General features: G+C 61.0%; 49 protein-coding genes, 1 tRNA gene and 1 riboswitch (2 of these 51 running past the window's edge). Of the genes, 38 read left to right on the forward strand and 12 right to left on the reverse strand.

Translation table 11 applies throughout. The annotated features are described in order from the left end of the window. Positions 1-594 carry the 3' portion of a LysR family transcriptional regulator gene (locus tag EJD88_RS22785; protein ID WP_158879101.1) on the forward strand. It extends 297 nt beyond the left edge of the window, so the window shows 594 of its 891 coding nt (coding positions 298-891); the start codon falls outside the window, past its left edge; it ends in the stop codon at positions 592-594. A 23-nt stretch (positions 595-617) separates the two neighbouring features. Beyond that, positions 618-1,895 (forward strand): lipid IV(A) 3-deoxy-D-manno-octulosonic acid transferase, encoded by a 1,278-nt coding sequence (waaA, locus tag EJD88_RS22790; protein ID WP_158879102.1) that lies wholly within the window; start codon positions 618-620, stop codon positions 1,893-1,895. Between the two features lie 22 nt (positions 1,896-1,917). Here the strand turns inward: waaA and EJD88_RS22795 are convergent, their stop codons facing one another. Then, a complete protein-coding gene (locus EJD88_RS22795) occupies positions 1,918-3,357 on the reverse strand; it encodes a TolC family outer membrane protein (protein WP_158879103.1) in 1,440 nt (479 codons plus the stop codon). 196 nt (positions 3,358-3,553) lie between these two features. Then, positions 3,554-3,659: riboswitch (TPP riboswitch) on the forward strand. Between the two features lie 148 nt (positions 3,660-3,807). Here EJD88_RS22795 and thiC point away from each other — a divergent pair. Together thiC and cytX are read left to right on the forward strand one after the other, a co-directional pair. Continuing rightward, positions 3,808-5,697, forward strand: coding sequence for a phosphomethylpyrimidine synthase ThiC (gene thiC, locus EJD88_RS22800; RefSeq protein ID WP_099583699.1), 1,890 nt, complete (start codon positions 3,808-3,810; stop codon positions 5,695-5,697). Between the two features lie 145 nt (positions 5,698-5,842). Continuing rightward, complete coding sequence (gene cytX, locus EJD88_RS22805; protein WP_158879104.1) at positions 5,843-7,132, forward strand: putative hydroxymethylpyrimidine transporter CytX; 1,290 nt, start codon at positions 5,843-5,845, stop codon at positions 7,130-7,132. Here the strand turns inward: cytX and EJD88_RS22810 are convergent. Next, entirely contained in the window at positions 7,101-7,838 is a 738-nt protein-coding gene (locus EJD88_RS22810) for an RsiV family protein (RefSeq protein ID WP_158879105.1), read from the reverse strand. The two genes, cytX and EJD88_RS22810, sit on opposite strands and share 32 nt — an antisense overlap. Positions 7,839-8,030: 192 nt before the next feature. On the opposite strand from EJD88_RS22810, the gene EJD88_RS22815 reads away from it, so the two are divergent. The 8 genes from EJD88_RS22815 (at position 8,031) to EJD88_RS22850 (ending at position 16,839) form a co-directional block, all read left to right on the forward strand. Further along, complete coding sequence (locus EJD88_RS22815; RefSeq protein ID WP_158879106.1) at positions 8,031-8,648, forward strand: NUDIX domain-containing protein; 618 nt, start codon at positions 8,031-8,033, stop codon at positions 8,646-8,648. Continuing rightward, positions 8,639-9,088, forward strand: coding sequence for a DUF1249 domain-containing protein (locus tag EJD88_RS22820; protein WP_003171323.1), 450 nt, complete (start codon positions 8,639-8,641; stop codon positions 9,086-9,088). Before EJD88_RS22815 ends, EJD88_RS22820 begins: the two co-directional genes overlap by 10 nt. A 98-nt stretch (positions 9,089-9,186) precedes the next feature. Continuing rightward, the gene (cpdA, locus tag EJD88_RS22825) at positions 9,187-10,002 is read left to right on the forward strand and encodes a 3',5'-cyclic-AMP phosphodiesterase (protein WP_158879107.1); all 816 of its coding nucleotides are present in this window, start codon (positions 9,187-9,189) and stop codon (positions 10,000-10,002) included. A 49-nt stretch (positions 10,003-10,051) separates the two neighbouring features. After that, a complete protein-coding gene (locus tag EJD88_RS22830) occupies positions 10,052-10,660 on the forward strand; it encodes a YqiA/YcfP family alpha/beta fold hydrolase (RefSeq protein ID WP_158879108.1) in 609 nt (202 codons plus the stop codon). Positions 10,661-10,714: 54 nt separating this feature from the next. Next, positions 10,715-12,619, forward strand: coding sequence for a DNA topoisomerase IV subunit B (gene parE, locus EJD88_RS22835; RefSeq protein WP_158879109.1), 1,905 nt, complete (start codon positions 10,715-10,717; stop codon positions 12,617-12,619). After that, positions 12,619-13,614, forward strand: coding sequence for an esterase-like activity of phytase family protein (locus EJD88_RS22840; protein ID WP_099583692.1), 996 nt, complete (start codon positions 12,619-12,621; stop codon positions 13,612-13,614). The genes parE and EJD88_RS22840 overlap by 1 nt, the downstream gene beginning before the upstream one ends. 73 nt (positions 13,615-13,687) lie before the next feature. Further along, positions 13,688-15,952, forward strand: a complete 2,265-nt coding sequence (gene parC / locus EJD88_RS22845; RefSeq protein WP_112193112.1) for a DNA topoisomerase IV subunit A — start codon at positions 13,688-13,690, stop codon at positions 15,950-15,952. Positions 15,953-16,128: 176 nt separating this feature from the next. After that, positions 16,129-16,839: a membrane integrity-associated transporter subunit PqiC gene (locus EJD88_RS22850; RefSeq protein WP_177411506.1), complete on the forward strand. Its 711-nt coding sequence runs from the start codon at positions 16,129-16,131 to the stop codon at positions 16,837-16,839. A 170-nt stretch (positions 16,840-17,009) separates the two neighbouring features. Here EJD88_RS22850 and EJD88_RS22855 read toward each other — a convergent pair whose 3' ends face one another. Then, entirely contained in the window at positions 17,010-18,536 is a 1,527-nt protein-coding gene (locus EJD88_RS22855) for an AhpA/YtjB family protein (protein ID WP_158879110.1), read from the reverse strand. A 133-nt stretch (positions 18,537-18,669) separates the two neighbouring features. Between EJD88_RS22855 and serB the strand changes: the two genes are divergently transcribed. Further along, positions 18,670-19,884 (forward strand): phosphoserine phosphatase SerB, encoded by a 1,215-nt coding sequence (gene serB / locus EJD88_RS22860; RefSeq protein WP_122305487.1) that lies wholly within the window; start codon positions 18,670-18,672, stop codon positions 19,882-19,884. A gap of 55 nt (positions 19,885-19,939) precedes the next feature. Here serB and asd read toward each other — a convergent pair whose 3' ends face one another. The 3 genes from asd to EJD88_RS22875 are packed head-to-tail and all read right to left on the reverse strand — an operon-like array spanning position 19,940 to position 23,224. Then, a complete protein-coding gene (asd, locus tag EJD88_RS22865) occupies positions 19,940-20,800 on the reverse strand; it encodes an archaetidylserine decarboxylase (RefSeq protein WP_099583687.1) in 861 nt (286 codons plus the stop codon). Positions 20,801-20,815: 15 nt separating this feature from the next. Continuing rightward, entirely contained in the window at positions 20,816-21,631 is an 816-nt protein-coding gene (locus tag EJD88_RS22870; protein WP_099583686.1) for a rhodanese-like domain-containing protein, read from the reverse strand. Between the two features lie 57 nt (positions 21,632-21,688). After that, positions 21,689-23,224 (reverse strand): HDOD domain-containing protein, encoded by a 1,536-nt coding sequence (locus tag EJD88_RS22875; RefSeq protein ID WP_099583888.1) that lies wholly within the window; start codon positions 23,222-23,224, stop codon positions 21,689-21,691. Between the two features lie 167 nt (positions 23,225-23,391). Here EJD88_RS22875 and motA point away from each other — a divergent pair, with 167 nt between their 5' ends. Both motA and motB read left to right on the forward strand, forming a co-directional pair. Next, the gene (gene motA / locus EJD88_RS22880; protein WP_099583685.1) at positions 23,392-24,243 is read left to right on the forward strand and encodes a flagellar motor stator protein MotA; all 852 of its coding nucleotides are present in this window, start codon (positions 23,392-23,394) and stop codon (positions 24,241-24,243) included. 3 nt (positions 24,244-24,246) lie between these two features. Next, complete coding sequence (gene motB, locus EJD88_RS22885; protein ID WP_099583684.1) at positions 24,247-25,263, forward strand: flagellar motor protein MotB; 1,017 nt, start codon at positions 24,247-24,249, stop codon at positions 25,261-25,263. A gap of 62 nt (positions 25,264-25,325) precedes the next feature. Here motB and EJD88_RS22890 read toward each other — a convergent pair whose 3' ends face one another. Then, complete coding sequence (locus EJD88_RS22890) at positions 25,326-25,721, reverse strand: type II toxin-antitoxin system PemK/MazF family toxin (protein WP_099583683.1); 396 nt, start codon at positions 25,719-25,721, stop codon at positions 25,326-25,328. A gap of 284 nt (positions 25,722-26,005) precedes the next feature. Further along, positions 26,006-27,037, reverse strand: coding sequence for a small ribosomal subunit biogenesis GTPase RsgA (gene rsgA, locus EJD88_RS22895; RefSeq protein ID WP_003171340.1), 1,032 nt, complete (start codon positions 27,035-27,037; stop codon positions 26,006-26,008). A gap of 108 nt (positions 27,038-27,145) precedes the next feature. Here rsgA and orn point away from each other — a divergent pair, with 108 nt between their 5' ends. Next, entirely contained in the window at positions 27,146-27,688 is a 543-nt protein-coding gene (gene orn, locus EJD88_RS22900) for an oligoribonuclease (protein ID WP_158879111.1), read from the forward strand. 180 nt (positions 27,689-27,868) lie between these two features. Then, entirely contained in the window at positions 27,869-28,486 is a 618-nt protein-coding gene (locus EJD88_RS22905; protein ID WP_170827587.1) for a trimeric intracellular cation channel family protein, read from the forward strand. Here the strand turns inward: EJD88_RS22905 and queG are convergent. Next, positions 28,483-29,547, reverse strand: a complete 1,065-nt coding sequence (gene queG / locus EJD88_RS22910; protein ID WP_112193117.1) for a tRNA epoxyqueuosine(34) reductase QueG — start codon at positions 29,545-29,547, stop codon at positions 28,483-28,485. The genes EJD88_RS22905 and queG overlap by 4 nt on opposite strands. Before the next feature lie 63 nt (positions 29,548-29,610). Between queG and EJD88_RS22915 the strand changes: the two genes are divergently transcribed. From EJD88_RS22915 to EJD88_RS22970, 12 genes are all read left to right on the forward strand, one after another. Beyond that, the gene (locus tag EJD88_RS22915) at positions 29,611-30,471 is read left to right on the forward strand and encodes an NAD(P)H-hydrate dehydratase (RefSeq protein ID WP_158879112.1); all 861 of its coding nucleotides are present in this window, start codon (positions 29,611-29,613) and stop codon (positions 30,469-30,471) included. Then, positions 30,459-30,929 carry a tRNA (adenosine(37)-N6)-threonylcarbamoyltransferase complex ATPase subunit type 1 TsaE gene (gene tsaE, locus EJD88_RS22920; protein ID WP_158879113.1) on the forward strand — a complete coding sequence of 157 codons (471 nt, stop codon included), beginning with the start codon at positions 30,459-30,461 and terminating at the stop codon, positions 30,927-30,929. Before EJD88_RS22915 ends, tsaE begins: the two co-directional genes overlap by 13 nt. 15 nt (positions 30,930-30,944) lie before the next feature. Then, positions 30,945-32,366, forward strand: coding sequence for an N-acetylmuramoyl-L-alanine amidase (locus EJD88_RS22925; RefSeq protein ID WP_099583678.1), 1,422 nt, complete (start codon positions 30,945-30,947; stop codon positions 32,364-32,366). Further along, positions 32,366-34,279, forward strand: a complete 1,914-nt coding sequence (gene mutL / locus EJD88_RS22930) for a DNA mismatch repair endonuclease MutL (RefSeq protein WP_112193121.1) — start codon at positions 32,366-32,368, stop codon at positions 34,277-34,279. The genes EJD88_RS22925 and mutL overlap by 1 nt, the downstream gene beginning before the upstream one ends. Next, positions 34,279-35,250 (forward strand): tRNA (adenosine(37)-N6)-dimethylallyltransferase MiaA, encoded by a 972-nt coding sequence (gene miaA / locus EJD88_RS22935; protein ID WP_099583676.1) that lies wholly within the window; start codon positions 34,279-34,281, stop codon positions 35,248-35,250. Before mutL ends, miaA begins: the two co-directional genes overlap by 1 nt. Positions 35,251-35,344: 94 nt before the next feature. Beyond that, positions 35,345-35,605, forward strand: a complete 261-nt coding sequence (hfq, locus tag EJD88_RS22940) for an RNA chaperone Hfq (protein ID WP_071482778.1) — start codon at positions 35,345-35,347, stop codon at positions 35,603-35,605. Between the two features lie 12 nt (positions 35,606-35,617). After that, positions 35,618-36,919 carry a ribosome rescue GTPase HflX gene (hflX, locus tag EJD88_RS22945; RefSeq protein ID WP_099583675.1) on the forward strand — a complete coding sequence of 434 codons (1,302 nt, stop codon included), beginning with the start codon at positions 35,618-35,620 and terminating at the stop codon, positions 36,917-36,919. A 96-nt stretch (positions 36,920-37,015) separates the two neighbouring features. Beyond that, positions 37,016-38,191 carry an FtsH protease activity modulator HflK gene (hflK, locus tag EJD88_RS22950; protein ID WP_099583674.1) on the forward strand — a complete coding sequence of 392 codons (1,176 nt, stop codon included), beginning with the start codon at positions 37,016-37,018 and terminating at the stop codon, positions 38,189-38,191. After that, positions 38,191-39,057 carry a protease modulator HflC gene (gene hflC, locus EJD88_RS22955; RefSeq protein ID WP_010213607.1) on the forward strand — a complete coding sequence of 289 codons (867 nt, stop codon included), beginning with the start codon at positions 38,191-38,193 and terminating at the stop codon, positions 39,055-39,057. The genes hflK and hflC overlap by 1 nt, the downstream gene beginning before the upstream one ends. Before the next feature lie 293 nt (positions 39,058-39,350). Beyond that, the gene (locus EJD88_RS22960; protein ID WP_158879114.1) at positions 39,351-40,538 is read left to right on the forward strand and encodes an ATP phosphoribosyltransferase regulatory subunit; all 1,188 of its coding nucleotides are present in this window, start codon (positions 39,351-39,353) and stop codon (positions 40,536-40,538) included. Positions 40,539-40,592: 54 nt separating this feature from the next. Then, complete coding sequence (locus EJD88_RS22965) at positions 40,593-41,882, forward strand: adenylosuccinate synthase (RefSeq protein WP_032890489.1); 1,290 nt, start codon at positions 40,593-40,595, stop codon at positions 41,880-41,882. 139 nt (positions 41,883-42,021) lie between these two features. Next, on the forward strand, positions 42,022-43,956 hold the full coding sequence (locus EJD88_RS22970) for a methyl-accepting chemotaxis protein (RefSeq protein WP_112193125.1): 1,935 nt from the start codon (positions 42,022-42,024) through the stop codon (positions 43,954-43,956). 85 nt (positions 43,957-44,041) lie between these two features. On the opposite strand, the gene EJD88_RS22975 is transcribed toward EJD88_RS22970, so the two are convergent. The 3 genes from EJD88_RS22975 to EJD88_RS22985 form a co-directional block, all read right to left on the reverse strand. Next, positions 44,042-45,595, reverse strand: a complete 1,554-nt coding sequence (locus tag EJD88_RS22975) for an iron ABC transporter permease (protein WP_158879115.1) — start codon at positions 45,593-45,595, stop codon at positions 44,042-44,044. After that, a complete protein-coding gene (locus EJD88_RS22980; protein ID WP_158879116.1) occupies positions 45,595-46,620 on the reverse strand; it encodes an iron ABC transporter substrate-binding protein in 1,026 nt (341 codons plus the stop codon). Before EJD88_RS22980 ends, EJD88_RS22975 begins: the two co-directional genes overlap by 1 nt. A gap of 144 nt (positions 46,621-46,764) precedes the next feature. Beyond that, positions 46,765-46,851: transfer RNA gene (locus EJD88_RS22985), tRNA-Leu, on the reverse strand. 224 nt (positions 46,852-47,075) lie between these two features. Here EJD88_RS22985 and rnr point away from each other — a divergent pair. The 9 genes from rnr to EJD88_RS23030 form a co-directional block, all read left to right on the forward strand. Next, complete coding sequence (rnr, locus tag EJD88_RS22990; RefSeq protein WP_112193131.1) at positions 47,076-49,709, forward strand: ribonuclease R; 2,634 nt, start codon at positions 47,076-47,078, stop codon at positions 49,707-49,709. Next, complete coding sequence (gene rlmB, locus EJD88_RS22995) at positions 49,706-50,461, forward strand: 23S rRNA (guanosine(2251)-2'-O)-methyltransferase RlmB (protein ID WP_099583668.1); 756 nt, start codon at positions 49,706-49,708, stop codon at positions 50,459-50,461. The genes rnr and rlmB overlap by 4 nt, the downstream gene beginning before the upstream one ends. A gap of 310 nt (positions 50,462-50,771) precedes the next feature. After that, positions 50,772-51,194, forward strand: a complete 423-nt coding sequence (rpsF, locus tag EJD88_RS23000) for a 30S ribosomal protein S6 (RefSeq protein WP_003171371.1) — start codon at positions 50,772-50,774, stop codon at positions 51,192-51,194. 29 nt (positions 51,195-51,223) lie between these two features. Then, positions 51,224-51,454 carry a 30S ribosomal protein S18 gene (gene rpsR, locus EJD88_RS23005; protein WP_003171373.1) on the forward strand — a complete coding sequence of 77 codons (231 nt, stop codon included), beginning with the start codon at positions 51,224-51,226 and terminating at the stop codon, positions 51,452-51,454. Between the two features lie 36 nt (positions 51,455-51,490). Beyond that, positions 51,491-52,384 carry a hypothetical protein gene (locus EJD88_RS23010; RefSeq protein ID WP_158879117.1) on the forward strand — a complete coding sequence of 298 codons (894 nt, stop codon included), beginning with the start codon at positions 51,491-51,493 and terminating at the stop codon, positions 52,382-52,384. Positions 52,385-52,402: 18 nt separating this feature from the next. After that, a complete protein-coding gene (gene rplI, locus EJD88_RS23015; RefSeq protein WP_003171376.1) occupies positions 52,403-52,849 on the forward strand; it encodes a 50S ribosomal protein L9 in 447 nt (148 codons plus the stop codon). A 110-nt stretch (positions 52,850-52,959) separates the two neighbouring features. Then, positions 52,960-54,354 carry a replicative DNA helicase gene (gene dnaB / locus EJD88_RS23020; protein ID WP_064450415.1) on the forward strand — a complete coding sequence of 465 codons (1,395 nt, stop codon included), beginning with the start codon at positions 52,960-52,962 and terminating at the stop codon, positions 54,352-54,354. Between the two features lie 98 nt (positions 54,355-54,452). Continuing rightward, a complete protein-coding gene (locus EJD88_RS23025; RefSeq protein ID WP_099583666.1) occupies positions 54,453-56,756 on the forward strand; it encodes a YgiQ family radical SAM protein in 2,304 nt (767 codons plus the stop codon). 209 nt (positions 56,757-56,965) lie between these two features. Continuing rightward, positions 56,966-57,671 carry the 5' portion of an NAD synthetase gene (locus EJD88_RS23030; protein WP_112193135.1) on the forward strand. 215 nt of this gene lie beyond the right edge of the window, so the window shows 706 of its 921 coding nt (coding positions 1-706); the start codon lies at positions 56,966-56,968; its stop codon lies off the right edge, out of view.

Genomic DNA, 57,671 nt, shown 5'->3' on the forward strand with positions numbered 1-57,671 from the left:
CTGGCTCAGGACGAGGCGATGCTGTTCCAGCCGGTGCTCGACAGCCTTGAGGCGCTGGCGGTGCAATACCCTTTGCTGGAAGTGCAGCTGTCCAGTGCCGCCCAAGGCGACGTGGCGCGCAAATTGGTGGAGCGCAAGGCGGACCTGGGCCTGTTGTTCTATCACGACCAGATTCCCGAGGCCCTTGAGCGGCGCGTGGTGGGCAGTGTGGAAATGGTCACGGTCTGCGGTGTGAACCACCCGCTGGCCAAGGACGGGTACGTGACGTGCCAGCGCCTGGCCCAGTACCGGCAGCTGCTGATGTCGACGCAGACCAGTGTCTATCCCGGCAGCGAAGCCGCCAGCCCGCTGGTGTGGCGCGCCGACAGTTTCTACGTATTGGCCGAATGGCTGATGAGTGGCCTGGGCTGGGCCTGGCTGCCGCGGCACATCGTGCAATATCCGACTTATCAGCAACAAATGGTTGAGTTGGGCAGCGAGTGGACGCCGCCGGCCCTGGTGGTAGAGCTGGTATGGCGCCGCGATGAGCACCTCGGGCCCGCGGCACGTTTCCTTGCCGAACGTTTTGCCGAGTGCCTGCGGGCGATTGATTGAAAAAGTGGATAAACTCCGCCGCCATGAATAGAACTCTCTACAGCTGTCTGTTTTACCTGGCGCTGCCGTTGGTGGCTTTACGTCTGTGGCTGCGCGCCCGCAAGGCGCCGGCCTACGCCGAGCGCGTGGGCGAGCGCTTCTCTTATGGCTTGCCGGTGATGAAGCCGGGCGGGATCTGGGTGCATGCCGTGTCAGTGGGCGAAAGCATTGCCGCCGCGCCGATGATCCGCGGGCTACTGCAGCGTTATCCAGAGCTGCCGATCACCGTCACCTGCATGACGCCCACCGGCTCCGAGCGGATCCAGGCGTTGTTCGCCAACGAGCCGCGCATCCAGCACTGCTATTTGCCCTACGACTTGCCGTGCGCGGCCAAGCGTTTTCTCGACCGCGTGCAGCCCAGGCTCGCGGTGATCATGGAAACCGAGCTGTGGCCCAACCATATCCACGCCTGCGCTCGGCGCGGCATTCCGGTGGCGTTGGCCAATGCGCGGCTGTCGGCCCGTTCGGCCAAGGGTTATGGACGTTTCGCCAAGCTGACGGCGCCGATGCTGGCGCAAATGAGTTTGTTCGCTGTGCAGACGCACACCGAGGCCCAGCGCTTCTTGAGCCTTGGCGCGCGGCCGGAGACTGTAGAGGTGACCGGTTCAATCAAGTTCGACCTGACCATCGACCCGCAACTGCTGGAGCGAGCGGCCGCATTGCGCGAGCAATGGGGCGCCAGCGAGCGTCCGGTGTGGATCGCCGCCAGTACTCACGAAGGTGAAGATGAAGTGGTGTTGGCCGCGCATCGTCAGTTGCTCGCCAGCTATCCCAATGCATTACTGATTCTGGTGCCGCGTCATCAAGAGCGTTTTGGTCCGATGTTCGAGCTGTGCAAGCAGCAAGGGTTTGCCACGGTGCGCCGTTCCACCGGCGAGCCCGTCAGTGCACACACCTCAGTGTTGCTCGGCGACACCATGGGCGAGTTGCTGTTTCTCTACGCCCTGGCCGACAGCGCCTTCGTCGGCGGCAGCCTGGTGGCGACCGGCGGGCACAATCCGCTGGAGCCGGCGGCGCTGGCGAAGCCGGTGATCATGGGGCCGCATGTATTCAACTTCCTCGAAATCACCGCGATGATGCGCGAAGCGGGTGCGTTGCGTGAGGTGGATGACGCGCAAGGGTTGGCCGAAGCCGTGCGGCAGCTGTTCGAACTGCCGCAGGATGCGCACCGGATGGCGCAGGCGGGGCTCAAGGTGATGCAGGCCAACCAGGGCGCGCTGAAGCGCTTGCTGGATGGGTTGGCCAGACTGATCACTCACTGACTCAACAATGATCCAAGTGTGTTTAATAACCCGGTCGGGCCTTGAGTTGCTCGGCGGCTGCCTTGGCCAGGTCCGGCGGCAGGAAGTCTTTATCCGGGTTGTAGTCCGCCTTCAGGTAACGCGCCAGGTCCTGCAAATCCCCTGGGTTCAAGGTCCCCGCCGCCTGCTTCAGGCGCAGGTTGTCGAGGATGTAGTCGTAGCGGCTGTTGTTGTAGTTGCGCACCGACGAGTAGAGCTGGCGCTGTGAATCGAGCACGTCGACGATATTGCGCGTACCCACCTGGTAACCGATTTCCGTGGCTTCCACCGCGCTCTGGTTGGAGATGATCGACTGGCGGCGCGCCTGTACCTGTTCCACATCGGTGTTCACGGCGCGGTGCAGGTTGCGCGTATTTTCCACTACCTGTCGGCGCAAGCCTTCGCGTTGCTGCTCGGTCTGGCCCAGGCGCGAGTACGACTCACGCACTTGCGAGCTGGTCAGGCCGCCGCTGTACAGCGGGATGCTCAGGCGCAGGCCGATGGTGCGCTGCTCGACATCACCGCGATACGGCGTACCGAAGGCATTTGGGTTGCTGAAGCCGAGGGCGTCGTTATCGCCTTTTTCGTACTGCGCCACCGCATCCAGGGTCGGCGCGTGGCCAGCCTTGCGCTGCTTGAGGGTTTCTTCGGCAGCGGTGACGGCGTAGTTGCTGGCCAGCAGGTTCAGGTTCTGGCGGCCGGCGGTTTCGACCCACGCCTTGGCGTCGTTCGGCAGCGGCGGCAACACCGGCAACGTGTGCACGATGCCCTGGATCGAGTTGTACTGGCGGTTGGTCAAGGTGATCAGCGCTTCAAAGGCGTCATCCACCTGGCGCTGGGCCAGGATGCGGTTGGCGCGAGCGGTATCGTAGCTGGCTTGGGATTGCAGCACGTCGGTCTTGTCCGACAGGCCCACATCGAAGCGCTCGTTGGACTGGTCCAGTTGGCGCTTGAAGGCGTTCTCTTCGGCCTTGGTGGAGGCCAGGTTGTCCTGGGCGCGCAGCACGGCGAAATAGCTCTCTGCGCTTTGCAGGATCAGGTTCTGTTCCGTGGCTGACAGTTGCAATGCGGCCTGCTCGTTGACGGCCTCGGCGGCTTGCAGCTGGAACCAGCGGTCGGCGCGGAACAGCGGCTGGCTCAGGGTTGCGCGCCAGGAATGGGCGTCGCGGTTGGCGGTGGCCGCTGGCGTGTCGATCTGGGTGCGCACGTTGTTGATATCGGCACCGGCCGACAAGTTCGGCAGCAACCCGGCGCGTGCCTGGGGCACCACTTCTTTTTGCGCGCCGTATTGGGCGCGGGCGGCAGCCAGGTCGGCGTTGTTATCCACCGCTTCCTGATAGACGCTGACCAGATCGGTTCTGGCAGACAAGGGCGCTTCTGCTGCCCAGACCATTGCGTTGGTCGCACAAGACACGGCAACAGCCAGTGAAAGTTTGCGCAGCATGAGGCGATCCCTAGTGTGAATATTACGGTGATAATTTAGCGCCCAAGGCTACGGCTGGCCATTCCTGGCGTCAAGCCTTGAGGCAGCACCCGAGTGTAGTGGTGCGACCCCGGCACAACAATCCTGCAATTGCGCCATTCATCACGCTGAATGCTCCACTGTTGGCAATTTGCCCACGGCATGGTCTAGACTGGCCGCGTTCTTGTCGGGGTGCCTTGTTGGAAGGCTGAGATCGGTAAATACCGGATCCCGTTGAACCTGATCAGGTTAGCGCCTGCGTAGGGAACAAGATTTCTCGTCACCCGGCGAGTCCTCTTGTGCTTCGTCCGGGATGCTGTTCGACAATCGAACAGTCCTCGTGCGCCAAGCACAGCACTGGTTTCAGTGCGTCCATCCGTCACAGGTTCGCTCCGACAAAAATCCACCGCCTGGATAGTTGGAGAGCCCGTGATGACGACAAAACTAAAAAACACTGTGCATTTAAGTGAATCGGCCAAGGTCGACTCCGGCTCTGTGCAGCCGTTTACCCGCTCGCAAAAAATCTACGTGCAGGGCACTCGCCCGGACATTCGTGTGCCGATGCGTGAGATCAGCCTGGACGTGACCCCCACCGATTTCGGCGGTGAAATCAACGCCCCCGTGGTGGTCTATGACACCTCCGGGCCGTACACCGACCCCAATGTGATCATCGACGTGCGCAAAGGCCTGGGCGATGTGCGCTCGCCGTGGATTGAAGTGCGCGGCGACACCGAGCGCCTGTCCGGCCTGAGCTCGCACTTCGGCCAGCAACGGCTCAGCGACGCCGAACTGACCGCATTGCGCTTTGCCCACGTGAAGAACCCGCGCCGCGCCAAGGCCGGTGCCAACGTCACCCAGATGCACTACGCACGCAAAGGCATCATCACCGCCGAGATGGAATACGTCGCCATCCGCGAAAACATGAAGCTTGAAGAGGCCCGCGCCAGTGGCCTGCTGGACCAGCAACACGCTGGCCACAGCTTCGGCGCCAGCGTGCCGAAAATCATTACCCCCGAGTTTGTGCGCGAAGAAATCGCCCGTGGCCGCGCAATCATCCCGGCCAACATCAATCACACCGAGTTGGAGCCGATGATCATCGGTCGCAACTTCCTGGTGAAGATCAACGGCAACATCGGCAACAGCGCCCTGGGTTCGTCCATCGAAGAAGAAGTGGCGAAACTCACCTGGGGCATTCGCTGGGGGTCGGACACCGTGATGGACCTGTCCACCGGCAAGCACATCCACGAAACCCGCGAGTGGATCATCCGCAACTCGCCCGTGCCCATCGGCACCGTGCCGATCTACCAGGCCCTGGAAAAAGTCGGTGGCGCCGCCGAAGACCTGACCTGGGAGCTGTTCCGCGACACCCTGATCGAACAGGCCGAGCAGGGCGTCGACTACTTCACCATCCACGCCGGCGTTTTGCTGCGCTACGTGCCGCTGACTGCCAAGCGCGTCACCGGCATCGTGTCCCGTGGCGGTTCGATCATGGCCAAGTGGTGCCTGGCGCACCATAAAGAGAACTTCACCTACACGCATTTCGACGAAATCTGCGAAATCATGAAGGCCTATGACGTCAGCTTCTCCCTCGGCGACGGCCTGCGCCCTGGCTCGATTGCCGACGCCAATGACGCCGCGCAGTTCGGCGAACTGGAAACCCTCGGTGAACTGACCAAGACCGCCTGGAAGCACGACGTGCAAACCATGATCGAAGGCCCCGGCCACGTGCCGATGCAGTTGATCAAGGAGAACATGGACAAGCAGCTTGAATGCTGCGACGAGGCGCCGTTCTACACCCTCGGCCCGTTGACCACCGACATCGCGCCGGGTTACGACCACATCACCTCCGGTATCGGTGCGGCGATGATCGGCTGGTTCGGCTGCGCCATGCTGTGCTACGTCACGCCCAAGGAGCACCTGGGCCTGCCGAACAAGGATGACGTGAAGACCGGGATCATCACCTACAAGATCGCGGCCCACGCGGCAGACTTGGCAAAAGGTCATCCGGGCGCGCAGATCCGCGACAACGCCTTGAGCAAGGCGCGCTTCGAGTTCCGCTGGGAAGACCAGTTCAACCTCGGCCTGGACCCGGACACCGCACGTTCCTATCACGACGAAACCCTGCCGAAGGACTCGGCCAAGGTCGCGCATTTCTGCTCGATGTGCGGGCCGAAATTCTGCTCGATGAAAATCACCCAGGAAGTGCGTGAATACGCGGCCAACCAGCGCATTGACGCGGTGGATGTGGATGTGGCCAAGGGGCTGGCGGAGCAGGCGGAGCGGTTCAAGCAGGAGGGGAGTCAGCTGTACAAGAAGGTCTGAACCGGGGTTGGCGGTAACTGTGCCGGCCTCATCGGGGGCAAGCCCCCTCCCACATTTGAAGTGTGAACACTTTCAAAACTGTGGGAGGGGGCTTGCCCCCGATTGCTATCTCCCAAACAACAAATGTTCTTCAGAGATAAAACCCTTGAGCATTCAACCCAGCACCTATTCCCCCGACATCGCGGTGCCTGCTGACAAAAGAGTCTTCGGCGCCCGCGACCTGTTCTCCCTGTGGTTCTCCCTTGGCATCGGCCTGATGGTCCTGCAAACCGGCGCGTTGCTCGCTCCGGGCCTGGGCCTTAGCGGTTCATTGTTGGCCATCTTTCTCGGCACCCTGGTCGGCGTGCTCTTGCTGGCCGCCGTCGGCGTGATCGGCAGCGATACCGGCCTGTCCGCCATGGCCGCGCTCAAGCTCAGCCTCGGCGCCAAGGGCGCAAGCCTGCCGGCGTTGCTGAACCTGCTGCAACTGATCGGCTGGGGCTCGTTCGAAATCATCGTGATGCGCGATGCCGCCAGCCTGCTGGGCACGCGGGCATTCAGCGAGGGCAGCCTGTTAGCCAGTCCTGTGTTGTGGACGCTGTTTTTTGGCGGCCTGGCGACCTTGCTGGCAGTCAGCGGTCCATTGACCTTTGTGCGCCAGATCCTGCGCAAATGGGGCATCTGGCTGCTGCTCGCCGCCTGCGTGTGGCTGACCTGGAACCTGTTTGCCAAGGCCGACCTGGCCGCGTTATGGGCTCAGGCCGGTGACGGTTCGCTGCCATTTGCGGTGGGCTTTGATATTGCCATCGCCATGCCGCTGTCGTGGCTGCCGCTGATTGCCGATTACTCCCGTTTCGGCAAGCGCGCCAAAAGTGTCTTCGGCGGCACCGCGCTGGGATTCTTTATCGGTAATTTCTGGCTGATGAGCCTGGGCGTGGCCTATACCCTGGCGTTCGCGCCAAGCGGCGAAGTGAACGCGCTGCTCCTGGCGTTGGCGGGTGCGGGCCTGGGGATTCCGCTGTTGCTGATCCTGTTGGATGAGTCGGAAAACGCCTTTGCCGATATTCACTCGGCGGCGGTGTCCAGCGGGATTTTGTTGCGCTTGAAAGTCGAGCACCTGGCATTGGCTATCGGGGTGATCTGCACCTTGATCGCCTGTTTTGCGCCGTTGGCCCAGTACCAGAACTTCTTGCTGTTGATCGGCTCGGTGTTCGCGCCGTTGTTCGGCGTGGTGTTGGTGGATCATTTCCTCCTGCGCCGTCGTGGCCAGGGTGTGGTCACCAGCCTGCGTTGGTCGGCGTTGCTGGCCTGGCTGGGTGGCATCGCCACTTACCACCTGTTGGCGAATCTGTACCCGGATGTCGGCGCAACCCTGCCGGCGCTGGTGCTGGCAGGGTTGCTGCAGTTCATCCTGGGTCGCGCCTTCAGCGGCGCGCAGGCACCAGCTCAGGCTTGAGGATGCCTTCCAGGCGCGAGTAGGGAATCTGCAACTCGACATGGCCCAAGGCATACGGCGCGATGGTGGTGGTGGGGTACTTGAGGACCACGCCACCATAGGTCAGCGCCACGTTCGGGGTTTTCTGGAAGGGGTAGGTTTTCACGAACTCCGGTTCCAGGCTCAGGCGGGTGCTGATCAGCCAACTGTTGTGCGCCACCTGGGCGGCTTTCCAGAAGCCGTCTTCCTTGCCCGGCAGTAGCATATCGGTGAGCGACAGCGCTTTTTGCTGCTGGCGCGAATAGTTGATGAACGCACGGCCCGGCTCGCCATGGGTGGCGCCCTGATCCAGGTAGCTGGACAGTTCGATAATCACCAAGCCGTCATGCTGCTCCCGTACCTTGGCCTGCAAATACATGCTGTTGCTGGGCGCCGCGGTTTTCAGGAATTGCTCGCGATAGCTCTCAAGGCTGGTCGGCAGCGGGTTGGCGCCGGTCATTTCCAGCAGGCGCTGTTCAATCAAGGCGTCGAGCTTGGGGTCTTTGGCAAAGTGCACGGTGTCGATATTCACCAACGCGCAATCGGCGCTGGCACAGCCCGGCCGGGTTTGTTCGGTGGTGTCGCGGGTGGCTTCCAGCGGGGTGCGCCAGTTGGGTTGGAACAGGCTTTGGCAGGCGCCGAGGGTCAAGGCGATGCAGGCCACGGAGGCGATTTTTAAAAGCGACATGGATGTCCTTCGTCTATCGATAGGAGCGAAATTGTGCAGCTTCGACTACCTGCAAGGCAGTCAGTTCGCCACTAAGCTGATTAGAGTGAGTTTGACCGCCGCCGTCTATCCCGGCAACCGGAAAGGGGCTGCATCCTAGGGCGCGAGCGCGTTAGGATGGCGCGAATTGCTCAGGCATAACGAGGAAAGGATATGACGGACACAGCAAAATCGACGCCGAGCACCATCGAAATTGTTCAGCGCGACATTGCCTACAAGGGCTTCTATCAGCTTGATCGTGTGCAACTGCGCCACGAAAAGTTCGATGGCGGCATGAGTCGTGTAATCAACCGCGAAGTTTTCGTCCGTCACGACGCGGTGTGTGTCCTGCCGTACGACCCGCAGCGCGATGAAGTGGTATTGATCGAGCAGTTCCGAGTAGGCGCCATGGGCCGCAGCAACAACCCTTGGCTGGTGGAAATGGTCGCGGGGCTGATCGACAAGGATGAAGAGCCAGAGGAGGTTGCACACCGCGAAGCCGAGGAGGAAGCTGGGCTGACGTTCTCCGCGCTGTGGCCGATCACCAAGTATTTCCCGTCGCCCGGTGGCAGTACCGAGTTTGTGCATTTGTACCTGGGCCGTTGCGAGAGCGTCGGTGCCGGTGGTGTCCATGGACTGGAAGAAGAGGCAGAAGATATCCGCGTCACCGTCTGGGCCTTCGAAGATGCCCTGCAAGCGGTACGCGACGGTAAGATTTCCAACGCAGCCAGCATTATCGCCCTGCAATGGCTTGCGCTTAATCGCGCGGAAGTGAGGGGGTTATGGCAGTAAAGGCGCGGGAACGTTATCGAGTCGACCTGATCGGGCTGCAAGCCGCCTGCGAAGCCAACTATGCGCGGCTGATGCGCCTGTTGCCCGACATGCGCCACGCCCCCGAGGCGCGGCGTATCGGCGTTACCCATGGCGACCAGATGCTCGGCGTGCTGGCCCTGGAAGTCATCGTCAACTGCCCATACACCACCACCCTGCGCGTGCGCCAGGAGCACAGCCTGCCTTGGCTGCCGGTGCCGCAACTGGAAGTGCAGGTCTACCACGACGCCCGTATGGCGGAAGTGATCAGCGCCGAACATGCACGACGCTTTCGCAGCATCTATCCTTACCCCAACGTGTTCATGCACCAGCCCGATGAGAAAGCGCAGCTCAATGTGTTCCTCGGTGAGTGGTTGAGCCATTGCCTGGCCCTGGGCCATGAGTTTGAGGTTGTGCGGTAGATGTGAACTGCGTCTGCTTCCCCGGGTTTCCTCTTTGCGTTCTGCCCCAGCATAATCGCCCCAATTGTCCATTCCTGTGATTGCCTTGGGAGAGCGCCTTGCCGAGCGTATCCACCGTGAACCCCGATGCACCGGTATTGCTGGTGCAACTGTCCGACAGTCATTTGTTTGCCGAGGCCGACGCTGTGCTGTTGGGCATGAATACCCGTGACAGCCTGCAAGGCGTCATCGAATTGGTGCGCGCGCAGCAGCCGCACATCGATTTGGTGTTGGCCACGGGGGACCTGTCACAGGACGGCACGCTGGAGTCGTACCAGCAGTTTCGTGACATGACCCGGCAGATCGATGCCCCGGCGCGCTGGATTCCCGGTAATCATGACGAACCGCAAATCATGGCCCACGCCGCCGTGCACAGCGATTTATTGGAGCCGGTGGTGGATGTGGGCAACTGGCGGGTCATCCTGCTGGACTCCGCCGTACCCGGTTCCGTGCCGGGTTACCTGCAAGACCAACAACTGCAACTACTGGCTCAGGCTCTGAGCGAAGCGCCAAACCGTCACCATCTGGTGTGCTTTCACCATCACCCGGTGTCCATCGGCTGTGCCTGGATGGAGCCCATCGGCCTGCGCAACCCCGAGGCGCTGTTTGCCGTGCTGGACCGCTTCCCCCAGGTCAAGGCCGTGCTCTGGGGTCATGTGCATCAGGAAATCGACCGTGAGCGCAACGGCGTGCGCCTGCTGGCGTCGCCATCCACTTGCATCCAGTTCGCACCGGGCAGCGAGGACTTCAAAGTCAGTGAGCAGGCGCCGGGCTATCGTTGGCTGCGCTTGCATGCCGACGGACGGTTGGAAACTGGTGTAGAGCGGCTGGCCGGCTTCGCGTTTATGGTGGATTACGGTAGCAACGGCTACTGAGATTTACCTGTAAACTGCGCCCTTTTGGCGCAAGCGCGGAGAGCCCGGTATGTCTGCTTCGATCCTGTATATCCACGGTTTCAACAGTGCGCCGGCGTCCAACAAGGCCAGCCAGCTCATCACCGTGATGGACAGCCTCGGCCTGGCCGACCAACTGCGTGTGCCGGCCCTGCATCACCACCCGCGTCAGGCCATTCCTCAGTTGGAGGAGGCCATTGTCCAACTGGGGCGGCCACTGCTGGTCGGCAGCTCACTCGGCGGCTACTATGCAACCCATCTTGCCGAGCGCCATGGCCTCAAGGCGCTGCTGGTCAACCCGGCGGTGAGCCCCCATCGGATGTTCGACGGTTACCTGGGCACCCAGAAGAACCTCTACACCGATGAAACCTGGGAATTGACCCACGACCACGTCACGGCGCTGGCCGAGCTGGAAGTGCCGGCGCCCCAGAACGCGGCGCGTTACCAGGTGTGGTTGCAGACCGGGGATGAAACCCTGGATTATCGCCTCGCCCAGCAGTATTACCGGGCCTGTGCCTTGCGCATCCAGGCCGGTGGCGACCATGGTTACCAAGGGTTCGCCCAGCAATTGCCGGCGCTGCTCAGCTTTGCCGGCATTGGCGCAGATCAGTATCAATCCTTCGATTTTTCGGCACTGTAATTGCCTTGGAAACCGCAGGTTACTTTTTAATCGAACGACTCACGACGAGACCCCATGGCCACTCCCAGCGCTAGCTCTTATAACGCCGACGCCATCGAAGTCCTCTCGGGCCTCGACCCGGTGCGCAAACGCCCCGGCATGTACACCGACACCAGTCGGCCGAACCACCTTGCCCAGGAAGTCATCGACAACAGCGTCGACGAAGCCTTGGCCGGGCACGCCAAGTCGGTGCACGTCATTCTCCACGCTGACCATTCCCTGGAAGTGTCCGACGATGGTCGCGGCATGCCGGTGGACATTCACCCGGAAGAGGGCGTGTCGGGCGTCGAGCTGATCCTCACCAAGCTGCACGCAGGCGGCAAGTTCTCCAACAAGAACTACCAGTTCTCCGGTGGCTTGCACGGTGTGGGTATTTCCGTGGTCAACGCCCTGTCGACGCTGGTGCGGGTCAAGGTCAAGCGCGATGGCAACGAGTACCAGATGACCTTCGCCGATGGCTACAAAGCCACCGACCTGGAAGTGATCGGCACCGTGGGCAAACGCAACACCGGCACCAGCGTGTACTTTGCGCCGGACCCGAAATACTTCGATTCGCCGAAGTTCTCCATCAGCCGCCTCAAGCATGTGCTCAAGGCCAAGGCCGTGTTGTGCCCGGGCCTGCTGGTGATCTTTGAAGACAAAGGCACCGGCGAGAAGGTCGAATGGCACTTTGAGGACGGCCTGCGCTCCTACCTGGAAGATTCCGTCAGCGACTTCGAACGCCTGCCAAACGAGCCGTTCTGCGGCAGCCTGGCCGGTAATAAAGAAGCGGTCGACTGGGCGCTGCTGTGGTTGCCCGAGGGCGGCGACAGTGTGCAGGAAAGCTACGTCAACCTGATCCCCACCGCCCAGGGCGGCACCCACGTCAATGGTTTGCGCCAGGGGCTGCTGGATGCCATGCGCGAATTCTGCGAATACCGCAGCCTGCTGCCGCGTGGTGTGAAGCTGGCGCCGGAAGACGTGTGGGAGCGCATCGCGTTCGTGCTGTCGATGAAGATGCAGGAGCCACAGTTCTCCGGGCAGACCAAAGAGCGTCTGTCGTCCCGTGAGGCGGCAGCATTTGTCTCCGGTGTGGTCAAGGACGCCTTTAGCCTGTGGCTCAACGAGCATCCTGAGCTGGGCCTGGCCCTGGCCGAACTGGCGATCAACAACGCCGGCCGTCGCCTCAAGGCCAGCAAGAAGGTCGAGCGCAAGCGCATCACCCAGGGTCCGGCATTGCCCGGCAAACTGGCCGATTGCGCCGGGCAGGATCCGATGCGTTCCGAGCTGTTCCTGGTGGAAGGTGATTCCGCCGGCGGTTCCGCCAAGCAAGCGCGGGACAAGGAATTCCAGGCGATCCTGCCGTTGCGCGGCAAGATCCTCAACACCTGGGAAGTCGACGGCAGTGAAGTCCTGGCCAGCCAGGAAGTGCACAACATCGCCGTGGCCATTGGTGTCGATCCAGGTTCGGCGGATATCGCCCAACTGCGCTACGGCAAGATCTGCATCCTCGCCGACGCCGACTCCGACGGCCTGCACATCGCTACATTGCTCTGTGCGCTGTTCGTACAGCACTTCCGCCCGCTGGTGGATGCCGGTCACGTCTACGTCGCCATGCCGCCGCTGTATCGCATTGACCTGGGCAAGGAGATTTTCTATGCCCTGGACGAAGCCGAGCGCGACGGCATCCTCGACCGCCTGGTTGCCGAGAAGAAGCGCGGCAAGCCACAGGTCACGCGATTCAAGGGCCTGGGCGAAATGAACCCGCCGCAATTGCGTGAAACCACCATGGATCCGAACACCCGACGCCTGGTGCAGTTGACCCTGGAAGACTACGCCGGCACTTCGGAAATGATGGATATGCTGCTGGCGAAGAAGCGTGCGCCGGATCGTAAGGCGTGGCTGGAATCCAAAGGCAACCTGGCCGAGGTGCTGGGCTGATGCGCACAGGCGTCGCCCTGGCGATCCTGATGTTGAGCGGGCTGGCGGCCACCCCGGTGGTGGCTGCGCCCGTGGCAGAGCTCAAGCTCGTGTCCGAGCACCCGGTGGACGGCATGCGCGGCGGCAACCTGTCGGGGCTGGCTATGTGCGGCAAGGAGTTGTGGACGGTTTCCGACCGTGACGACGACCAGATCTACCGCCTGGATATCAGCGCGCCGACCTGGCAGGCCGAAACGCTGAAAATCGATGTCCCGCCTGTGCCGGAATCCGGCCTGCCGTGGGGGCTGCGTTCGCGCACCAAGGCTGCTTCGTTCATTCGCGGTGGCGACCTGGATTTTGAAGGAATCAGCTGCGATGCCGCCGGTAATCGCTACATCGTCAGTGAAGCCCATGCGGCGGTGCTGCAGGTGCCGGTCACGGGCGCGCCTGAATGGCTGAAGATTGCCCCAGGCATGGTGCGTGAAGCGCGGGCCAGTGGCATGTTGCTGCACTTCAATGCCTTGTTCGAAGGCTTGGCGGTGAACCCGCAAGGCAATCAGATCTGGTTGGCGGCGGAGCGCGAGCGGCGCGGCTTGATTTCCATCAAGCGCCCGCAAAGCCTGTGGGATTGTGACGGCGCGTGCGTGTTGTTGAGTGAGGCCGGCCAGGAAGTACAGCCGGCCAAGTTCACCGACGCCAAGGCTGTGTCCAAGGATTTCGCTGATCTTTCCCTGTTCAACGGCAAGCTGTTCACCCTGGAGCGCAACGCGTTCCAGATTTGCCGCCGCGATGCGGTCACGGCCAAGGTTGAGCTGTGCTGGTCGTTTGCCGACGAAACCCTGACGCCCGAGCGGCGTTACGCCCAGCCCTATGGCCTGGCTGAAGCCCTGGTGGTGGACGCTGAGGGCGCATGGCTGGGTATCGACAACAACTTCGGCCCCCGCGCCGATGGTGAAAAACGCCCGGTGGTCTATCGTTTTGCCGCCCCGGTCGGCGGCTGGAGTGCCCAGCCGTGAATGATCAAACACTTGAATTGACCCGGCGCAGCGGCATTTCCGCTGCGCCTTACCAAACAATGATGAGGCCCGCATGAGTGACATCCTCGCAGACAGCTTAGACGGCGTAGAGCGCCGGTCGCTGGCTGACTTCACCGAAAATGCCTACCTCAACTACTCCATGTACGTGATCATGGACCGTGCCTTGCCGCATATCGGCGACGGCCTCAAGCCTGTGCAGCGGCGCATCATCTACGCCATGAGCGAGCTGGGCCTGGATGCCGATTCCAAGCACAAGAAGTCGGCGCGTACCGTCGGTGACGTGCTGGGTAAGTTCCACCCCCACGGCGACTCGGCCTGCTATGAAGCCATGGTGCTGATGGCGCAGCCGTTCAGCTACCGCTACACGCTGGTAGATGGCCAGGGTAACTGGGGTGCGCCGGATGATCCCAAGTCCTTCGCCGCCATGCGTTACACCGAAGCGCGTTTGTCGCGTTACTCGGAAGTGCTGCTCAGCGAACTCGGCCAGGGCACTGCGGATTGGGGCCCGAACTTTGACGGCACTCTGGACGAGCCTCTGGTGTTGCCTGCACGTTTGCCGAATATCCTGCTCAATGGCACCACCGGTATTGCGGTTGGCATGGCCACCGACGTACCGCCGCACAACCTGCGGGAAGTCGCCACGGCTTGCGTGCGCTTGCTGGATGAGCCAAAAGCTACGGTCGAGCAGCTCTGCGAGCATATCCAGGGTCCGGATTACCCGACCGAAGCGGAAATCATCACGCCGCGTGCCGACCTGCTGAAGATGTACGAAACCGGCAAGGGCTCGGTGCGCATGCGCGCCGTCTACCACATCGAGGACGGCGACATTATTGTCACCGCGCTGCCGCACCAGGTGTCCGGCGCCAAGGTGCTGGAGCAGATCGCCGCGCTGATGCAGGCCAAACCGTCGAAACTGCCTCAGGTCGCCGACCTGCGTGATGAGTCCGACCACGAAAACCCATGCCGCATCGTGATCATTCCGACCAACAGCCGGGTCGATCACGAAGTGCTGATGCAGCACCTGTTCGCCAGCACGGACCTTGAGTCCAGCTACCGGGTCAACGTCAACATCATTGGCCTGGACGGCAAGCCACAGCTGAAAAACCTGCGCAACCTGCTGGTGGAGTGGCTGGAGTTCCGGGTACAGACCGTTCGTCGCCGCCTGCAATTCCGCCTGGACAAGGTCGAACGCCGCCTGCACCTGTTGGATGGCTTGCTGATCGCCTATCTCAACCTGGATGAAGTGATCCACATCATCCGTACCGCCGAGCACCCGAAAGCCGAGTTGATTGCGCGCTTCGAGCTGAGCGAGATCCAGGCTGACTACATCCTCGACACCCGCTTGCGTCAATTGGCGCGACTGGAAGAGATGAAGCTACGTGACGAACAGGACGCGTTGCTCAAGGAACAAGCCAAGCTGCAAGCCCTGCTGGGCAGCGAAGCCAAGCTGAAAAAGCTGGTGCGCAGCGAGCTGATCAAAGACGCCGAAACCTATGGCGATGACCGTCGTTCGCCAATCGTGCAGCGCGCTGAAGCCAAGGCGCTGACAGAAACCGAACTGCTGCCTAACGAGAAAATTACCGTCGTTCTGTCGGAAAAGGGTTGGGTTCGTTCAGCCAAAGGGCATGATATTGACGCCACTGGCCTGTCTTACAAAGCGGGTGATGGCTTTAAAACCGCCGCGGCCGGGCGTTCCAACCAGTTTGCGGTGTTTATCGACTCCACGGGGCGCAGCTATTCGGTGCCGGCGCACACCTTGCCGTCCGCGCGGGGGCAGGGCGAGCCGTTGACCGGGCGTCTGACGCCGCCGCCAGGGGCGAATTTTGAATGCGTGCTGCTGCCGGATGATGACTCGCTGTATGTCATCGCCTCCGACGCCGGTTACGGGTTTGTGGTCAAGGGTGAAGACCTGCAGGCCAAGAACAAGGCGGGCAAGGCGCTGTTGAGCCTGCCGAACAACGCCAAGGTGATCTTGCCGCGACCGGTGGATGACCGTGAGAGCAATTGGCTGGCGTCGGTGACTACCGAAGGGCGCTTGCTGGTGTTCAAGATCAGCGATCTGCCGCAGTTGGGCAAAGGCAAGGGCAACAAGATTATTGGTATTCCAGGGGAGCGGGTGGCCAGTCGCGAAGAGTACGTGACCGACATCGCAGTGATCCCGGAGGGCGCTACTTTGGTACTTCAGGCCGGTAAACGCACGCTGTCGCTGCGTCCCGATGACCTTGAGCACTACAAGGGCGAGCGTGGTCGGCGTGGTAATAAACTGCCGCGAGGTTTCCAGCGGGTAGACGCATTGCTGGTGGAAACGCCCGTTTAAGGCGTACTAGAGCCCTCGATCTACGATTTAAAGCGTAGATCGACGCTTTGGCGCTGGAGTCACGGCGCATATTCACGGATGATATGGCCTTTCCAGCGCCGGCGTGGCCGAGCGTGTTTAGGTTATTTTTAGTATTACATTGTGGTTCGCCTTTTGGCAGCCACCTGGATGGGATGATGACTGCTCCACGCCTTCCTCTATTTTTGATGCTCGCTGGCCTTTTGGGGCTGGCGGGTTGCAGCACACACCAACCGGTGTCGCTGTACCAGCTGGACAGCGGAAGTCCGGCGCAACCCGCACAAAGTGCGGGTATGGCGGTTCTGCTGGGCCCGGTGGTTGTCGCCGACTACCTGCAACGCGAAACCCTGCTGCAACGTCAGAACGACGGCAGCCTGCAAGGTTCCACCGATGGCCGTTGGGCGGGCAGTTTGTCGTCCGACATCAACCAGTTGATGCTGCGCCAGGTAGCCGGTCATCTGGACAGCCAGCGTGTGGTCCTCTCACCTGCGCCCGCCGGTTTTTCGCCGGATGTGCAGGTTTTACTGACCATTACGCGGCTGGATTCAGGGACTTCGCAACCGGCGATCCTCGATGCGCAGTGGCGCTTGATCGACCGTCGTGGCCAGGTGCGCGACAGCCGCATCGTGCATTTGCAGGAGCAGCACGCCGGTACTACCGCGTCGCAGGTCCAGGCCCAGGGCGTGTTGTTGCAGAACCTGGCGCAGCAGTTGTCGGTGGCCCTCAAGCCATTGGCCAACCAGCCGCCGATTGCCGAGGCGCCGCGCAAGCAAGCCCCGGCGGTGCAGGCCAGGCCAGCAGAACCGCAGAAGCCTAAAATGCCGATGGCTACGCCGATCCGTACGGATATGGAAGTGTTCAGGTTCTGATCTGAATCGCACAAATAAAAAGGCCCGCTCATTCAGCGGGCCTTTTTATTTGTGTGCGATTAAATGTGGGAGGGGGCTTGCCCCCGATGGCTGAGTATCAGTTGGCACATCATTAACTGAACCACCGCTATCGGGGCAAGCCCCCTCCCACATTAGCCCAGCAGTGTTCTTCAGGGCTTGCGGGTCTCGTGCATCCGCGCCAATTGGCGCTCCAGCATCGACGGGTACGGCTCCATCAGCCGCTCCACACAGCTTGCGCCTTCAGGGCTGGCAATCGGGCGGATGCGGGCGCGTTGGCGGATCAGCGTGTCCTCACTGATCTTGCGCTCCACCAGCAGCAGGTTGCGGCTGTGTTGCGACAGGGCCAGGGCGTCCTGGGCGATCTCGGTCAGCAGCAGGTCGATCTGGCTCATGCCGAACAGGTCGTCACCTACCGTCAAGCCAAGTTGCAGTTGCAGGGTGATGCCACTGTCCGCCACTTCGATCTGCAGGGCATGGCCCAGGGCGCGCAGCAACTCGCCGCAGCAGATGGCGTTGGTCAGGTAGTCTTCGCCGCTGTCTTCGCTGTGGAACAGCATCAGCGTACTGCCATCGTTCAGGGTGTGCAGTTCGCTCTGGTACAGCGAGGCGGCCTGGTCGAGGCAATCGCGATAACGTTCCAGCAATTCGGTCAGGCGTGCGCGGGGCAGGCGGCGCAGTTGGTCCTGGGCACCGAGTTGCACGGCCAGTACGGCGCTGTGCTGGGGCTCGGTGTTCCTTGCCGGTACCGGCTTGGGCGCGATGGCCGGGCTGCTGACCGAGGTGTCGCGCAGGTCGGCGAAGGGGTCTTCGTCGTCCAGCTCGTCTTCTTCGGCCTGGATTACCTTGCGTGTAGCGGGTTTGAGACCTGCCGCCGGCGCGCTTTCATCGAAGCCTGGATCTCGCAGGTTGCGCACTTCAAACTCTGGCTCGTCGTCGTAATCGGTGTCGTCGAACTCAGGTTCCGGCTCAGCCTTGGGCGCTGGCTCCGGCGCGAAGCTGGCGTGCAATTGGCGGGCGAGGTCACCTATCTCATCCTGGCGGTCGGTGGCCGGGGTGTGTTCGTCGATATCCCGCAGCCAGATGCGCAGTTGCATCAAGGGCGTGGAGATATGCCGGCCCAGGCGCAGGCTCAAGGCCAGTGCCAGTGCCAGCAGGATCGCGCTGAGGATGCCCATGCTTTGCAGGCTGATGGTCATCGGCTGCTGGAATTGCTGCATGTCCAGGCTGATGCGCAGTTGGCCGGCTTTCACATCCTGGAATGTAATGTTGCTCTGGTACAGACCTTCGGCTTCACCCAGCAGGCCGTTTTTCGGGCGCTGCCCGGCTTCGGCCATGATGCGGTTGTCCACGCTGTAGATCGCGGCGTGGGCCACCAGCGGGTTTTTGGTCAGGTTGTTGAGCAGCACGTTGAGGCTGAGGATGTCGTTGGACACCAACAGCTCAGTCGCCGAGGTGGCGGTCTGGGTGGTCAGGCTCTCGCCCAGGGCGTCGGCTTGCTCGTGCATGGCCTGTTTGAACTGCAAACCCATCACACAGGCATAGATCACCAGGGCCAGGGCGACCAGGATCACGTTATGGCTGGCGATGCGTAATGCGATCGGTACACGGCGGTGGCGCAGTGCCCGGAAGATCAGCAGGAAGAAGTTATCGGTTTTTACTGGCGTGGGCCGGTTCACTTGCGCTCGGCTCTCGGTCCGTGAAGTTGACGCGCAGTATAGCGACAGGCCCAAGACCGGCAAAGCGCTGGCTGTGCCCGATGGTCACTGAAAGTGGGTAGAATGCGGTTTTTTTCCAGCCTGGGGGTGCGCCTTGCGCGAAATTGTCCTGATTAACATCACTGGCGAAGACCGTCCGGGTCTTACCGCTGCCATTACCGGTGTGCTGGCCCAGGGTGGTGTGAACATTCTCGACATCGGCCAGGCGGTGATCCACGACACCCTGTCGTTCGGCATCCTGGTGGAAATCCCTAGCACCGAGCAGGCCTCGTCAGTGCTCAAGGACATCCTCTTTACCGCGTACAAGCTCGACCAACAGGTGCGTTTCACCCCGGTATCCGAAGAGGATTACCAGCACTGGGTGGCCGGCCAGGGCAAGAAGCGCCATATCGTCACGTTGCTGACCCGTAAGGTCACCGCCGAACAACTGCAGCGCGTCAGCTCGATCACGGCGCAGTACGGCCTTAATATCGACCATATCGACCGTCTGTCGGGCCGCATGCCCCTGGACACGCCTGCTGACCAGGGCAAGGGCTGCATCGAGTTCTCCGTGCGCGGCGAACCGGCCGATCCGCAGGCCCTGCGCGCCGAATTCCTCAGTGTGGCCCAGGAGCTGAATGTCGACATCGCCTTCCAGGAAGACTCGCTATTCCGTCGCAACCGTCGCCTGGCGGTGTTCGACATGGACTCCACGCTGATCGAAGCGGAAGTCATCGACGAGCTGGCCAAGGCCGCGGGCGTGGGTGAGCAGGTTTCGGCGATCACCGAGCGCGCCATGGCCGGCGAGCTGGACTTTCGCGCCAGTTTCAAAGAACGTCTGGCGCTGCTCAAAGGCCTGGATGTCAGCGTGCTGGACTCTATCGGTGCCTCGCTACGCCTGACTGAAGGCGCCGAAACCCTGTTCGCCGAACTCAAGCGCCTGGGCTACAAGACTGCAATCCTGTCCGGCGGCTTCACCTACTTCGCCAAGCAATTGCAGGCCAAGCTGGGCATCGACTATGTGTTCGCCAATGAGTTGGAAGTGGTGGATGGCAAGGTGACGGGCGTGGCGGTGGAGCCGATTGTCGACGCACAGCGCAAAGCGGATCTGCTGAAGGAGTTGGCCCACAAGGAAGGCTTGCGTCTGGAGCAGACCATTGCGGTCGGCGACGGCGCGAATGACTTGCCGATGCTGGCGATTGCCGGCTTGGGTGTGGCGTTCCGTGCCAAGCCGTTGGTCAAGCAATCGGCCAAGCAGGCGATTTCGACGTTGGGGTTGGATGGCGTGCTGTATCTGCTGGGCTTTCGCGACCGCGACGGTCAGCTGTAACTGAGTGTGGGAGGGGGATTGCCCCCTCCCACATTGGATCTTTACAGCTCTGGAATTACGCTTTCGGCAGTGCGATGCCTTGACCCATCTGCACAGGCGAACCCGCCAGCAGTTCTTCAGACCACTTAACCTGATCCGGCCCGAACAGCACAATCGCGGTCGAACCCAGCTTGAAGCGGCCCAGCTCCGCGCCTTTCTCCAGGTGAATCGGCGCACGTGCGGCTTCGTCGTAGCGGAAGGTTTTCAGCTCGCGCTTTGGTGGTGTTACCAGGCCAGCCCATACGGTTTCAATCGACGCGACGATCATCGCACCCACCAACACCACGGCCATCGGACCACGCTCGGTGTCGAAGATGCAGGCAACGCGCTCGTTACGCGCAAACAGCTCCGGCACATTTTCGGCGGTGGTCTGGTTGACCGAGAAGATGCGGCCCGGAATATAGACCATTTCCCGCAGGGTGCCGGCCAGTGGCATGTGCACGCGGTGGTAGTCCTTGGGTGATAGATAAACTGTCGCAAAATCCCCGCCCATGAACGGTGCTGCTACAGCCGCATCACCACCCAGCAACTCCAGCACGCTGAAGCTATGGCCTTTAGCCTGGAACACACGACCATGTTCAATCGGTCCGAGCTGGCTGACCGCACCGTCGGCCGGGCTGAGCACCGCGCCTGGAGTTGGGTCCAGTGGGCGCGCGCCATCCTTGAGGGCGCGGGTGAAGAAGGCGTTGAAGTGCTCGTAGGCGGTCACGTCTTCAACCAACGCTTGAGACATATCCACTTGGTAGCGCTTGGCGAACCAGGTAGTGAATGCATTCTTGAACCAACGCACGCGGCACTCGGCAATGCAGCCCGCCAGGCGCGACAGCAGGTGGTGCGGCAGCAAGTACTGGCTGAGGATAAACAACTGCTTTTTCATAACTGTCCTTAAACCTTAAATCTCAACGGGGGTGTCGGGGTGGTTGCCCCATTCGCCCCAGGAACCGGCATAACCTTTGACTCGCGGATAACCGAGCGCCTTGGCCACCAGGTAGGTGAAGCCAGAGCGGTGGTGAGTCTGGCAGTGGGTGATGATTTCTTTATCTTTCGTCAGCCCGAGGTTTTCAAGGATTTGCGGCATGTCGCGGCGGATACGCAGGTTGCGTGCCTTGTCCATGCCGGCGGTCCACTCGAAATTCACCGCGCCGGGGATGTGCCCGCCTTTGGCGGCAAGCACCTTTTCACCGGAGTACTCCAGCGGGCCGCGTGCGTCCCAGATGCCCAGGTCGACCGCGCCGAGGCGGCTTTGCAGGTATTCGCGGGTCGCGGTGGGGCCGTCGTGCAACGTGAGGCTGACCGGGCCGCCGACTGGAGCTGGGACATCAGTGGAAACAGGGTGCTTATCTTCCAGCCACGCCAGCAGGCCGCCATCGAGGTAGTGATATTTCTGGTGGCCGATCACGTCGAGCAGCCAGATAAAACGCCCGGCCCAGCCGCCGCCTTCGTCGTCGTACACCACGTAGGTGGCGTCGGGCGTGTGGCCCAGTTCGCCGAAGAGCTTTTCCAGGTCGGCTTTATTGGGCAGCAGGCCGGGTGCCGGCGGCTGGCCCAGTTGGGTGCGCTTGGGGTCAACGAAATGCGCGCCGGGGATATGCCCTTCGGCGTAGCGGGCGGCGCTGGTGAGGTCCACCAGAATCAGGTGCTCGGCATCCAGTCTGCCGAGCAGGTCGCTGGATTCGATCACCAGCGGCAAGCCAGAGAAGTCAGGCATGTGAGGTCTCCTGGGCACAAATGTTGGCGATAAAGGACGGCGATTGTAGCGCAAGCATCAGGCGCTGCGGTTGGTAAAGCTGTGCAGGGCTTTCTCAATGCATTGGGCGGTTTTGCCGAAGGCCTGCACGGTGGTTTCCGAGAACGGCCCGCCGCCCTGGTCGGCGACCATCACCATCACCACGCGGCCATTGCAGCTCATCGAGCGCAACAGCAGGTGTTCACCGGTGAACAGGCGGCGCAGGATCGGCGGCAGCAAGGCCGAGAACTGCGCGTGGTTGTCCGGCGTCAGGCGCACTTGGGCGGATTTTTCCAGCAGGCGTTGCAGCAGCGTGCTGTTGACCACGTCCAGGCTCAGGTTGGCCGCGTCTTTGGGCAGGCCGTCGGCCTGGTGTACACGCAAGGTGCTCAGGGCGCGATCGGCCATGAACAACAGGACACGCTGCATGCCACTGGCCACCAGGGCTTCCTTGGCGCAGGTGGTCAAATGCATGGCATTGGCAAAGCGGCTCGGCTCTACGAGCAGTTCGGTGCAGCGGTTGCGCCAAACGGCCAGGGCCTCGGCAGTCGGTGGCGGCGCCGGCAGCAGGCCGCGATGGATCTTCTGTACGTGCCACGGCCAGATCAGCGACAGCGCCGGGTGCCAGAGGTCGGGCATCAGGGCGGTGCGGGCGCTGGTCACGGCTTGTTGGTGAGAGTGTTGCTGCACCTCTGCCAAGGGCTGTTGCAGGTACAGGGCGGTGAGGTATTGCCAGCGTTGGGTGTGCGGGCAGGTCCAGGACTCCTGGGCCGACATCGCCAGGCCATTGGCCAGCAGCACGGTATTGGCCGGCTGGTTCAGCCAGCGGCGCAGATTGGGTTCGGCGTCGAGCAATTGCTGGTGGCGCAACGGGTCGTCTTCGCGGGCGATATGCAGCGCCTTGACCAGCAAACGTTGTTCGCGCAGCAACAGGGTATAGCCCTGGGATACCCAGATCGGCAGGTGCCAGGCTTCGGTCAGGCCCAGGCACAGGTCCAGCAGGCGCACGCCGAACAGTTCCTGCTCGACCTTGCGTGCAGGCTCGCCTTTGTGGATGACGCGCAGTTCCCACTCTTCAAGCAGCTTGGGGTAGGCAACGGCCATCGGCCACAGCGGCGACAGAAACAGCAGGCTGCCCCAGTGAATGTCCTGCCAGAGCCGCGCCAGACGGCTGCCGAACAAGCCGTTGGCCTGCTGCGACGCGTGCTGGCTCACCAGCAGCAGCTGGCGCAATGCCACGGGAATCTCTTGAGCGGGCAACGAGGGCAGGCGTGCGAGCAGTTCTTCGGCGCGCTTGAGGCCCAGGCGGTTAAGCGCCACTTCAAGGTTTTCCGCCGGTTCCGCCAGGCTGCCATGGGTGTGGCTGTTGGCCTCGCGCATCACGCTGAGCACCAGGGCGGGGCTGTTCTGCATCAGTTCGGCAATATCTCGCAACGAACTGCGGCTGTCGCGGATGGCTTTGCACACTCGGTCATGGCTGGCCTGAGGAACGGGCAGCAGTACGTCGTCCAGACGCTTGATCCAAGCGGCGAGAGAGGAAGGTCTTACAGATGGGACTGTCGTTTCATTAGCCATGATTGGGGCGCGATCATCACTTGCGGTCAACACGCCCGGAGCGGGCCGAACTGGCTTTTCGCCTTAACGGGCTATAGTCTGGCGCAGTTTTGCCGATAAGAGGAACAAGAGTTTTCCAGTTCCCCCAAATATGTCCATGAACCCGACGGCGCAAGTACTCATCTCCTATGGCTAAAATTATCGGCATCATCGTCGTCTTCGCGAGCGTGCTCGGCGGGTACGTCCTGTCCCACGGTAAAATTGCGGCACTGATCCAGCCTTTCGAAGTGCTGATCATTGGTGGTGCGGCACTGGGCGCCTTCCTGCAGGCCAACCCCGGCTACATGACCATGCACGTGGTCAAGAAATCGCTGGCCATGTTCGGTTCGCGCTTTACCCACACCTTCTACCTGGAAGTGCTGGGCCTGGTGTACGAGATCCTCAACAAGAGTCGCCGCGAAGGCATGATGGCCATCGAGGCCGACATCGAGGACGCCGCCGCCAGCCCGATTTTCGCCAAATACCCGGCCGTGCTCAAAGATGAGCGCATGACCGCCTATATCTGCGACTACCTGCGCATCATGTCCTCCGGCAACATGGCCCCCCACGAGCTGGAAGGCCTGTTCGACATGGAATTGTTCAGCCTTAAAGAAGAGCTGGAACACCCTTCCCACGCGGTGACCGGCATCGCCGACGGCATGCCTGGCTTCGGTATTGTTGCGGCGGTGCTCGGTATCGTGGTGACCATGGCATCCCTGGGCGAAGGTGACCAAGCGGCCATCGGCATGCACGTAGGTGCGGCGCTGGTGGGTACGTTCTTCGGTATTCTCGCGGCTTATGGTTTCTTCGGCCCGCTGGCCACCTCCCTGGCTCACGATGCCAAGGAAGAAATCAATCTGTACGAATCGATCAAGGCCAGCCTGGTAGCGTCCGCGTCCGGCATGCCGCCATCGCTGGCGGTCGAGTTCGGTCGCAAGGTGTTGTACCCGAAGCATCGCCCAAGCTTCGCCGAGCTGGAACAAGCGGTTCGCGGTCGCTAAGCCATGGAAAACAACCAGCCGATAATCATCAAGCGCGTCAAGCGCTTCGCTGCGGGGCACCATGGTGGCGCCTGGAAAATCGCCTTCGCCGACTTTGCGACGGCGATGATGGCGTTCTTCCTGGTGCTGTGGCTGATGTCTACCGCCACGCCCGAACAGAAGATCGCCATCGCCGGTTACTTCAAAGACCCGATTGGCTTCTCGGAAAGTGGTACGCCGTTTGTGATCGACCTGGGCGGCTCGCCGCAGTTGGCGCCTGAGCGCACCATCAACCCAGAGGTCAAGACCGAGGCCCCGCAGGAAAAAATCCCGATCGAGCGTGACACGGTCGAGAGCATGGCCGAGCAGGTCGAGCAGGAACGCCTGGAGTTGTTGCTGCAAGAGTTGCAGACCAAGGTGGATGAAAATCCGCAGCTGCTCAAATTCAAGGATCAGATCTCGTTCGAGATCACGCCCGAAGGCCTGCGCATCCAGATTACCGATGCCGCCAACCGGCCGATGTTCGATTCCGGCAGCGCGCGGCTCAAGCCTTACTTCGAAGACATCCTGCTGGCCATGGCTGACACCATCAAGGCGGTGCCGAACAAGATCAGCATCAGCGGCCACACCGACGCCAAGCCGTATGCCGGCCAGGGTGATTTCGGCAACTGGGAACTCTCGGCCAACCGCGCCAACGCCGCCCGCCGTGCGTTGGTGGCAGGCAGCTACCCCGACCCGCAAGTGGCGCGCGTGGTGGGTTTTGCTTCCTCGCAGCTATTCGAGCCCAAGGATCCGTTCAATCCGATCAACCGGCGTATCGACATCGTGGTGCTGACCAAAAAGGCCCAGCGTGCGATTGAAGGTGATCAGCCGCCCGTTGTGCCAACCCCAGGCGCGGGCGCACCCGGCGAAGTGCCGACTGACCCGAACGCCATCCCGCCGGGGCAGGAGCCGTTGCCGGCCCACGAACTGCGGCAGAAGCTGAATCTGTTTGATGATGGTGGGATGAAGGATCCTACGGTGCCTAAGGCGGGCTCCTAAGGTTCATGCCGTGCGCCGCACCAATGAAAACGCCCCGATGAACGGGGCGTTTTCATTGGTGCTCAGAGTGGCAGGTACGCTTTAACACCGCTGATCACACCCCGCATATCGTCGGAGCACAATCGAGGTACGAAGTACTCTCGCCCTTTGGACCGAGTCTTTCTGTGGAGTTTGTCGAGCCGTTCGAAGCTGACTGTGTAAATCATGTCGCACTTCACCCACAGCTCTTTGTAGCCGTCGGATTGAAGCGGATTGCTGCGTAGCAAATGATGCCAGTCGTGTTGAATTTCTGGTGCGGTAGATGAGATCGGCACGACGGTGCACAGTTTTCGATTGTGAGTGGCGGTAGGAGATATCACGACGACTTTACGGATTTTCAGCATTTCCGGTGCCACGAAGCCTCGGGTGAAATCGCACAGAAGAACATCGCCTTGTTTCGGGTGATAGTAGAGAGCCACTCGTGAATGTCCCACAAAAAGCAAAGCCGCCCGAAGGCGGCTTCATTCGACACGCAGTGGAGCTTGCTTCGCCCCTTCTGCGCCGCTGGATCAACCCGAAAGGATCCAGACTCCTGCCAGCTTTCGCTGGTGACGGAGCGATTATGGGCATCAGAAATTCCGAATTCAAGCTGGCTTGTGTCGACGAGCCACCCAGTTATGTTGAATTCTTGATGCCAACTCCCATTAAATCAATGGAATAGGGCGCTCTGCATTGGCATTTATATGTATCAAGGCATGCCTGCTCAGTAACTGCTCTCCGGGAGGCTCGCAATAATCGACCGATAGCTGTTCATCCGCTGCTGCTGCACGCGCCCATCTTCCAAGGCCTTGAGCAACGCACAGCCCGGCTCGCGATCGTGCTTGCAATCGCGAAAACGGCAGGTACCGATCAGGTCGTTGAACTCGATGAAGCCCGCTTCCACATCGCTGCGGCTGACGTGGCCCAAGCCGAATTCACGGATGCCAGGGGAGTCGATCAGCTCACCGCCGCCGGGGAAGTGAAACAGTCGCGCGGTGGTGGTGGTGTGGGTGCCCTGGCCGGACAGTTCCGACAGCGGGCCGACACGGGTGTCGACTTCCGGCAGCAAGCTGTTGACCAGCGATGACTTGCCCACGCCGGACTGGCCGACAAACACACTGATGCGCCCGTCCAACTGCTGTTGCAGCTGTTCCATGCCGTTACCGTGGTGAGCCGAGACTTCCAGCACCGGGTAACCCAGGGTTCGGTAGACCGCCAGCAAGGCATTGAGCGCCGGAGCGTTCTGCTCGTCGATCAGGTCGAATTTGTTCAGCAGCAACAGCGGGCGAATGCCGGCGTGCTCGGCGGCTACAAGGTAGCGATCGATCAGGTTGGCATGGGGCTCGGGCAGCGGCGCGAACACGATCACGATCATGTCGACGTTGGCCGCTACCGGCTTGAGCTGGCCGCGGCTGTCGGGCCGGCGCAGTTCGGTGGTGCGCGGCAGCTGGGCGACGATCACGCCGATGCCCTGGTTGCCTGCACGCCACACGACCTTGTCGCCGGTGACCAGCGCCGGCAGGTTTGCGCGCAAATGGCAGCGGGACACAGAGCCTGCCAGTTCGCCTTCCAGCGCCTCGACTTCGACCTGCACACCAAAGTGCGCGATCACCAGGCCCGTTTGCTCGGGGCCCAGGTCGCCGCCCTCAAGCGCTTCCACGGCGGAGGATTCACGTTTGGCGGCGCGAGCGGCGCGTTCGCCTTGAATCTTTTCGATGCGCCAGTTTTGGCGACGGTTGAGCTGGCGTTTGGCCATTGGTGTTCCGTGTTGATAATGCAAAGGTTGGGTAAAACGGTCGCGAGTCTAGCACGGCCCCGCCTGCTAAACTGCGCAGCTACGCCAAGGTGCCAAGAGAATCAAGCCATGCAAAACCCACAGAACCTGATTTGGATCGATCTGGAAATGACCGGTCTGAACCCCGACACCGACGTCATCATCGAGATGGCGACCATTGTCACCGACAGTAACCTCAACACCTTGGCCGAAGGTCCGGTGATCGCCATCCACCACAGCGACGCCGTTCTCGCCACCATGGACGAGTGGAACACCCGCACCCACGGCAACTCCGGCCTGACCCAGCGTGTGCGCGACAGCCGCATCAGCATGGCCGAGGCCGAAGCCGAAACCATCGCCTTCCTGGAAAAGTGGGTGCCCAAGGGCAAATCGCCGATCTGCGGCAACAGCATCTGCCAGGACCGCCGCTTTCTTTATACCCACATGAAGGAGCTGGAAAGCTACTTCCACTACCGCAACCTGGATGTGTCGACCTTGAAGGAACTGGCCGCGCGTTGGGCGCCGGAAGTCAAAGACGGCTTCCACAAAGGCAGCACCCATTTGGCGCTGGACGATATTCGCGAGTCGATCGCCGAGTTGCAGCATTACCGCAAGCACTTCATCAAGGCTTGAAACGGTTTCTTACCGTGTCCGGGCTTCCTGTGGTGAGCGGGCTTGTCCCGCGTTGGGCTGCGTAGCGGCCCCACTACCGTCGCCGCATTCCTCCCGATAAATATCATCGCCAACTATTTGGGGCTGCTGCGCAGCCCAGCGCGGGGCAAGCCCGCTCACTACAATTTTACAAGGATCGCCATCATGCTGCTGATGCTTTACCTGATCGCCATCACCGCCGAAGCCATGACCGGTGCCCTCTCTGCGGGGCGTCGCGGCATGGATTGGTTCGGCGTGGTGCTGATTGCCTGTGTAACGGCGCTGGGTGGCGGTTCGGTGCGGGATGTGTTGCTGGGGCATTACCCGCTGACATGGGTCAAACACCCGGAGTACCTGGTGCTGACCTCGGTGGCGGCGCTGGTGACAATCTTTATCGCGCCCCTGATGCGCCGCCTGCGCTCGTTGTTCCTGGCGTTGGACGCCTTGGGCCTGGTGGCCTTCACGCTGATCGGTTGCATGACTGCCCTGGAAATGGGGCACGGTATGTTGGTGGCGTCAGTGAGCGGCGTGATCACCGGGGTTTTTGGCGGCATCCTGCGGGATATTTTCTGCAACGACATTCCGCTGATCTTCCGCCGCGAGCTCTACGCCAGCGTGTCGTTCCTAGCCGCGTGGTTCTATTTGCTCTGTTTGTATCTGCAATTGCCCAGCGAGCAAGCGATCCTGCTGACCCTGTTCAGCGGCTTTCTATTGCGCCTGTTGGCGATCCGTTTTCACTGGGAAATGCCCAAGTTCGTCTACAACGACGACGTGCACTAGCGCGTAGCGTGCTGGTTCAGCGCCCATTCCACATGTTCGCGCACCAGCTCCGAGGGGTAATCCCGGCGCGCCTTCAAGGCTTCCAGCACCGGGATGCTCGACGGCGCATTGCCCAGGCCCACCGCCAGGTTGCGCAGCCAGCGCTCGTAGCCGGCGCGGCGCAGGGGCGAGCCCTCGGTGCTGCTGAGGAATTTATCCTCGTCCCACATAAACAGTTCGGCCAGTTCTGCGTTATCCAAGTTATGCCGAGGCTTGAAATCGCCCTCGGTGGTGGCGCGGGCGAAACGATTCCACGGGCAAACGATCTGACAGTCATCGCAGCCGAACACGCGGTTGCCAATCAGCGGGCGCAGGTCTTCAGGAATGGCGCTCTTGAGTTCGATGGTCAGATAGGAAATACAGCGCCGGGCGTCCAGCACGTAGGGGCCGACAAAGGCGTTGGTCGGGCAAATATCCAGGCACGCCGTGCAACGGCCGCAGTGTTCGGTGCTATGGGGCTCATCCACCGGCAGCGGTAAATCGACAAACAGCTCGCTGAGGAAGAAATAACTGCCAGCCTTGCGGTTGAGTACCAAGGTGTTTTTACCGATCCAGCCCAGGCCGGCCTTTTCGGCGATGGCTTTTTCAAGTACGGGCGCGCTGTCGACAAAGGCGCGGAAGCCAAACGGGCCGATCTGCGCCTGAATCCGGTCGGCCAGTTGCTGTACGCGCTTGCGGATCAGCTTGTGGTAGTCACGGCCCAGGGCGTAGCGCGAGATGTAGGCTTTTTCCGGCTGGGCCAGTAGTTGCGCCATTTGAGTGTCGCCGGGTAGATAGTCCATGCGCAGCGAGACCACGCGCAAGGTGCCGGGAACCAGCTCGTCAGGGTGCGAGCGTTTGCTGCCATGGGCGCCCATGTAGTCCATTTCGCCGTGGTAGCCCGCGTCGAGCCAGCGTTGCAGGTGCTGTTCATGCTCAGCCAGGTCCAGGCCGCTGATGCCGACTTGTTGAAAGCCCAGCTCGCGGCCCCAGTCTTTGATCGATTGGGCGAGGGCGGGCAGATCGGAGGTAATAGCGGGCATGAGACACGGGAAACCACAGGTTAGATGCGTATAATTCTGCCAGACATCGGAGCTTGAAGACGCATGCCGCAGACAAAACACGAAATAACCGACGTTCAGTCCTTGTTGCACGGCCATTTGTCGCAACTGGCTGCGCGTTCCCCGGACGCCCATAAAGGCCAGTTCGGCCACTTGCTGGTCATTGGTGGCGATCGCGGCTTTGGCGGCGCAGCGCTGTTGAGTGCGCAAAGTGCCTTGCGCAGCGGGGCAGGCATGGTGTCACTGGCGACTCGCCTTGAGCACGTGCCTGCCGCGTTGGCTCGCATGCCGGAAGTCATGACCGTAGGCGTGAGCTCAGCCAACCAGCTTATGAGCCTGCTGGAAAAAATCTCGGTCATCGTCATTGGTCCGGGCCTGGGTGAGGCGTCCTGGGGTAAAAGCCTGATATCGGTTGCCGCCAACGCACAGCTGCCTCAGGTGTGGGACGCAGACGCATTGAATCAGTTGGCTGCTGGTACTGTGAGTCTTCCGAGCGGCAGTGTGATTACGCCGCATCCGGGCGAGGCTGCGCGCTTGTTGGGTATTTCGACAGCCGAGGTACAGGCCGACCGTCTTAAGGTAGCGCGCGCGTTGAGCCAGAAATTCAAGGCAGTGGCTATCCTCAAGGGTGCTGGCAGTTTGATTGCCAGCCCCGATGGCCGTGTTTCCCGTTGTGATCAGGGCCATCCGGCAATGGCGACGGCAGGTTTGGGCGATGTATTGGCCGGCCTGGTGGGTGCGCTGATGGCCCAAGGCATGCCGGCTTATGAAGCAAGCTGCCTGGCCGTGTGGTTGCACGCCACGGCGGGGGATCGCCAGGGCAGCCTGGGGCGTGGCCTGGCGGCCAGCGACCTGATACCGGCCATTCGTCAATTGTTGGAGGAGCAGTCGCCGTGCCTGAAGTAATCCTTTTCCTGGCCGATGAAGACGCCATGGTCGCGTTCGGTTATCGCATTGCGCAGGTCACGGGCGGCGCGGGATTGATCTTTCTCGAAGGCGATCTGGGGGCGGGCAAGACCACGCTGTCACGGGGCATCATTCGTGGGTTGGGCCACGTGGGGGCGGTAAAAAGTCCTACGTTTACCTTGGTCGAGCCCTATGAGATCGATGCGGCGCGTGCTTTCCACTTCGACCTCTATCGCCTGGTCGATCCTGAAGAGCTGGAGTACATGGGCATCCGTGATTACTTCGATGAAGACGCACTGTGCCTGATCGAGTGGCCAGATAAAGGCACAGGCTTTTTGCCAAAGCCGGACCTGACCATTACCATTACGCCGCATGAATCAGGACGTCAGCTGAAGTTGTTGCCCCAGAGCCCACGCGGTGAATCGTGGTGTGCTGCTCTGGTATTGGAATTCAAATAATTGGTGGGGTTAGGTATGCGCTTTCGCGCGTTGGTTGCTGTCGTAGGGGTGTTGCTTGCGGCAATGACTGTCAATGCTCTGGCTGCTTCACAGGTGAAGAGTGTTCGCCTGTGGCGAGCGCCGGATAACACGCGACTGGTGTTCGACCTGTCTGGCCCGGTCCAGCACAGCGTCTTTACCCTCACGGCGCCTGATCGCCTGGTGATCGACATCAACGGCGCGACCCTGGCCGCGCCGCTGAAGGTGTCCACCGCCAACACCCCGATTACCGCCATGCGCTCGGCCCAGCGCACGCCGACCGACTTGCGTGTGGTCATCGACCTGAAAAAAGTCGTGACCCCGAAAAGCTTCTCCCTGGCGCCGAATGCCCAGTATGGCAACCGCCTGGTGGTCGACCTGTTCGACAACGCCGCCGATGCCGCACCGCCGCCTGCGCCGACACCGGCCGTGGCGACTGTGCCTGCCGTGCCGGTCAACCCGTCGCAGCCCCAAGTCAAGTTGCCGCCACCGCCGCCTGCCCCGGCGGGCAAACGCGACATTATCGTAGTGATCGACGCCGGCCACGGCGGTGAAGACCCCGGTGCATCCGGCTCGCGGGGCCAGCATGAAAAAGACGTGGTGCTGGCCATCGCCCGTGAACTGCAACGCCAGGTCAACGGCATGAAAGGCTATCGCGCCGAGCTGACCCGTACTGGCGACTACTTCATTCCGCTGCGCGGCCGTACCGAAATCGCCCGCAAGAAGGGGGCTGACCTGTTCGTGTCGATCCACGCTGATGCGGCGCCCTCGACCGCTGCGTTCGGTGCCTCGGTGTTTGCGTTGTCGGATCGCGGCGCTACGTCCGAGACCGCTCGTTGGCTGGCCGACAGCGAAAACCGTTCCGACTTGATCGGCGGTGCCGGCAACGTATCCCTGGATGACAAGGACAAGATGCTCGCGGGTGTATTGCTCGATCTGTCGATGACGGCCTCGCTGACCTCCAGCCTGAACGTCGGCCAGAAGGTCCTGAGCAACATCGGTCGCGTGACTTCGCTGCACAAACAGCGTGTTGAACAGGCCGGGTTCATGGTGCTGAAGTCACCGGACATCCCGTCGATCCTCGTGGAAACCGGGTTTATCTCCAACGCCAACGAAGCGTCCAAGCTCGCCAGTGCCAGCCACCAACAGGCCTTGGCGCGCTCCATCAGCGCCGGTGTGCGTCAGTTCTTCCAGCAAAACCCGCCGCCTGGCACCTACATCGCCTGGCTGCGGGACTCCGGCAAGATCGCCCAAGGCCCGCGTGACCATCGTGTGCAGCCCGGCGATACCCTGGCGATGCTGGCAGTGCGCTTCCAGGTCTCGGCCGCCACGTTGCGCAGTGCCAACAACCTGAAGACCGATGAGTTGAAAGTTGGCCAGGTGTTGACCATCCCAGGCACTGAATTGGCGGCGCAGTAATGAGCGAATCTACCTTGAACAGCGGGTCGCGCATTGAGTTGCTCAGCCCGCGCCTGGCTAACCAGATTGCAGCGGGCGAGGTTGTTGAGCGCCCTGCATCGGTGATCAAGGAACTGCTGGAAAACAGCATCGACTCCGGTGCCAAGCGCATTGATGTCGACGTGGAGCAGGGTGGCGTCAAGTTACTGCGGGTACGTGACGACGGCAGCGGCATTTCTTCCGATGACCTGCCGCTGGCCCTGGCTCGTCACGCCACCAGCAAAATCCGCGACCTGGAAGACCTCGAACGGGTCATGAGCCTGGGCTTTCGCGGTGAGGCCTTGGCTTCGATCAGTTCAGTGGCCCGCCTGACCCTGACTTCCCGCACCCGTAATGCCGAGCAGGCCTGGCAAGTGGAAACCGAAGGCCGTGACATGGCGCCGCGGGTCCAGCCGGCGGCACACCCGGTGGGTACCTCGGTGGAAGTGCGCGACCTGTTTTTCAACACCCCGGCGCGGCGCAAATTCCTCAAGGCCGAGAAAACCGAATTCGATCACCTGCAAGAAGTCATCAAGCGCCTGGCCTTGGCCCGCTTCGACGTGGCATTCCACCTGCGGCACAACGGCAAGACCATCCTCAGCCTGCACGAAGCCCATGACGACGCCGCGCGCGCTCGGCGAGTGTCGGCGATTTGCGGCGGTGGGTTCCTGGAGCAGGCGCTGCCGATCGAGATCGAGCGCAATGGCTTGCGGCTCTGGGGCTGGGTTGGCTTGCCGACTTTCTCTCGTAGCCAGGCGGACTTGCAGTACTTCTTTGTGAATGGCCGTGCGGTGCGCGACAAGCTGGTGGCCCACGCGGTGCGCCAGGCGTATCGCGATGTGCTGTTCAACGGGCGGCATCCGACATTTGTCTTGTTCTTTGAGGTTGACCCTTCGGTGGTCGACGTCAACGTGCACCCGACCAAGCACGAAGTACGCTTCCGTGACGGGCGCATGGTGCATGACTTCCTCTATGGCACCCTGCACCGCGCGCTGGGCGACGTGCGCCCGGATGATCAATTGTCGGCGCCGATAGTGACGGCGGTGGTGCGTCCGAGCGGTCCCGAAGCTGGCGAGTTTGGGCCTCAGGGCGAAATGAGCCTGGCGGCCAACCTGCTGCAATCGCCGCAGTCGCAACCGGCGTATACCGCGCCGGGCTCCGGTGCGGGCGCGGGCTATCAATACCAATACACACCGCGACCGCAGTCGACTGTGCCTGTGGCCGAGGCCCAGGCGGCCTACCGCGAATTTTTCGCGCCGCTGCCGGGTGCCGAGCCGGGCGCAGTGGCCTTGCCGGAAGGTGGCGGTGATATTCCGCCGCTGGGTTATGCACTGGCGCAGCTCAAAGGTATCTATATCCTCGCGGAAAACGCCCACGGCCTGGTGCTGGTGGATATGCACGCCGCACACGAGCGGATCATGTACGAGCGCCTGAAGATCGCCATGGCCAGCGAAGGCCTCAGCGGCCAGCCGCTGCTGGTGCCGGAGTCCCTGGCCGTCAGTCAGCGTGAAGCCGATTGCGCCGAAGAGCACCACAGCGTGTTCCAGAAACTGGGCTTCGAGCTGCAACGCCTGGGGCCGGAAACCCTGGCAATCCGCCAGATTCCGGCGCTGCTCAAGCAAGCCGAAGCCAACCGGCTGGTGGCCGACGTGCTGGCAGACCTGATGGAGTACGGCACCAGTGACCGTATCCAGGCGCACATCAACGAGCTGCTCGGCACCATGGCCTGCCACGGCGCCATCCGCGCCAACCGCCGTCTGGCCCTGCCGGAAATGAATGGCCTGCTGCGTGACATGGAAAACACCGAGCGCAGCGGCCAATGCAACCATGGCCGACCGACCTGGACCCAAATGGGCCTGGACGATCTGGACAAACTGTTCTTGCGCGGCCGTTGATGAGTATCTTGCCCCCCGCGATTTTTCTGATGGGCCCAACGGCCGCCGGCAAGACCGACCTGGCCATCGAGCTGACCAAGGTGTTGCCATGCGAGCTGATCAGTGTCGACTCTGCCCTGGTTTACCGGGACATGGACATCGGTACGGCCAAGCCGTCTAAAGCGCTATTGGCTGAGCATCCGCACCGTTTGATCGACATCATCGACCCGGCCGAGAGCTATTCGGCCGCGGATTTTCGCACCGACGCCCTGGCCGCCATGGCCGAGATCACCGCACGGGGCAACATTCCGCTGCTGGTGGGCGGCACGATGCTCTACTACAAGGCTTTGCAGGAAGGTCTGGCGGATATGCCGCCGGCTGATGCCCAGGTGCGTGCCGAACTCGAAGAAGAGGCTGCACGCCTTGGTTGGCAAGCCTTGCACGACCAGTTGGCGGCGGTGGATCCGGTCTCGGCCGCGCGCATTCACCCCAACGACCCCCAGCGTCTCAGTCGTGCTCTGGAAGTCTGGCGTGTCAGCGGCCAGACCATGACTGAACTACGCCTGAAACAAAGTGCGCAAAGTGCTGACGCAGGCGCTTCTGGACAGTCACAATTGCCCTATACTGTGGCGAATCTGGCCATCGCTCCGGCAAATCGTCAGGTGCTGCATGAACGAATTGCACAAAGATTCACAATTATGTTGGAACAGGGGTTTATCGACGAGGTCGTAGCACTGCGTTCCAGAGGTGACCTGCATCCAGGGTTACCTTCGATACGCGCTGTAGGCTATCGCCAAGTCTGGGATCATCTGGATGGCAAGCTGACGTCAGCCGAAATGCAGGAGCGCGGCATCATTGCCACGCGCCAATTGGCGAAACGCCAGTTCACCTGGCTGCGCAGCTGGAGCGATTTGCACTGGTTGGACAGCCTGGACAGCGACAATCTGTCACGCGCCTTGAAATACTTGGGAACGGTCTCCATATTGAGCTGAGTCCTTGCAATTGCCGTCTATCCTTGGGGGTGTGACGGCCATGAGCTATCTATTTTCCGATTTTTTATTATTGATCCTTAAAGGAGTGCGGCACATGTCAAAAGGGCATTCGCTACAAGACCCTTACTTGAATACTTTACGTAAAGAGAAAGTGGGGGTTTCCATCTATCTGGTCAACGGTATCAAGCTGCAAGGCACGATCGAGTCGTTCGACCAGTTCGTGATCCTGCTGAAAAACACCGTCAGCCAGATGGTTTACAAGCACGCTATCTCGACAGTCGTTCCAGTTCGTCCAATCCGTCTGCCTAGCGCAGCAGGTGACGAAGTCGGTGACGCTGAGCCAGGTAACGCCTGATAGGAGTCTCCTTTGTTCTTTGAGCGCCACGGTGGTGGTGAGCGGGTAATCCTCGTTCACTTGGATGGACAGGACCCTGAGGCGCGCGAAGATCCGCAGGAGTTTCAGGAGTTGGCAAATTCGGCCGGCGCCGAGACCGTTGCGTTTTTTAACGTGCCGCGTCATCGGCCAACCGCCAAATTTCTGATTGGCAGCGGCAAGGTCGAGGAACTGCGCGACCTGGTCCACGCCGAAGAAGCCGATCTGGTGATCTTCAATCACACCCTCACGCCCAGTCAGGAACGTAACCTCGAACGTGTTTTCGAGTGTCGCGTGATCGACCGTACCGGCCTGATCCTCGATATTTTCGCCCAACGCGCCCGTACCCATGAGGGCAAGCTCCAGGTAGAACTGGCCCAGCTTGACCACATGAGCACCCGGCTGGTTCGCGGCTGGACTCACCTTGAGCGTCAGGGTGGTGGCATCGGCATGCGTGGCCCGGGTGAAACCCAGCTCGAAACCGACCGGCGCCTGCTGCGGGTTCGCCTGCGCCAGATCAAGGGCCGCCTCGAAAAAGTACGCAGCCAGCGCGAGCAATCGCGACGTGGGCGTTCTCGCGCGGATATCCCTACCGTGTCCCTGGTGGGCTATACCAACGCCGGCAAGTCAACGCTGTTCAACAACGTGACCCAATCCGACGTGTACGCCGCCGATCAACTCTTCGCCACGCTCGACCCGACCCTGCGCCGCCTGGACATTGGCGACCTCGGGCCGATCGTCCTGGCCGACACCGTGGGTTTCATTCGTCACTTGCCCCACAAGCTGGTCGAGGCATTTCGGTCTACGCTCGAAGAGTCGAGCAATTCCGACCTGCTGTTGCACGTGATCGATGCGGCTGAACCGGATCGCATGTTGCAGATTGAACAGGTGATGGTGGTGCTGGGCGAGATTGGCGCCCAGGACTTGCCGATCCTTGAGGTCTATAACAAACTCGATTTGCTTGAAGGCGTTGAGCCACAAATCCAGCGCGACGAGAACGGCAAACCCCAGCGGGTATGGCTGTCGGCGCGAGATGGCAGTGGCTTGGAGCTGCTTGAACAAGCCATCGCCGAGTTGCTCGGCAGCGATTTGTTTGTCGGCACCTTGCGCTTGCCTCAGCGTTTTGCTCGACTGCGTGCACAGTTTTTCGAGCTGGGCGCGGTACAGAAAGAAGAACACGACGAAGAAGGTGTCAGCTTGCTGGCCGTTCGGTTGCCGCGCTCGGAGCTCAATCGGCTGGTCAGCCGTGAGGGTGTAGTCCCGACAGAGTTCATCGAACAACACACTTTGCAATAAAAGCCTCCGAAAGCGGTTGTGCCGCAGTAGCAGGCATTCTGTAGCATTGGTCGGCGCGCCGTGGGTGCGTCTTTGCTTTATCAGATGGAGAGCGCTATGGCTTGGAATGAGCCGGGTGGCAACTCGAATAATCAGGATCCTTGGGGTGGTAAGCGCCGCAATAATGGCGACCGCAAGGGGCCACCAGATCTCGACGAGGCCTTCCGAAAGCTGCAGGAAAGCCTGAATGGGTTGTTCGGTGGTGGAAAAAAACGTGGTGGTGACGACGGTGGTCGTACCAGCAAGGGCGGTGGCTATGGCCTGCTGGGCTTGGGTCTTGTCGTGCTGGCGTCGGTATGGCTGTACAGCGCCGTCTACGTCGTGGATGAGCAGGAGCAGGCCGTGGTGCTGCGCTTCGGCAAGTACTACGAGACTGTCGGCCCGGGCCTGAATATCTACTTCCCGCCGATCGACAAGAAGTACATGGAGAACGTCACGCGTGAGCGTGCCTACACCAAGCAGGGCCAGATGCTGACCGAAGACGAGAACATCGTCGAAGTGCCGCTGACCGTGCAGTACAAGATCAGCAACCTGCAGGACTTCGTGCTGAACGTTGATCAGCCGGAAATCAGCCTGCAGCACGCGACCGAAAGCGCCCTGCGCCATGTGGTGGGTTCCACTGCGATGGACCAGGTGCTGACCGAAGGTCGTGAATTGATGGCCAGCGAAATCAAGGAGCGCCTGCAACGGTTCCTCGATACCTATCGCACCGGTATCACCGTTACCCAGGTGAACGTACAAAGCGCAGCGGCACCGCGTGAAGTGCAGGAAGCCTTCGATGACGTGATCCGCGCCCGTGAAGACGAGCAGCGTTCGCGCAACCAGGCTGAAACCTATGCTAACGGCGTCGTGCCGGAAGCCCGTGGTCAGGCCCAGCGCATCATCGAAGATGCCAACGGTTACCGCGATGAAGTGGTCTCCCGCGCCAAGGGTGAGGCAGATCGCTTTACCAAGCTGGTCGCCGAGTACCGCAAGGCCCCTGAAGTCACCCGCGAGCGTCTGTACCTGGACACCATGCAGGAAGTCTTCAGCAACACCAGCAAGGTCCTCGTGACCGGCAGCAAGGGTGGGCAGAACAACCTGCTGTACCTGCCGCTGGACAAGATGATCGAAGGTGGTCGTAGCAGCACCAGCGCCCCGGCCTCCGGCTCCAATGCCGCTGCCAACGAAGCGAGCGCTCGTGCAGCCGCTGACTTGCTGCAACAGCAATCACGTACCAGGGAGAGTCGTTGATGAGCAATAAATCGCTGACCGCCCTGATTGTGGGCGTCGTCGTGGTCATCGCTGCCTGGAACTGCTTCTACATCGTGGCTCAGACCGAGCGTGCGGTGCTGCTGCAATTCGGTCGCGTGGTCCAGGCAGATGTCCAGCCGGGCCTGCATGTGAAAGTCCCCTACGTCAACCAGGTGCGCAAGTTCGACGCCCGCCTGATGACCCTGGATGCACCGACACAACGCTTCCTGACCCTGGAAAAGAAAGCCGTGATGGTTGACGCCTACGCCAAGTGGCGCGTCAAGGATGCCGAGCGCTTCTACACCGCGACCTCCGGCCTCAAGCAGATTGCCGACGAGCGTTTGTCGCGCCGTCTGGAATCGGGCCTGCGTGACCAGTTTGGTAAGCGCACCCTGCACGAGGTGGTATCCGGTGAGCGTGACGCACTGATGGCTGACATCACGCGTTCGCTGAACACGATGGCGGAAAAAGAGCTGGGCATCGAAGTTGTCGATGTGCGGGTCAAGGCCATCGACCTGCCGAAGGAAGTGAACCGCAGCGTGTTCGAGCGCATGAGCACCGAGCGTGAGCGTGAAGCCCGTGAGCACCGCGCCAAGGGTAACGAGCTGGCTGAAGGTATCCGTGCGGATGCAGACCGTCAGCGTCGCGTACTGCTGGCTGAAGCCTATCGCGAGTCTGAAGAGGCGCGTGGTGATGGTGATGCCCAGGCTGCGGCGATCTACGCCAAGGCTTACGGCCAGGACCAGGAGTTCTATGCGTTTTACCGCAGCCTGCGTGCCTACCGTGAGAGCTTCGCGAACAAAACCGACGTCATGGTGCTGGACCCAAGCAGCGACTTCTTCCGCTACCTGGAAAAGTCCAAGTAGCCAGCCTGTGAATCTGTAGGGCGCACTCCGTCGGGCGGCTAAAATGCCTGGCGGGGTGATCCTTTCAGAAAACGGGTGTATGATGCGGCAGCCGGGAAATTCCCGGCTTTTTTGCGTCTGCATGTTTGATTCGGCAGGCGTGACAGGTTTTTCGAGGAAAGTGCCCGACGAGGCCGTTTGCAGGCCGTTCGTCACGTCGCTCTTGCGCGTGGTTTATGCAGAGGGCGGGTGTTTTCTGCTTCACTCAAGGCTCGGCCGAGGGCTGGCCGCCCGGATCAAAGGGGAATGGCGTAATGGCAACGGTAGACCGCTGGCTGCTGCCAGATGGCATCGAAGAAGTACTGCCACCAGAAGCTGCGCGCATTGAAGTAGCGCGTCGCCAGGTGTTGGATCTGTTCCAGAGCTGGGGTTACGAGTTTGTCGTAACGCCTCATATCGAGTACCTGGAATCCCTGCTGACCGGCGCGGGCCAGGACCTGGATCTGCGCACCTTCAAGGTCATCGACCCGCAATCGGGTCGGCAAATGGGCTTCAGGGCAGACATCACGCCACAAGTGGCACGCATCGATGCGCACACCCTGCGCCGCGAAGGTCCGAGCCGCCTGTGCTACGCCGGCAGCGTGCTGCACGCTCAGCCGCGGGCCTTGTCGTCCTCTCGTAGCCCGATCCAGTTGGGCGCCGAGTTGTACGGTGATGCCAGTCCGAGCAGTGACGTTGAAGTGATCAGCTTGATGCTGGCCATGCTGCAACTGGCTGACGTGCCCGATGTCCACATGGACCTGGGCCACGTTGGTATCTACCGTGGCCTGGCCCGTGCGGCCGGTTTGTCCGGTGAAGTAGAGCAGCAGTTGTTCGATGCCCTGCAGCGCAAGGCTATCGATGAAGTCATCGCGTTGACCGACGGCGTGCCTGCGGATCTCGCCGGCATGCTGCGCGCGCTGGTGAACCTGTGCGGCGGTCGTGAAGTGCTGACGGCTGCGCGTGAGCGCCTGGCCAATGCGCCAGCGCCGGTATTGGCTGCGCTGGGTGACGTGCTGGCGATTGCCGAGCAGTTGTCGGCGCGCTTCCCCGATTTGCCGCTGTACTTTGATCTGGGTGAGCTGCGCGGTTACCACTATCACACCGGTGTGGTGTTCGCGGTGTTTGTCCCGGGTGTTGGACAGGCCATCGCCCAAGGCGGTCGTTACGACGATATCGGCGCCGACTTCGGTCGCGCCCGTCCGGCGACTGGCTTCTCCACCGATTTGAAAACCCTGGTGACCCTGGGGCGTGCTGAGGTCGAGCTGCCGTCTGGTGGCATCTGGATGCCCGACAGTACGGACGCAGCACTCTGGCAGCAGGTATGCCAGTTGCGCAGTGAGGGTCAGCGTGTTGTCCAGGCTTTGCCTGGCCAGCCATTGGCCGCCGCCCGTGATGCGGACTGCGACCGGCAATTGATTCTGCAGAACGGGCTTTGGCAAGTATCGCCACTGGCTTCTTGAGTTTTCCTGCCGGCCATCGCCGGCACCAAGTTTGCGCGAATGAGGACAAGTGTTATGGGTAAGAATGTCGTAGTCCTGGGCACCCAATGGGGTGATGAGGGCAAAGGCAAGATCGTTGATCTGCTGACCGAACATGCTGCCGCCGTAGTGCGCTACCAAGGTGGCCACAACGCTGGCCATACCCTGGTCATCGATGGCGAAAAAACCGTCTTGCACCTGATCCCGTCGGGCGTCCTGCGCGAAGGCGTGCAGTGCCTGATCGGCAACGGCGTGGTGGTTGCACCGGATGCCCTGCTGCGCGAGATCATCAAGCTGGAAGAGAAAGGCGTACCGGTGCGCGAGCGCCTGCGTATCAGCCCGTCCTGCCCGCTGATCCTGTCCTTCCACGTTGCGCTGGACCAGGCCCGTGAAAAGGCCCGTGGCGAGCTGAAGATCGGTACGACCGGTCGCGGCATCGGCCCAGCCTACGAAGACAAGGTTGCGCGTCGTGGCCTGCGTGTGGGCGACCTGCTCAACATGCCGCGCTTTGAAGACAAACTGCGTGAGTTGGTGGATTACCACAACTTCATGCTGGTCGGTTATTACAAAGAGCCAGCCATCGAGTTCGACAAGACCCTGGCCGAGTGCAAGGAATACGCCGAGCTGCTCAAGCCGCTGATGCTGGACGTGACGGCCGAGCTGCACGACCTGCGTCGCGCTGGCAAAGACATCATGTTCGAAGGCGCCCAAGGTTCGTTGCTGGACATCGACCACGGCACCTACCCGTACGTGACCAGCTCCAATACCACCGCTGGCGGCGTTGCGACCGGTTCGGGCGTTGGCCCGATGTTCCTGGACTACATCCTGGGCATCACCAAGGCTTACACCACCCGCGTAGGTTCGGGTCCCTTCCCGACTGAACTGTTCGACGAAGTCGGTGCGCACCTGGCCAAGCAAGGTCACGAGTTCGGTGCTACCACCGGCCGTGCCCGTCGTTGCGGCTGGTTCGACGCCGTTATCCTGCGTCGCGCTATCGATGTGAACAGCATCTCGGGCATCTGCTTCACCAAGCTGGATGTGCTCGACGGTCTGGAAACCATCAACATCTGCGTCGGCTACAAAGATGCAGAAGGCAACGATGTTGCTCCGACTGACGCTGACAGCTACGTAGGCCTGCAGCCTGTGTACGAAGAAGTACCGGGCTGGACCGAATCGACCGTGGGCGCCAAGACCCTGGAAGAACTGCCGGCCAACGCCCGTGCCTACATCAAGCGTGTCGAAGCACTGATCGGTGCGCCGATTGACATTATTTCGACGGGTCCTGACCGCAACGAAACCATCGTTCTGCGTCATCCGTTCGCTTAATAAGCTGTTGATGTAAAAAGAAAAGGGCTCCTTCGGGAGCCCTTTTTCGTTTCTGTTCGCCAAGCGGCACGACCCTTGCTGTGTTTCTTTCTTTCGCGGTGCTATCAAATTAATGGCACCCGTGGTGGAGGGATTCTTGATGTCTGCCGTTCTTTCGTTGTTACAAAGTCGTCTGTTGCGACCGGTGTTCGTTACCTTGGGTATCGCCCTTTTGGTGCAAGTGCTGGTGGCCGTCGCTCTAACCCGGAGCACTGTCACTGCGCTGGAGGCTGATTTGGGCAGTCGCCTGGGGATCGATAGCCAGAAGCTGTCTGGTGAGTTGGCCCAGGCAGGCAAGGAAGTCACTTCAAGCCTCGACAGTTTGTCTGCCAGCACCCGCCAGCGCCTGACGGCAGGCCTTTCCACACGCCTGCAGGAAGAACAGAAGCAGCTGCGTGCGACCCTGGAAAAAGACCTGAAGGACTCCGCCAATGACATGGCGCAACTGCTGGCCTCGGTGGCGCCCCGCGCCATGTGGGACAGCGATGTGCCCACATTGTCCGAATTTGCTCGGCGCGCCCAGCGCAATCCCAACGTGCTGTTTGTGGTCTACGACGATGCGGCGGGTGAGCATCTGACCCGTTACCTGAACCGCGAAAATCCGATCAACAAGGCGCTGCTGGAAAAAGGCCAGGGCGACCGCGCCTTGGACAAAGTCCTGAATGCCGCGAAGAACGATCCTTCGGTGTTCTACGTTGAGGCCTCCATCAGCCCCAATGGCGTAGAAATCGGCAAGGTGCTCATGGGCGTATCGACTGCGTCGGTCGAAGCTGACCTGCAAGCACTGGACAAGCGTTTTGCCGCGCTGATTGCCAGCGGTGATCAGTTGGTCGGCGACAGTCTCAAAGGCGCAGCTGCGGACAGCGCTGCGGCAATGGGCGCGCGCCTGCAGTCGGCGCAAGCCACCGCAACCGAAATGACCGCCAACACCACTGGCGCCGTGCAGGAGGCTGCGGGCACGCTGCGCTGGCGTATCGGCATGGGACTGGCGCTGGTTGGTTTCGGCGTATTGGCATTGATCGCGGTCGTGCTCGGTCGCCGTGTGGTCAATCGCCTGAAGCTGCTGATTGCGGCCATGGACGACCTGGCTGCGGGGGAGGGCGACCTCACCAAGCGTGTGCAGATCAGTAGCAAGGACGAGATTGGCGACATGGCCTCGGCGGTCAATCGCTTTGTGGATAAGTTGCAGCCCATCGTGCGCGAGGCCGGGGACGTGGCCCAGCGTACCGGCGTGGAAATCGGCGCCATGACCTTGCGCAATGCCGGTGCCGATGCGGCCGCTGGCTTGCAGCGCGATGAAGTGGCCGAGAGCTTGCGTGCGCTGTCGCAAATGGCCGACGAGGCCCAGGCCGAAAGCCATGCCATGCAAGCGGCATTGCAACAGGTCGTTGATATTCGCCAGGCCACCGATGAAAACTCGCGAACGTCGGCCGAAGTCGGCAGTTTGATTGAGGCGCTGGCGGGGCAAGTCCAGGCCGGCTCCCAGGTGATCGAGCGGCTGGCTCAGCAAAGCGAGCAGATCGAGGTGGTGTTGACGGTGATTCATGGTATCGCCGAGCAAACCAACCTGTTGGCCCTCAACGCGGCCATCGAGGCGGCGCGTGCCGGCGAGACCGGGCGCGGCTTTGCCGTGGTGGCGGACGAAGTACGTGCGCTGGCCAGTAAAACTCAAAGCTCCACCGGGGACATCCAGGCGCACATCGTGGCGTTGCAGCAGGGCGCGCGTGAGGCGGTGGAAACCATCGGCAAGGCCGGGCGCCAGGCGAATGAAGGGTTGCTGGTGCTGCGTGACAGCGTGCGCTTGCAGCAGACGGTCCAGGCTTCGGTTGAGCAAGTGCACGCAGCGATTGGCCTGGCCACCCGTGCCGCTGAGCATCAGGCCCAGGGCGCCCATGCAGTGCGCGGGCGGGTGGAGGTGATTCATGCCCAGGCGGAGCGTGCCGCGCAGGCGGTGGTTGAAACGACCGCCAGTGGCAAGGTGCTGGATGGGTTGGCGGCGCAGTTGAAGGCGAGTTTGGGGCAGTTTCGGGCCTAGTGTCGACTGTTCGGGCCTCATCGGGGGCAAGCCCCCTCCCACCTGTTGACTGTATTTCAACCTGTGGGGGGGGGCGATAGCGATCTCAGCGGCTCAAGTACATCCGAGTGGTTAACAGATAGACCGGCAGCCCCGACACCAGAATCAACAACGCCGCATAAGGCGCCGCGGCCGCGAATTCCACATTCGACGTATGCGACCACACTGCCGTGGCCAGTGTGTTCAGTCCCGTCGGACTGAGTAGCAGGGTCGCCGTCAATTCCTTCATCGCATCCAGGAACACCAGCGCAAACGCGGCCCCCAGTGCCGGGAAGATAATCGGCAAGGTCACCCGGCAAAACGCGCTGAACGACGAAGCCCCCAGCGTGCGCGCAGCCTCTTCCAATTGCGGCGCGGCCTTGTTCAATGCGGTGCGGATCGGCGCCTGGGCCAGCGGCAAAAACAGCAACGCATAGGCGATCAGCAGCAGGGCCGACGTCTGGTACAGCGCAGGCACGTAATGCAGGGCGAAATACACCAGCGTCAGCGCAATTACCAGGCCGGGCAGGGCGTGCAGCAGATACGGCAGGCGCTCAGCCCAGATCGCCAATTGACCTTTGTAGCGCACCACCAGCAACCCGACCGGTACGGCCAGTACCAGACACAATGCTGCGCCGCCGAGCGACAGGGCCAGGGAGGACAGTAGCGCCTCAGTGATCTCGGCCACCGGAAACGCTGCTGACGAACCGACGGCCAACCAATAAGCGAGCATTCCCAGGGGGATGCCGCTGCCAATGATTGCCAGCGCCAGGCAATACACCTGGCCCAGCGGTGCCCATTTACCCAGTTTGACCTGCTCGGCATGCCGCGCCGCGCCCTGGCCGATACGTACGTGTCGGCCCTTGCCGCGCACGCGCAGCTCCAGCCACAGCAGGGTCAGGCACATCACCAGCAGCACTGCTGAAAGCATCGCGGCGTTGGCGTTACTGAATTCCAGCTCGAACTGCTGGTAAATCGCGGTGGTGAAGGTTTGCAGGCCGATGATCGACAAGGCGCCGAATTCCACCAGCATATGCAGCGCAATCAGCAATGCCCCCGCCAGCAGCGATGGCCACAGCAGCGGCAGCGTGACGCGCAAAAACACACCCCAGCGATTGAGTCCCAGCGTGCGAGCGGACTCTTCCAGGGAAGGGTCAAGGTTGCGCAATGTCGCCGCCACAGGCAGAAACACCAGCGGGTATTTGGACAGGCTCATCACCAGGATCGCTCCGCCCAGCCCTTCGAAGTTGGCGCTCAGCGACACCCAGGTAAAGCTGCTGACAAATGCAGGCACCGCAAACGGCAGGCACAGGATCACGCCCCAGATGCGTCGCCCAGGCAGGTTGCTGCGTTCCAGCAGCCAGGCCAGGGACAGGCCGATCACGCCGCAGGTCACCGTCACCCCAACCATCAGCGCCAGGGTGTTGCGCAGCAGCCCGAACACATAAGGCCGCCACAGCAGATGCACAGCCTCCGCCCACCCGGCCTGCCAGGCTTTCAGGCCGACATAGGCCAGCGGCAACAGGCTCAGGCCAACCAGCAACAGTACCGGCAGCAGCAGCCAGATCGACGGGCGTTTGCGGCGGGGGCTGAACCCCGCAGCGGAGAGCGATGGGGTCATCAGTTCAAGCCAACGTCACGTTCCAGCTCCAGGGCTTCTTCGGCGTTGCCCAGGTCCGCAGGGGTGACTTTCGGCGGTTGCAGCTCGCTGAAAGGCTTTAGGCCGCGATTGGATTCCATGCCTTTGCGCAACGGATATTCCGCCGACGTATTGGTGATGACTCGCTGGCCTTCTTCACTGGCCATGAACGCCAGCAGTTGCTGGGCTTCCTTGGGGTGCTTGCTGGATTTCAGCGCGGCAGCGGACGACACGGTAATCAGGCCGCCAGCGTCGCCGTCGGTGAAATAGTGCAGTTGGGAGTCCAGGTTGGTTTTTTCTTTCTTCAGGGCGAACCAGTAGTAGTTGTTCACCAGGACGGTGGCGACTTCGCCGTTTTCCACGGCCTTCAGGGCGACCATGTTATTGCTGTACACCTTGCCGAACGCGCGCAGGCCGGTGAGCCATTCTTCAGCCGCTTCACGGCCGTGCAGCTTGATGATTGCCACGGCCTGTTCCTGGAACGCGCCGCTGGTCGGCACGAAACCGACTTTGCCTTGCCACTCGGGGCCGGCGAAATCCAGTACGGATTTGGGCAGGTCTTTCTCGGCAATCAATTTGGGGTTGAAGGCTACGACACGAGTGCGCGCAGTCACGCCCATCCAGTCGCCATTGCTGCCGACGTAATCCTTGGGCAGTACGTCGAGGGTGCTGGCATCGATCTTGGTCAGCAGGCCTTGCTCGCCGAGTTTGTTCAGTGGCGGAGATTCTTCGGTATAGATCACATCGGCGGGGGAGCGGTCGCCTTCTTCCACCACCTGGCTGGCCAGCTGGTTGCTGCTGCCTTTGCGCACATTGACGTGGATGCCGGTCTTGGCTTCGAAGGCCTTGGCGAGCTCATCGCCAACTTCTTTGTGCTGGCCGTTGTACAAGGTCAGGGAAACTTTGTCGGCAGAGTAGGCGACGGGCGAGAGCAGGGCCAGGCCGAGCAGAGTGATGGTCAGGCCACGCAGAAGGGATGTCTTGGGACGGGTATCGCGGATCATCATCCGGGGTTTTCCTCACTTGAGATGCAACAAATCATTGCAAGGATAAACGATAAAGTTTCTCAGGTGCGGCGTAGCAGCAAACGCTGGCAGAGTTTTTAAACCCCAGAAACGAAAAAACCCGCTTTCGCGGGTTTGATCTGAATTTGGTGCCCAGGAGAAGACTCGAACTTCCACGACCTTGCGATCACCAGCACCTGAAGCTGGCGTGTCTACCAATTTCACCACCTGGGCAGCATCAACAACGTTGCCGTCGTCGATGGCGCGCACTATACGGAGAGGCTTGTAGGCTGTAAACCCCTGCCATGAAAAAAGCCTGGAAAATTTCGCCAATGGTCGTGCAAGGTGCGCACCGAGGGCCATAAAGGGCTTTTAAACGCTTGTTGATGCCTGAAATTTCCCGTTTCAATACGCGTATGCCAAACTAACCCGCATATAGACAAGGTGAAAACTCTCTAATGGCCGATTGGCAGTCCCTCGATCCCGAGGCCGCTCGTGAAGCGGAAAAATATGAAAACCCTATTCCTAGCCGCGAACTGATCCTGGCGCACCTCGCCGATCGGGGTTCGCCTGCTAGCCGCGAGCAGTTGGTTGAAGAATTCGGTCTGACCACCGAAGACCAGCTCGAAGCCCTGCGCCGCCGTTTGCGTGCCATGGAACGCGACGCTCAGCTGATCTACACCCGCCGTGGCACTTATGCGCCTGTGGACAAGCTCGACCTGATCCTCGGCCGCATTGCAGGCCACCGTGATGGTTTCGGCTTCCTGATCCCGGATGACGGCAGTGACGACCTGTTCATGAGCCCAGCGCAAATGCGCCTGGTGTTCGATGGCGACCGTGCCCTGGCGCGCGTTTCCGGCCTGGACCGTCGCGGTCGCCGTGAAGGCGTGATCGTCGAAGTGGTGTCCCGTGCCCACGAGTCCATCGTCGGCCGTTACTTCGAAGAAGGCGGTATCGGCTTTGTGGTGCCGGATAACCCGAAGGTCCAGCAGGAAGTGCTGATCACCCCGGGCCGCAATGGCGCTGCCAAGGTCGGCCAGTTCGTCGAGGTGAAAATCACCCACTGGCCAACTGCGCGCTTCCAGCCTCAGGGCGATATCGTTGAAGTGGTCGGCAACTACATGGCGCCGGGCATGGAAATCGACGTCGCGCTGCGCACCTACGATATTCCTCACGTCTGGCCTGAGGCCGTGCTCAAGGAAGCCGCCAAGCTCAAGCCTGAAGTGGAAGAGAAAGACAAAGAAAAACGCATCGACCTGCGTCATCTGCCGTTCGTCACCATCGACGGCGAAGATGCCCGCGACTTCGACGATGCGGTCTACTGCGAAGCCAGGCCTGGCAAGCTGCGCCTGTTCTCCGGCGGCTGGAAGTTGTTCGTCGCGATTGCCGACGTGTCCAGCTACGTGAAGATCGGTTCGGCCCTGGATAACGAAGCCCAGGTGCGCGGCAACTCCGTGTACTTCCCTGAGCGCGTGATCCCGATGCTGCCCGAGCAGCTGTCCAACGGCCTGTGCTCCCTGAACCCGAAAGTCGACCGTTTGGCCATGGTATGCGAGATGACCATCTCGAAAACCGGTGAAATGACCGATTACCAGTTCTACGAGGCGGTGATTCACTCCCAGGCGCGCCTGACCTACAACAAGGTCAGCACCATCCTGGAAACGCCGAAGACCAGCGAAGCCAAGGCCCTGCGTACCGAATACGCTGGCGTCGTGCCGCACCTCAAGCAGCTCTACTCGCTGTACAAGGTGCTGTTGGGTGCTCGTCACGTGCGTGGCGCGATCGATTTTGAAACCCAGGAAACCCGGATTGTCTTTGGTTCCGAGCGCAAGATCGCCGCAATCACCCCGACCACACGTAACGATGCACACAAGCTGATCGAGGAATGCATGCTGGCGGCCAACGTGGCCACTGCTGAGTTCCTGAAAAAGCATGAGATTCCTGCGTTGTACCGCGTGCACGATGGTCCGCCGCCGGAGCGTCTGGAAAAACTGCGTGCCTTCCTCGGCGAGCTCGGCCTGTCCCTGCACAAAGGCAAGGACGGCCCGACGCCGAAGGACTACCAGGCCTTGCTGGCCAGCATCAAGGACCGTCCGGATTACCACGTGATCCAGACCGTGATGCTGCGCTCCCTGAGCCAGGCGGTGTACAGCGCTGACAACCAAGGCCACTTCGGCCTGAATTACGAGGCGTACACCCACTTCACCTCGCCGATCCGTCGTTACCCGGACCTGCTCACGCACCGCGCAATCCGCAGCGTGATCCATTCCAAGCAGAACACCCCGCACGTCAAACGCGCCGGTGCCATGACGATTCCGAAGGCACGGATCTATCCGTACGACGAAGCGGCCCTGGAACAGTTGGGCGAGCAGTGCTCCATGAGCGAGCGCCGCGCCGACGAAGCCACGCGTGACGTAGTGAACTGGCTCAAGTGCGAGTTCATGAAAGACCGCGTGGGCGAGACCTTCCCGGGTGTGATCACCGCCGTGACCGGCTTTGGCCTGTTCGTCGAGTTGACCGACATCTACGTCGAAGGCCTGGTGCATGTCACTGCCTTGCCGGGTGACTACTACCACTTCGATCCTGTGCATCACCGCCTGGCGGGCGAGCGCACCGGTCGCAGCTTCCGTCTGGGCGATACCGTGGAAGTGCAGGTCATGCGCGTCGATCTCGACGAGCGCAAGATCGACTTCGGTATGCCAGACAAGCCAGCCGAACCAGTCGGTCGTAAAAAACGTGGCAGCGAAACCGCCGCGCCGGCTACCAAGGGTAAAGGCGCTCCTGCGAAAGCAGCGACCGCCGAGCCTGCGCCGGCCAAGGCCGGTCGCCGTTCCTCCGTCAAGGAAAAGGCCCCCGAAGCCTACCGCCCAAGCGACGCAGCGGCGAAAAACGCCGAGCTGCGCAAGAGCCGCGAGTTGAAGCAGCAGTTGCTCAACGAAGCCAAAAGCGGTGGTAAAGCGGCGTCTGGGGGAAAGTCCCACGGGGCGGAAAAGCCGTCGAGCAAGCCAAGTAAACACCGTAAAGGCCCGCCAAAAGCGGGTTCGGCCCCTGCGAAAAGCGGCGGGTCGCGCAAACCTAAGGCCAAGTCATGAGTCTGGAAAAAATCTACGGCGTCCATGCCGTAGAAGCACTGCTGCGTCATCACCCTAAGCGTGTCAAGCAAGTGTGGTTGGCAGAAGGTCGCAGCGAGCCGCGCGTACAAGCGCTGGTCGAGTTGGCGACCCAGAACAAGGTCGCCATCGGCCAGGCCGAGCGTCGTGAAATGGACGTTTGGGTTGAAGGCGTTCACCAAGGCGTGGTCGCGGACGTAAGTCCGAGCCAGGTCTGGGGCGAAGCCATGCTCGACGAGCTGCTCGACCGCACCGAAGGCGCGCCGCTGTTGCTGGTCCTGGACGGCGTAACCGACCCGCACAACCTCGGCGCTTGCCTGCGTTCGGCCGACGCTGCCGGTGCGCTGGCGGTGATCGTGCCTAAAGACAAGTCCGCTACCCTGACGCCCGTCGTGCGTAAGGTCGCCTGCGGGGCGGCGGAAGTGATTCCGCTGGTGGCCGTGACCAACCTGGCGCGCACCCTGGAGAAACTCCAGCAGCGTGGCCTGTGGGTCGTAGGTACGGCGGGAGAGGCCGAGGTCAGTATTTATGACCAGGATCTCACCGGCCCGACTATCTTGATCATGGGTGCTGAAGGCAAGGGCATGCGTCGCTTGACCCGCGAGCATTGCGACTATTTGGTACACCTGCCGATGGCCGGTAGCGTCAGCAGCCTGAACGTGTCGGTGGCGACGGGCGTATGCCTGTTCGAAGCCCGGCGTCAGCGTGGCGTCAAGGTCAAGGCCAAGAAGTAATTCTGAGCCTGGCATAGATGCAAAATGTGGGAGGGGGCTTGCCCCCGATAGCGGTGGTTAAGTTACAGATGATGTCACTGACCATCAGCTATCGGGTGCAAGCCCCTTCCCACATTTGGTTTGTGGTGTTTGGAAGGTTGTTCAAATAATCACCAATCACCTTGCGCCCGTTCTTCCCCTTCTCTACAATTGCGCCCCTTGCCCACCTGGCAGGCACGCATGTGCCTCCCCTGCGGCAAGATCCATAAGTGTCATTCACTCCTTGTCTGACCGTTTTTGAGCGGCAGGCTACAACCCGTAAGGAGCATTCATGCGTCATTACGAAATCATCTTTTTGGTCCACCCGGATCAAAGCGAGCAAGTCGGCGGCATGGTTGAGCGTTACACCAAGCTGATCGAAGAAGACGGCGGCAAAATCCACCGTCTGGAAGATTGGGGCCGTCGTCAACTGGCCTACGCAATCAACAATGTTCACAAGGCTCACTACGTGATGCTGAACGTTGAGTGCACTGGCAAGGCCCTGGCCGAGCTGGAAGACAACTTCCGCTACAACGATGCAGTGATCCGTAACCTGGTCATCCGTCGCGAAGAAGCCGTTACCGGCCAATCCGAGATGCTCAAGGCTGAAGAAAACCGCAGTGAGCGCCGTGAGCGTCGCGACCGTCCTGAGCACGAAGGCGCTGATAGCGCTGACAGTGATGACAGCGACAGCAGCGATAACGCTGACGAGTAATCCACGGACCTTATTAAGGAGCCTATCAAATGGCACGTTTCTTCCGTCGTCGTAAGTTTTGCCGCTTCACCGCTGAAGAAGTGAAGGAGATCGATTACAAAGATCTCAACACTCTGAAAGCCTACGTATCCGAGACCGGCAAAATCGTTCCAAGCCGTATCACCGGTACCAAAGCACGTTATCAGCGTCAGCTGGCCACCGCTATCAAGCGCGCCCGCTTCCTGGCCCTGCTGGCCTACACCGACAGCCACGGCCGCTGAGACCGGGCAGTCGACAAGTAGTAAGGGATTGAATGCATGCGCGCCTTAGCTGAGTTCATCATGCGCGGTCGTGTGCAGGCCACTCTGGTAGTGGCTGGATGTGCGGCATTGCCGTTGCTTTATTGGTTGGGTGCTGCCGCAGGTTGCCTTGTGCTGCTGCGGCGCGGTTTGAAGGACGCTCTTGGCGTTCTTGCCCTGGGTTTGTTGCCTGCCTTGATCTGGTGGCTGCAAATGGGTGATCCACGGGTACTTCTGGTACTGCTGGGGTCATCGAGCCTTGCGTTGGTTTTACGCGCAAGTGAGTCCTGGGTCCGCACGCTGCTGGTCAGCGTGGCATTGGGGTTGGTGTACTCAGTGATGCTTGGCGCGGCTTTCCGCCCGCAAATCGAGGCGCTGGCGCAGGAGATCGTCAAGATCCTGCCGCTGGCCCTCGGGGATCTCTACCAGCAATTGTCGGTAGATGAGCGAGCGCGGTTTGCATCACTGATTGCCCCGGTCCTGACCGGCCTGATTGCGGCTTTGTTGCAGGTCGTCAGCGTGCTGAGCCTGATTATTGGGCGTTATTGGCAGGCGTTGTTGTACAACCCAGGTGGTTTTGGTCGCGAGTTTCGCAGTATCAGAATCCCCGCGGGACCAGCGATGTTGCTGCTGGCGTGCATGGTTATCGGACCGAACTTCGGGACCCAGATGGCCTTGTTAGCGCCGATTTGCAGCGTACCGCTGGTGTTTGCCGGGCTGGCCCTGATTCATGGGCTTGTTGCGCGCAAGCGCCTGGCCAGGTTCTGGCTGGTGGGGTTGTACGTCACGCTGTTGCTGTTCATGCAGCTGATCTATCCGTTACTCGTGGTCTTGGCCATTGTCGACGGCCTGATTGATTTTCGCGGTCGTCTGGCGCCGAAAGACGCCGATAACGCGAACGGTGAAGGTTAAAAGTTAGAGGATTTTCACATGCAACTGATCCTTCTGGAAAAAGTCGCCAACCTGGGCAACCTGGGCGACAAAGTGAACGTTAAGGCCGGTTACGGTCGTAACTACCTGCTGCCATACGGCAAAGCCACCGCTGCAACCGCTGCCAACCTGGCTGCGTTTGAAGAGCGTCGTGCTGAGCTGGAAAAAGCAGCAGCAGACAAAAAAGCTTCGGCCGAAACTCGCGCTGCCCAACTGGCTGAGCTGGAAGTGACTATCACTGCCACCGCCGGTGACGAAGGCAAGCTGTTCGGTTCGATCGGCACCCACGACATCGCTGATGCACTGACCGCCTCCGGCGTTGAAGTGCAGAAGAGCGAAGTTCGTCTGCCGAACGGCACCATCCGCAACGTAGGCGAATTCGACGTAGCCGTGCACCTGCACGCTGAAGTTGAAGCCACCGTACGCGTTGTAGTGGTAGCAGCTTAAGCAGCACCTAACTGACTGGCACCTCGCGTGTCAGCCAGTTAACATCGGGCACGATCCTGTTTACAGGTCGTGCCTTTTGTTTTTTTACGATCCCCAAATTCCAAGTGGCCATGAACGATATCTCCGCTCCTGAGCAATACGATCTGCAAACCGCTGCCCTGAAGGTGCCGCCGCATTCCATCGAGGCCGAACAGGCCGTGCTCGGTGGTTTGATGCTGGACAACAACGCCTGGGAACGCGTGCTGGATCAAGTCTCGGATGGCGATTTCTACCGTCATGACCACCGCCTGATCTTCCGCGCCATCGCCAAGCTGGCCGACCAGAACTCGCCGATCGACGTGGTGACCCTGGCCGAGCAGTTGGACAAGGAGGGTCAGACCTCCCAAGTGGGTGGCCTGGGTTACCTCGGTGAGCTAGCGAAGAACACGCCATCGGTCGCCAACATCAAGGCCTATGCGCAGATCGTCCGTGCGCGGGCCACGTTGCGCCAGTTAATCGGCATCGCCACCGAAATCGCCGACAGCGCCTTCAACCCGGAAGGTCGTACCGCTGAAGAAATTCTCGACGAAGCCGAACGGCAGATCTTCCAGATCGCCGAGGCACGGCCGAAAACCGGTGGCCCGGTCAGCGTCAACGACCTGCTGACCAAGGCGATCGACCGTATCGATACCTTGTTCAACACCGACAACGCGATCACTGGTCTGTCCACCGGCTACACCGACCTGGATGGCATGACCAGCGGCCTGCAGCCGTCTGACTTGATCATCGTCGCCGGCCGTCCGTCCATGGGTAAAACCACATTCGCCATGAACCTCGTGGAAAACGCCGTGTTGCGCAGCGACAAGGCAGTGTTGGTTTACTCCCTGGAGATGCCAGGCGAATCGCTGATCATGCGTATGTTGTCGTCCCTCGGTCGCATCGACCAGACCAAGGTACGTGCCGGTCGCCTGGAAGACGACGATTGGCCGCGCCTGACCTCGGCGGTCAACCTGCTCAACGACCGCAAGCTGTTTATCGATGACACGGCGGGCATCAGCCCGTCGGAAATGCGCGCACGGACCCGACGCTTGGTGCGTGAGCACGGCGATATCGCCCTGATCATGATCGACTACCTGCAACTGATGCAGATCCCAGGTTCCAGCGGCGACAGCCGTACCAACGAGATTTCCGAGATTTCCCGCTCGTTGAAAGCCCTGGCCAAGGAATTCAACTGCCCGGTGGTTGCCCTGTCGCAGCTCAACCGTTCCCTGGAGCAGCGGCCGAACAAGCGCCCGATCAACTCCGACTTGCGCGAATCCGGAGCGATCGAGCAGGATGCTGACGTAATCATGTTCGTTTACCGGGACGAGGTGTATCACCCGGAAACTGAGCATAAAGGCATCGCTGAAATCATTATCGGTAAGCAGCGTAACGGCCCGATCGGTACCACGCGCCTAGCGTTTATCGGCAAGTACACCCGCTTCGAAAACCTGGCGCCGGGCAGTTACAACTTCGACGACGAGTAAAAACGTCGTCGCCAATTCCGACTGCAAAGGTCGGAATTGGTCAAAATTTGTGCTATATTCCGCGCCCGCGATTTTTCATCTCAACACCGGTCACCGTCATGCAAACAGCCAAGCCGTTATTTGACTATCCCAAGTACTGGGCCGAATGTTTCGGTCCTGCGCCATTCCTGCCGATGAGCAGGGAGGAGATGGATCAGCTTGGCTGGGATTCATGCGACATCATCATCGTCACCGGTGATGCCTACGTTGACCATCCGTCGTTCGGCATGGCGATCATCGGCCGGCTGCTGGAGTCCCAAGGCTTCCGCGTCGGGATCATTGCCCAGCCGAACTGGCAGTCCAAAGACGACTTCATGAAGCTCGGCGAGCCGAACCTGTTCTTCGGCGTCGCGGCCGGCAACATGGACTCCATGATCAACCGCTACACCGCCGACAAGAAAATCCGTTCCGACGACGCCTACACCCCTGGCGGCATGGCGGGCAAACGCCCGGACCGTGCGAGCCTGGTGTACAGCCAGCGTTGCAAGGAAGCCTACAAGAACGTGCCGATCGTGCTGGGCGGCATCGAAGCCTCCCTGCGCCGCATCGCCCACTACGACTACTGGCAGGACCGCGTGCGCAACTCGATCCTGATCGACGCCACCGCCGATATCCTGCTGTACGGCAATGCCGAACGGGCCATCGTCGAGGTTGCCCAGCGCCTGTCGTGGGGCCACAAGATCGAAGACATCACCGACGTGCGCGGCACCGCGTTCATTCGCCGTGACACGCCTGCCGGCTGGTACGAAGTGGACTCCACGCGCATCGACCGGCCGGGCAAGATCGACAAGATCATCAACCCGTACGTGAATACCCAGGACACCCAGGCCTGCGCCATCGAGCAGGAAAAAGGCCCGGTGGATGACCCGGAAGAAGCCAAGGTCGTACAGATCCTGGCCAGCCCGCGCATGACCCGCGACAAGACCGTGATCCGCCTGCCGTCGGTGGAAAAAGTCCGTGGCGATGCGGTGCTCTATGCCCACGCCAACCGCGTGCTGCACCTGGAAACCAACCCGGGCAACGCTCGTGCCCTGGTGCAGAAACACGGCGAAGTGGACGTGTGGTTCAACCCGCCGCCCATTCCGATGACCACCGAAGAAATGGACTACGTGTTCGGCATGCCTTACGCACGCGTTCCGCATCCTGTTTACGGCAAGGAAAAGATCCCGGCCTACGACATGATCCGCTTCTCGGTGAACATCATGCGTGGCTGCTTCGGCGGTTGCACCTTCTGCTCGATCACCGAGCACGAAGGCCGCATCATCCAGAACCGTTCCGAAGAGTCGATCATTCGCGAAATCGAAGAGATCCGCGACAAAGTCCCTGGCTTTACCGGCGTCATCTCCGACCTCGGTGGCCCGACCGCGAACATGTACCGCATCGCCTGCAAGAGCCCGGAAATCGAATCCGCGTGCCGTAAGCCATCGTGCGTGTTCCCGGGCATCTGCCCGAACCTGAACACCGACCATTCGTCGTTGATCCAGCTGTACCGCAGCGCCCGTGCGTTGCCGGGTGTGAAGAAGATCCTGATCGCTTCCGGCCTGCGCTACGACCTGGCTGTCGAGTCGCCGGAATACGTCAAAGAGCTGGTAACGCACCACGTCGGTGGTTACCTGAAGATCGCCCCGGAACACACCGAGGAAGGTCCGCTCAACCAGATGATGAAGCCGGGCATTGGCAGCTATGACAAGTTCAAGCGCATGTTCGAGAAGTACACCAAAGAAGCGGGTAAGGAGCAGTACCTGATTCCGTACTTCATCGCCGCCCACCCTGGCACCACCGATGAAGACATGATGAACCTGGCCCTGTGGCTCAAGGGCAACGGTTTCCGTGCCGACCAGGTGCAGGCGTTCTACCCGTCGCCGATGGCCACCGCCACCGCGATGTACCACTCGGGCAAGAACCCGCTGCGTAAGGTCACCTACAAGAGCGACGCGGTAACCATCGTCAAGAGCGAGGAGCAACGCCGTCTGCACAAGGCGTTCCTGCGTTACCACGACCCGAAAGGCTGGCCGATGCTGCGTGAAGCGCTGACCCGCATGGGCCGTGCCGACCTGATCGGGTCGGGCAAGGACCAACTGATCCCGCTGCACCAGCCGTCCACCGACAGCTACCAGAGTGCCCGGCGCAAGAACTCGACGCCGGCCGGCAGCCACAAGGTCGCCAAGGAAACCACCACCAAGATTCTCACCCAGCACACCGGCCTGCCGCCCCGTGGCAGCGACGGCAGCAACCCGTGGGACAAGCGTGAGCAGGCCAAGGCTGCGGCCCAGGCGCGTAACAAGCAGGCGGCCAAAGAGCGCACCGATGCGGCCAAGGGCAAGGGCGGCAAGCCTGCGCGCAAGCCGGTTGTGCCGCGTTGATCGCTGCTTGAATATGCAGAACGCCAGCCTTGTGCTGGCGTTTTGCTTTCTGGTCGGGGGTGAGCCTGTTTGGTAAGGTGGCGCCCATTAGATCGCTATCGGGGGCAAGCCCCCTCCCACACTGACGGTGTTCACAGACCCAAATGTGGGAGGGGGTTTGCCCCCGACGAGGCCCGATCTGCCACCCTCACTTTCAAGGACGAACAACCATGGGCAACCCCCTGGCCGGCATCGGCATGGACTCCAACCGCTCCCAGTTCATGGCGCGCCAGCGCATCGAAAGCCAGATCAACCTGCCGCGCCTGTTCGCCGCCATCGACGCCGACCCCGGCATCGTCGGCGCGGGCGTGGTGTACATCGACGCCGATTTCAACATCATCACCCTGCGCGAGTTCAAGCCGATCTGCAGCATCAAGCCCAAGCGCATCATCTTGCGCGAGGCGCAGAAGTACATTGCGCCGACGCAGTTTGCTCAACATGTCGTGAGCAATCCTCGAGAGTCCCGACTGATTGGCGAATCCGTAAATACCGGAATCTCCTGCTTGGGCGCTGTCATCAGTTGGGTTGCGATCGCCAGTGGAACGATTCTGGTGCCTTTCAGTGCCGGCGCCAGTTCCGTCATCGTTGTGGTGGGGTATGCGGCTGCCGGTGCAAGTTCGCTTCAGTGTTTCAACGGCATTGCTCGAACAGCGCTGGAGGTAGCCAAACCTGAGGTAAAGGATTGGCTCGACAGTGAAGGTTGGTATCAGAATGCTTCCATTGTGCTGGACGCAGTATCACTGGCAGGCGTGGGCGCTTCGGCCCTGACGACGGTCAAGCTGGTCAGTGCCGCCAAAGCATCGACGGGTAAGAGCCTGCGTGACGTGCTTCGCGGGTTGAATCGACAGGAAAGAGCCAAGCTCACGAAAGAGCTAC

Source organism: Pseudomonas sp. PB105, from assembly GCF_009764655.1.
GTDB lineage: Bacteria > Pseudomonadota > Gammaproteobacteria > Pseudomonadales > Pseudomonadaceae > Aquipseudomonas > Aquipseudomonas cyclaminis.

Excerpts from the sequence above, each read along its gene's own strand:
- waaA (WP_158879102.1), top strand. The coding sequence starts at position 618 with ATGAATAGAACTCTCTACAGCTGTCTGTTTTACCTGGCGCTGCCGTTG.
- EJD88_RS22795 (WP_158879103.1), bottom strand. The coding sequence starts at position 3,357 with ATGCTGCGCAAACTTTCACTGGCTGTTGCCGTGTCTTGTGCGACCAAC.
- thiC (WP_099583699.1), top strand. The coding sequence starts at position 3,808 with ATGACGACAAAACTAAAAAACACTGTGCATTTAAGTGAATCGGCCAAG.
- EJD88_RS22810 (WP_158879105.1), bottom strand. The coding sequence starts at position 7,838 with ATGTCGCTTTTAAAAATCGCCTCCGTGGCCTGCATCGCCTTGACCCTC.
- EJD88_RS22815 (WP_158879106.1), top strand. The coding sequence starts at position 8,031 with ATGACGGACACAGCAAAATCGACGCCGAGCACCATCGAAATTGTTCAG.
- EJD88_RS22820 (WP_003171323.1), top strand. The coding sequence starts at position 8,639 with ATGGCAGTAAAGGCGCGGGAACGTTATCGAGTCGACCTGATCGGGCTG.
- EJD88_RS22830 (WP_158879108.1), top strand. The coding sequence starts at position 10,052 with ATGTCTGCTTCGATCCTGTATATCCACGGTTTCAACAGTGCGCCGGCG.
- parE (WP_158879109.1), top strand. The coding sequence starts at position 10,715 with ATGGCCACTCCCAGCGCTAGCTCTTATAACGCCGACGCCATCGAAGTC.
- EJD88_RS22840 (WP_099583692.1), top strand. The coding sequence starts at position 12,619 with ATGCGCACAGGCGTCGCCCTGGCGATCCTGATGTTGAGCGGGCTGGCG.
- parC (WP_112193112.1), top strand. The coding sequence starts at position 13,688 with ATGAGTGACATCCTCGCAGACAGCTTAGACGGCGTAGAGCGCCGGTCG.
- EJD88_RS22850 (WP_177411506.1), top strand. The coding sequence starts at position 16,129 with ATGACTGCTCCACGCCTTCCTCTATTTTTGATGCTCGCTGGCCTTTTG.
- asd (WP_099583687.1), bottom strand. The coding sequence starts at position 20,800 with ATGAAAAAGCAGTTGTTTATCCTCAGCCAGTACTTGCTGCCGCACCAC.
- EJD88_RS22870 (WP_099583686.1), bottom strand. The coding sequence starts at position 21,631 with ATGCCTGACTTCTCTGGCTTGCCGCTGGTGATCGAATCCAGCGACCTG.
- EJD88_RS22875 (WP_099583888.1), bottom strand. The coding sequence starts at position 23,224 with ATGGCTAATGAAACGACAGTCCCATCTGTAAGACCTTCCTCTCTCGCC.
- motA (WP_099583685.1), top strand. The coding sequence starts at position 23,392 with ATGGCTAAAATTATCGGCATCATCGTCGTCTTCGCGAGCGTGCTCGGC.
- motB (WP_099583684.1), top strand. The coding sequence starts at position 24,247 with ATGGAAAACAACCAGCCGATAATCATCAAGCGCGTCAAGCGCTTCGCT.
- rsgA (WP_003171340.1), bottom strand. The coding sequence starts at position 27,037 with ATGGCCAAACGCCAGCTCAACCGTCGCCAAAACTGGCGCATCGAAAAG.
- orn (WP_158879111.1), top strand. The coding sequence starts at position 27,146 with ATGCAAAACCCACAGAACCTGATTTGGATCGATCTGGAAATGACCGGT.
- queG (WP_112193117.1), bottom strand. The coding sequence starts at position 29,547 with ATGCCCGCTATTACCTCCGATCTGCCCGCCCTCGCCCAATCGATCAAA.
- EJD88_RS22915 (WP_158879112.1), top strand. The coding sequence starts at position 29,611 with ATGCCGCAGACAAAACACGAAATAACCGACGTTCAGTCCTTGTTGCAC.
- EJD88_RS22925 (WP_099583678.1), top strand. The coding sequence starts at position 30,945 with ATGCGCTTTCGCGCGTTGGTTGCTGTCGTAGGGGTGTTGCTTGCGGCA.
- mutL (WP_112193121.1), top strand. The coding sequence starts at position 32,366 with ATGAGCGAATCTACCTTGAACAGCGGGTCGCGCATTGAGTTGCTCAGC.
- miaA (WP_099583676.1), top strand. The coding sequence starts at position 34,279 with ATGAGTATCTTGCCCCCCGCGATTTTTCTGATGGGCCCAACGGCCGCC.
- hfq (WP_071482778.1), top strand. The coding sequence starts at position 35,345 with ATGTCAAAAGGGCATTCGCTACAAGACCCTTACTTGAATACTTTACGT.
- hflK (WP_099583674.1), top strand. The coding sequence starts at position 37,016 with ATGGCTTGGAATGAGCCGGGTGGCAACTCGAATAATCAGGATCCTTGG.
- hflC (WP_010213607.1), top strand. The coding sequence starts at position 38,191 with ATGAGCAATAAATCGCTGACCGCCCTGATTGTGGGCGTCGTCGTGGTC.
- EJD88_RS22960 (WP_158879114.1), top strand. The coding sequence starts at position 39,351 with ATGGCAACGGTAGACCGCTGGCTGCTGCCAGATGGCATCGAAGAAGTA.
- EJD88_RS22965 (WP_032890489.1), top strand. The coding sequence starts at position 40,593 with ATGGGTAAGAATGTCGTAGTCCTGGGCACCCAATGGGGTGATGAGGGC.
- EJD88_RS22970 (WP_112193125.1), top strand. The coding sequence starts at position 42,022 with ATGTCTGCCGTTCTTTCGTTGTTACAAAGTCGTCTGTTGCGACCGGTG.
- EJD88_RS22975 (WP_158879115.1), bottom strand. The coding sequence starts at position 45,595 with ATGACCCCATCGCTCTCCGCTGCGGGGTTCAGCCCCCGCCGCAAACGC.
- EJD88_RS22980 (WP_158879116.1), bottom strand. The coding sequence starts at position 46,620 with ATGATGATCCGCGATACCCGTCCCAAGACATCCCTTCTGCGTGGCCTG.
- rnr (WP_112193131.1), top strand. The coding sequence starts at position 47,076 with ATGGCCGATTGGCAGTCCCTCGATCCCGAGGCCGCTCGTGAAGCGGAA.
- rlmB (WP_099583668.1), top strand. The coding sequence starts at position 49,706 with ATGAGTCTGGAAAAAATCTACGGCGTCCATGCCGTAGAAGCACTGCTG.
- rpsF (WP_003171371.1), top strand. The coding sequence starts at position 50,772 with ATGCGTCATTACGAAATCATCTTTTTGGTCCACCCGGATCAAAGCGAG.
- rpsR (WP_003171373.1), top strand. The coding sequence starts at position 51,224 with ATGGCACGTTTCTTCCGTCGTCGTAAGTTTTGCCGCTTCACCGCTGAA.
- EJD88_RS23010 (WP_158879117.1), top strand. The coding sequence starts at position 51,491 with ATGCGCGCCTTAGCTGAGTTCATCATGCGCGGTCGTGTGCAGGCCACT.
- rplI (WP_003171376.1), top strand. The coding sequence starts at position 52,403 with ATGCAACTGATCCTTCTGGAAAAAGTCGCCAACCTGGGCAACCTGGGC.
- dnaB (WP_064450415.1), top strand. The coding sequence starts at position 52,960 with ATGAACGATATCTCCGCTCCTGAGCAATACGATCTGCAAACCGCTGCC.
- EJD88_RS23025 (WP_099583666.1), top strand. The coding sequence starts at position 54,453 with ATGCAAACAGCCAAGCCGTTATTTGACTATCCCAAGTACTGGGCCGAA.